This window comes from Mesorhizobium sp. M1348 (assembly GCF_040317925.1).
GTDB lineage: Bacteria > Pseudomonadota > Alphaproteobacteria > Rhizobiales > Rhizobiaceae > Mesorhizobium.
Genome location: NZ_JAMYLH010000009.1, coordinates 170,387 through 223,309, shown reverse-complemented (window position 1 = coordinate 223,309; position 52,923 = coordinate 170,387). Strand labels below are relative to the sequence as shown.

Genomic DNA, 52,923 nt, shown 5'->3' with positions numbered 1-52,923 from the left:
GGGCAACGAGATGCCCAAAACAAAGACCAGAGGGCGTAAACCGCATCTTTCGTTGATGCAAGATGTCAGGCCGAGTTCCTTCGCGCCCCCCTCTGTCCTGCCGGACATCTCCCCCTCAAGGGGGAGATCGGCAGCTTTGGGGACAGCGCCCTTTCTGCATCCTATGAGATTGGCGAAAGCGGCAAGGACAGCCGATCTCCCCGCCTGTGGGGGAGATGTCCGGCAGGACAGAGGGGGGCGCTGTCCCGCCGACAACGCAGGAACTCTCAAAAGGAAGCAAGAAACAAAAAACCCGCCTCGGGAGGCGGGTTTTTGGAGCCAATTGGCACCATACCCAAATCAGTAGCATAGCTGCCGGCACAAAGCAAGAACAAAGTTGCTGCGGCCGGCAAAAAGATGCTGCCCGCCTCAACCGAACCTACGTCGAAGACGCGTCCGCCGGCTTTTCGGCCACCTCTTCGGTGGCGTCCTGCTTTTCGCGGGCCACACGGTCGCGCTCCTTGCTGCGCTCGATCAGCCGGGCCGACCAGATCGAGACCTCGTAGAGCAGGATCGTCGGAATGGCGAGGCCGATCTGGCTCATCGGGTCGGGCGGCGTCAGCACCGCCGCCACGACGAAGGCGATGACGATCGCCCATTTGCGCTTCTCGGCCAATCCCTGCGACGACAGCATGCCGACCCGCGTCATCAGGCTGGTCACCACCGGCAACTGGAACACCAGGCCGAAGGAGAAGATCAGCGTCATGATCAGGCTGAGATATTCGGACACTTTCGGCAGCAGCGAAATCTGCACCTGGTCGTTGGTGCCGGTCTGCTGCATGGCGAGGAAGAACCACATCACCATCGGCGTGAAGAAGAAATAGACCAGCGACGCGCCCATCAAGAACAGGATCGGCGAGGCGATCAGGAACGGCAGGAAGGCATTGCGTTCGTTCTTGTAGAGGCCGGGCGCGATGAATTTGTAGATCTGCGTGGCGATCAGCGGAAAGGCGATGACCATGCCGCCGAACATGGCGAGCTTGACCTGGGTAAAGAAGAATTCCTGCGGCGCCGTATAGATCAGCTCGACCTTGTGCGGGTCGAGCCCGGCCCATTGGGTCGCCCATCTGAACGGGATCACCAACAGGTTGAACAGCTTCTTGGCGAAGAAGAAGCAGACCAGGAAGGCGACGAAAAAACCGCCGATCGACCACATCAGCCGCCGGCGCAGCTCGATCAGGTGCTCCATCAGCGGAGCCGACGATTTTTCGATCTCGTCCTTTTCCGTGTCCGAAGTGCTCACTTGGCGGCTCCCGCCGTTTTCGTGGCGGCCGGCTTCTTCGTTGCTGTCGCAGGCTTCTTCGCTGCTGCCGCCGGCTTCTTCGCTGCTGACGACTGCGGTTTTGGCTCAGCTTTTGCGGCGGCCTTTGGCGCAGCGGTCTTTGCCGGCTTGGCCGGCGCGGCAGCCGCGGCTTTCGCGGGCGCCGGCTTCTTCTTTGCCGCCGGCGCTTTTTGCGGCACGGCCGCTGCAGCCGTTTGCGCCTGTACTGCCGGCGCCACGACGGACTCGTCCGTCATCGCCGGAAAGATCGGCGTGGCCGGCGTCGGCTCCGGCGGGCTGACGCCCGGCATCGTCGTTGCGCCGTTCTTCAGCGGCTCGGCCGCCTGCTCTGTCGAAGCGGCGGCATCGACGGCCGGCTTGGGCTTCATCACGGCATCGACGCCGGAACGGACGTCGGCGGCGGCCTGCTCGAATGGATTGAGCTGCTTCCTGATCTCGGCTGCCGGATTGAGGCTTCTCAGCGAATCGACCGACTTCTTGACGTCGTCGAGTTCGGCTTCCTTCAGCGCATCATTGAACTGCCGCTGGAAATCGGACGCCATGGCGCGCAGCTTCGCCGTCGTGCGGCCGAAGGTGCGCAGCATGTTGGGCAAATCCTTGGGCCCGACGACCACGATCATGACGATCGCGATCACCAGCATCTCGGTCCAGCCGACTTCGAACATGGCTATACGTTCCGACTAAAGTTTGGGCTCAGCTTTTGCTGGCCTTTTCCTTCGGTACCGAAACGGTTTCGTCGGCACGGTGTTCGACAGTGCGCTTGTCCTCGGCAGTCTCGTCGTCGGCCATGCCCTTCTTGAAGCTCTTGATGCCCTTGGCCATGTCGCCCATCAGCTCGGGGATCTTGCCGCGGCCGAAGACCAGCAGCACGATCACCAGAACGATCATCCAGTGCCAAATCGAAAATGAACCCATAGCAAATCTCTCTCGAACGGTTTCCCAGACGCTGATCTATGCGCTTTCGGGTTCGGATTCAAACAGAACTGCGACAGAGTTCATGAATGAGTCGCCGAAGTCACGCACTTTCGGCACGGCGGCCCGCTACCAATCGGCGCAGTTCCATCCCGCCTGTGGCTTTAAGATGGCGCTCGGCTCAATCTTCCGTGACGCGCGGCGTCAAAAGGCCCAGTTCTTCGAGGTCGATATCGGTCAGCGGATCCTCGTCGTCGGTGAGCGCATCGGGGTCGGCCGGCGGCAGCGGCACCGCGAAATTCGACGGCATGCGGCCGGACAGCAGCCCCGCACCCTTCAATTCCTCCATGCCGGGGAGATCGCGTATCTCCTCCAGCGCGAAATGGTCGAGGAAAATATCGGTCGTGCCATAGGTGACGGGACGGCCGGGCGTACGGCGCCGGCCGCGCATCCTCACCCATTCGGTCTCCATCAGCGTGTCGAGCGTCCCCTTTGACGTCTCGACGCCGCGGATATCCTCGATCTCGGCACGCGTTACCGGCTGGTGGTAGGCGATGATCGCCAGCACTTCGAGGGCAGCGCGGGAAAGTTTGCGCTGTTGCACCGTGTCACGGCTCATCAGGAAGGCGAGGTCGCCGGCGGTGCGAAAAGCCCAGGCATCGCCGACGCGCACCAGATTGACGCCGCGCCGAGCATAGATCTGCTGCAGTTCGGCCATCGCCGCGGCAATGTTGATGCCGTCGGGCAGCCGCGAAGTGAGCTGTTTTGCGCTGACCGGCTCGGCGCTGGCGAATACGATCGCCTCGGCCATCCGTACGGCCTCCGCCATATGCAGCCGCTCGCCAGGATTCTGCGTCAAATTCTGCCCCTGGTTTTGTGCCGGGTTTTCGGCGACCGCGCCTTGCTCGACGTCGTCTTCGACCTTGAACGGAATGACCGAAGCGTTGGCGCGTTCGCTCATGGTGTCACCTCGACTATCTTGATGGCCTGGGCGCGGCCGCGCAGATAAAGCGGCGCGAACACCTGGTCCTGCCGCATCTCCATCTTGCCTTCGCGCACCAGTTCCAGCGTCGCGGCAAACGAGCTGGCAACCGCGGTGCGCCGCTCTTCCGGGCCGGCCAGATATTCGACCAGGAAACTGTCGAGCGCCGTCCAGTCGCGCAGCGACCCGATCAGCCTGGTCAGCACGTCGCGCGCATCCTTGAGCGACCAGACGCCGCGCCTGGCGATCGTCACATTGGTGATCGCCTGCTTCTGGCGCTGCTGGGCATAGGCGGTCAACAGGTCGTAGAGCGAGGCCGAATAGGCATTGCGCTTCTCGACGATGACCATTTCCGGCATGCCGCGTGCAAACACGTCGCGTCCGAGCCGGTTGCGGTTGACCAGGCGTGCCGCCGCGTCGCGCATCGCCTCCAGCCGCTTCAGCCGGAACTGCAGCACCGCCGCCAGCTCCTCGCCGCTTTCGCCTTCGTCGCCGGGCTGCTTGGGGATCAGGAGCTTCGATTTGAGAAACGCCAGCCACGCCGCCATCACCAGATAGTCGGCGGCAAGCTCCAGCCTTAGCGCCCTCACCTTCTCGACGAAGGCCAGATACTGTTCGGCCAGCGCCAGGATCGAGATACGCGACAGGTCGACCTTCTGATTGCGGGCAAGATGCAGCAGAAGATCGAGCGGACCTTCGAAGCCGGCCACATCGACGACCAACGCCGGATCGCCGGTCAGCCGAGAATCGTCGTTCTCGGCCCACAAGCGGTCCATCGGTGCGGCCTTGCCGGCCTTCAGGTCCAATGTTTCCGCCACTTCGCTTCCTTTGATGCTAGGCCACCGCGTCGAAATAACTGGCAAATTCGGCCCGAATCTCGGTCTCGTCCGCCACGTCACGGTTCCTGATATAGGTCAGCGCCCGCTCCGCGCGCTCAAACGACTTGCCTTCAAGCCCGGTCGTGCGCGATGCAATGCCGGCCATCTCCTCGAACACGCCGTTGCAGTGAAGGACCAGATCGCAGCCCGCCGCAAGGATCGCGGCCGCCTTTGATGGGAAATCCCCAGAAAGTGCCTTCATCGAGGTGTCGTCGCTCATCAACAGCCCGTCGAAGCCGATTTCGCCGCGGATGATCTTTTCGATGACCTTGCCGGATGTCGTGGCCGGGTTCTTCGGGTCGATCGCGCTATAGACAACATGCGCCGTCATCGCCATCGGCAAATGGTTGAGCTCCCTGAACGGCGCAAAATCATGCCGCTGCAGGTCGCCGATCGAGGCATCGACGGTCGGCAGTTCGAAATGCGTATCGGCGAAGGCCCTTCCATGACCGGGAATATGCTTCATCACCGGCAGCACGCCGCCCGCCATCAGGCCTTCCGCCGCGGCGCGACCCAATTCGACGACGGCGCGCGGCTCCTTGCCATAGGCGCGCGCGCCGATGACGTCGCTGGCGCCCTCTATCGGCACGTCGAGCACCGGCAGGCAATCCGCCGTGATGCCGTAGCGCAGCAGATCGAAGGCATGCAGCCGCGCCATCAGCCAGGCGGCACGGGTGCCGGCGTCATGGTCGTCGCGCCACAAGGCACCGAGTGCGCCCGCAGCCGGATAGTTGGGCGCCAGCGGCGGCCGCAGGCGCTGCACCCGGCCACCCTCCTGGTCGATGAATACGGGCGCATCCGCACGCCCGACGCAGTCGCGCATGGCGGCGACCAGATCGCGGATCTGCTCGGTCTCGCCGATATTGCGCGCAAACAGGATGAAGCCCCACGGGCATTCGTTGCGGTAGAAACGGATCTCGTCGCGGGTCAGTGATTTCCCGGCGCAGCCGAGGATCATGGATTTTGATTCGGTCATGCGGAACAGTTTAGAGCTTCGCGCCGACAAAGGGAATCGCCCGCAATTGCCTCCAAAGCTTTCCGCTCACGCAAAAAAGCCGGCGCGGGCGCCGGCTTTCGAGGGGCTTTGGTGCCGCTAGTGGGACACGAAGCAATTGCCGCCGGCAGCCTTGTAGCTGGTGCACAGTTTGATCGCCTCGTTGCGAGACTGCGCCGGAACGCGGACGCGGTAGAAGGTGCCCTTGCCGGCAATCTCGGCCTTGACGATGTTGGCGGTGCGGCCGGAAAGCACGCTGCCGTAGCGGCGCTGCAGATCCTGGTAAGTCGCCTGGGCGCTTTCGACTGTCGGCTGCGAAGCGATCTGTATCGACCACGAACCAGCGCCGGCCGCAGCCGGATCGATGGAAGCAACCTGATCGGGCTTGACCTCGCCGACCACGTCGACCGGCTGGTCGGACGGACGCTGCGGCGCCACCGGAACCGTGGCCGGGGTGCTGGCGGACTGCTTGCTGGCTGACGGCTTGGCTTCAGCCTTTGTGTCGGGCTTGGGCGCCGGCTGCAGCTTGGTGGTTTCGGCCTGATCGCCACTCGGCTGGTCACCAATCTTCTGATCGCCAATCTTCGGATCACTTGTCATTTGGTCGATCAGGGGCACGGTGCCGGTCTGCGCGGCGGCGTCGGCCTGGCCCGCCGGAGCCACGTGCTGCGGCGCCGGATCGGCCGGCTCGGCAGCAGCCATCTGCGGGGCGGCAGGCGCCGGATCTTCGCGCGCCACCAGCGAGCCGTCAGGTTTCACGACCATGGTCCGTACCTTGCGCGGCGCAACGGCGACGATCTCGGGGTTTGCACCCTTCTCGGCCTCCTGCAGGACCTGCGCGATGCGATCCTCGGACTTGGGCGCCGGTGCGGCGGCGGTTTCGGAAGCGCCAGCTGCATTGGCGCCAAGCGCGCTGGGGTCAGACGCGTTGGTGTCAGGCACGTTGGTGCCAGACGCGTCGGTGTCGGACGCCACGGTGCCGGGCGCGTCGATATCGTCTGCGGCATCGGGGTCATTGGGCGAAAGATCGACGACGCGGCTCTCCGGTTCGTTGGCCTTCAGGTCCACAGGCTCTTCGGTGTTGGTGACCAGCTTCTGCTGAACGGGCTCGGCGGGCTTGGCGCCCTTGACCACAGCGTCATAAACCTTGTTGTCCTGGTTCGGCACGACGGTGCCGCCTGGATTTTCCGGCTTGATCTTGATCGGCCTGTTGTCCGCCTTGACGATAACCGGCGCATCGCTGCCGCTCTTGCCGCCGTGGGTCAACGCAAAGGCGCCAAGGCCTCCGGCGATCGCCACCGCGCCAACCACCGCTCCTATCAGCAGCCCGCGCCTGCGCGGCTGCCTTTCGGCCCCGCGTTCGGCAAGACCCGGAACCGACATCTCCTCGTCCAGTTCGGGATCGTAATCGAGCTCATCGAAGGTGAAATCGTCGGCCTGCGAAACCGGCTGGCCACTGGGCAATGGGGCCAGATCGAAACCGTCCGCTGCATCGGCATAGGAAGCGGCCGCCGCGCTGACGGGGGCTTCCGCAGGCTTGGCGCCATAGGCGCGCGTCTCGCCGCGATCCTGCTTATAGCCAGACGCGAAGCCGGCATCGTATTCATCGTCGTAGCCAGCACTGCGCACCGGGGCGGGCGCTATATCCGTGGCATTCATTTCGGTGAGAAGGCTGGCAAAATCGGCATCAAGATCGTCGTAGGCGGGCGCCACCGGCTCGTCATCGTCGAAGTTGAGCTCCGGAATGTCGAGATCGTCCGCCAGCGCCACGACGCGCTCGGGCACGTCGACCGTCTCGACATCGGGCATCTCGTCATATGCGGAAGGCTGTTGATGCGAGGTTGGTGCAGCTTCCGTGTAGGCGGGCCGATCTTCATAGGACGGCCTCTCTTCGACCGGTGCGGCCCGATTGGACGGCGTTGCAGCCGGCTGCGGCGGTGCCGGACGCGCCGAAGCGACCGGCTGGCTTGCAAAAGCGGGCTGAGGCTGTGCGACGGGCGTCACGCGGCTCCACGAGCGGGCCGGCTCGGGCGGTGTGGCGCGTGTCGTCAGCCAGTTCAGCGCATCGAGCGGATCTTCTTCGGAAGCAGCTGCGGCACTCTTGTCGGCCGAGTCATGATCCAGGCCGATATTCCTGGCGAAGTCGGCATCGAGCGCATCGTTGTCTAAATCATCCGCAGGTCCGGCAGCGGCTTCAACACCGAAATCCTCGCCTTCAAGCTCATCGAGGAGGACACTGCCAAGATCGGCGTCATCGGCGGCACTGGACTGCTGCGGCTCAGCGGGCTCGTGCTCGTCGAGTTCCCAATCCAGCTCGTCGACAGGATGCACCGGTTCGTTGGTGACGTCTTCAGCCGCACCCATGGGCTGTTCAGCAGCCACTGCTGGCTTCTGAATTACCGGCGCGACGGGCTGCTGAGCAACCATAACGGGCTTCTGGGCAGGCTGCTGGGCAGACTGCTGGCTTGTCTGAGGTTCGTTGACCGTTTGTGCCGGTCGTGTGCTCATCGCACCCAGCAGCGCGTTCAGCTCGTCCTCCAGGCTGCGTTCCTCAGCCACTGGGGCCGTCGGGACGACAGCGGCGGCCGGCGCCGCTGGTTCGGCTGCAACGACCTGCGCCACCGGCTCTTCGGCGTCCTCGGCAGGCGCATCGTCGAAGCTCAGATCGAAATCGTCGTCGAACGCCGCTTCGGCGGCCGTGCCGGAAAGCCGGGCGGCCTCTGGCTCTTCGATCGACAGCTCTTCGATAAACGCTGGTTCTTCGATTTCGGCAGGCTCGTTCGGGCGAACGTCGAAGTCCATGTCGACATCGGCCATGGCATCATCGAAATGGCCGGCAAGATCCTCATCGGCCGAAACCGCCTCAGCCGGCGATGCCGGGGCGGCGACCGCCGGCTCATGTTCGTCGAACATCAGCTCGTCTTCGAGCGAGCTTGCAACGGCATCGTCGAACTCGTCATCGAACGCAGGCGCGGCGGCTTGCGCCGCGGTTTCAACGGCGACGGTCTGCTCCATCGGCTCATGCTCTTCGAGCATCAGCTCATCTTCGAGCGAACTTGCCACGGCGTTGTCGAACTCATCGTCGAAGGCGGGCTCGTCGACCGGCTCGATCGCCTCGGCTGCGGCCCTGGGTTCATCCTCGCCGGTCACCGCGATCTTGGCCGTCACATCGTCGTCGAGCCGAAAATCCTGGTCGAGCGAGGCGGCAAGTTCGTCGTCACTCGAAAGGTCATCCTCGAACGGCGACACGTCTTCGAGCGAGCCGGCGACGGCGTTATGAAACTCGTCGTCGAACTCCGGCTCGACAGCGGGAGCGAACGATCTTTCGGGGCCGGAGGCAATTTCGTCGGCGGCAACAGGAGCGGCCGCAAAAGGAGCAGCATCATCCGCCGCACTGTCGTCGAACGCGAAATCCTGTTCGAACGAGGCGGCAAGCGCGTCCTCCATTTCATCCGCGGTAGCCGGTTCGGGTGCCGGCTCGCGAAGCTCGGCAGGGGAAGCATTGTCATTGGCGTCGGCGCCGAACTCGCCCATCAACTCCTTCTCGAGATCGATGTCGAAATCGCCCTCGTCCACCGGAGGCTCGACGGCAGCGGTTTTCGGCTGGGCCGGGGTTTGCGGTTTGACCGGCTGGCGCGGGTCGAACCCCATGATCCTGGTCAGTTCCGCGAACGGATCATCGTTGGCGATGTCGTTGTGGTCGGCTGCTCTCAGCTGGGTTCTGTCTGCCATTATTGTTCCCGAACTCGCACTCATTCGGACGCCATGGACGTCGCGTAGGGTTGGCCCTTACCAGCGCAATGTGGGCAAAAGGTGACAGGTTTTTTACTCAAACCTAACGCATTTCGGTGGGCGCATTGGCTCCGATCAGCGTCAGGCCGGACGCCAAAACGTCCGAAACAGCCTGCACCAGCCCTAGTCTGGCATGCGTCAATTGTCGGTCGTTAACCTTAACAAAACGTAAGTCGGGATTATCGGTGCCCCGGTTCCAGTGTCCGTGGAAGCTGGAAGCGAGTTCGTAGAGGTAAAATGCCAGCCGGTGGGGCTCGAGCGCGAGCGCCGCCGCTTCGATCAGCCGCGGATATTCGGCGAGTTTCCTGATCAGGCCGATCTCACCCTCATCGGTCAGCAAAGCCACTTCGGCGGCCAGCTGGTTGCGGTCGAACATGGCCTCGCCCAATTGCTCGCTCGCCTGCCGAAACACCGAATGGCAGCGCGCCGAGGCGTACTGCACGTAGAACACCGGATTGTCCTTCGACTGCTCGGTCACCTTGGCGAAGTCGAAGTCGAGCGGCGCGTCGTTCTTGCGATAGAGCATCATGAAGCGGATCGGGTCGCGGCCAACCTCCTCGACCACTTCGCGCAAGGTCACGAACTCGCCGGACCGCTTCGACATGCGCACCGGCTCGCCGGCGCGAAACAGCCTCACCAGTTGGCAAAGCAGCACGGTTAGCTTGACCTCGTCGCCCGCAATCGCCCGGGCAAGCGCTTCCAGCCGTTTCACATAGCCGCCATGATCGGCGCCAAGCACATAGATCAGATCGACGAAGCCGCGATCGACCTTGTCCTTGAGATAAGCGACGTCGGCGGCGAAATAAGTGAAGGTGCCGTCCGACTTGACCAGCGCCCGGTCCATATCGTCGCCGACTGCGGTCGAGCGGAACAGCGTCTGCTCGCGGTCCTCCCAGTCGTCCGGCTTCTCGCCCTTGGGCGGCGGCAGCTTGCCCTTGTAGATGTGGCCCTTCAGCGTCAGGTCGCTGATCGCCGAGCGGATCTTCTTCGCATTGTTGGCATGCAGCGTCCGCTCGGAGAAGAAGACGTCGTGATGCACGTTGAGCAGCGCCAGATCCTCGCGGATCATCGTCATCATCGCATCGATCGTCCTGTCCTTGACGATGGCAAGCGCCTCCTCGTCCGGCATCTGCAGCAGGGAGCGGCCGAATTCGTTGGCCAGCGCCTGACCAACGGGGATCAGATAGTCGCCTGGATAAAGCCCGGCCGGAATGTCGCCGATCTCATCGCCAAGCGCCTCGCGGTAGCGCAGCATGACCGAGCGTCCGAGCACATCGATTTGCGAACCGGCATCGTTGATGACGTATTCCTTGGTCACGTCGTAACCGGCGAAGGCCATCAGATTGGCGAGCGCGTCGCCGACCACGGCACCCCGGCAATGCCCGACATGCATCGGGCCGGTCGGGTTGGCCGAGACATATTCGACATTGGTTTTCTTGCCGCCGCCGACCGTCGAGCGGCCGTAGTTGCGGCCTTCGCCGAGCAGCGCCGTCAGATGCGCCTGCCAGAAGCCGTCCTTGAGCCTGAGATTGACAAAGCCCGGGCCGGCGATCTCGGCGGCCGCGATATCCTCGTCGGCGCGCAGCGCCTCGGCCAGCCTTTCGGCCAGCGCACGCGGGTTCTGGCCGGTCGGCTTGGCCAACACCATGGCTGCGTTGGTCGCGAGGTCGCCATGGCTGGCATCGCGCGGCGGCTCGACAGCGATGCGCGACAGGTCCGGCGACACGCCATCCTTGTCTTTCAAATCAAGCGCTTCGACGGCCTTTATGATTCGCGCGTTGAAATCGGCGAAGATGTTCATTGCTATGGCTCTGACGGTTTTGCAGGGATCCGGCGCGTTGGCCGGCAAATCGAGCCCGCCCTAGCTCAAATCCGGCGTATGGTCAAACAAACGCCTGTGTTCCTTGAGCGCATAAGTGTCCGTCATGCCGGCCAGGAAATCGGCAACACTGCGCGCCTTGACGCGGTCCTCTGCCCGGTCGAGCCCTTCGCGCCAGCCATCCGGCATGGCGCGCGGATCGGCGAAATAAACGTCGAACAGGTCCCTGACGATCTGGTCGGCATCGGCGCGCACCCGCATGACCTCCGCGTGCCGGTAGAGGTGCTTGTAAAGAAAGGCCTTCAGCTCCTTTTCCGATGCGGCCGTTTCGGCGGAGAAGCTCACCATCGTCTCGCCGGCCGCCCTTACCGCTTCGGCGCTGCCGGGTTTGATGCGCGCCAGATTGGCCGTCGTCGAGACGATCACGTCCTCGACCATGATGGTGATCTGCCGGCGCATCAGCTCGTGGCTGGTGCGTACGTCATCGAGCGCCGGATAGCGCTCACGCACGCCCTTGAGGATCGACCCCGGCAGCGAGACATCCTCCAGCATATCCAGCGTCAACAGCCCTGCCCTCAAGCCGTCATCGATGTCGTGGGTGTTGTAGGCGATGTCGTCGGCAATCGCCGCGCACTGGGCCTCGATACCGGCGAAGCGGTCGAGTTCGAGGTCGTGCAGTTCGGAATAGTCGCGGATTGCCTGCGGCACCGGCCCCTTCAGCCCTTTCCCTTTGGCATCGGTCAGCGGGCCATTGTGCTTGACCAGCCCCTCCAGCGTTTCCCAGGTGAGGTTCAGCCCGTCGAACTCGGCATAGCGCCGCTCCAGCCGCGTCACCACGCGCAGCGATTGTGCATTGTGGTCGAAGCCGCCCCAGGCGGCCATCTTATCGTTCAGCGCGTCCTCGCCGGTATGGCCGAAGGGCGTGTGGCCGAAGTCGTGCACCAGGGCCACCGCCTCGGCCAGGTCCTCGTCGCCGCGCAGCGCCCGCGCCAGAGCGCGTGCAATTTGCGCCACCTCGATCGAATGCGTCAGCCTTGTGCGGTAATGGTCGCCTTCATGTGCGACGAACACTTGCGTCTTGTGCTTCAGCCGGCGGAACGCCGTCGAATGGATGATGCGGTCGCGGTCGCGCTGGAACGGCGTGCGCGTCGGGCTTTCCACCTCGTCGAACAGCCGCCCGCGCGATTTCGCCGGGTCGCTGGCATAGGCCGCGCGCGGCCGATAGCCGAATCCGATGTCGCCCAACTCGTTGGTCATAGCGTATGCCGCAGTTGACTTGCCCCGTCGCGCTTCATACCTATCATACAAAACCGAAAGCAAGGTGACGCCCATGGGCGCTGATGCCAAGACCGCCATGAAAGTCGAGATGACCGACGCCGCCGCCAGGCGGATCGCCAAGATTGTTGCGAGCGAAGCCGATAAGACGGCCCTGCGCGTTTCGGTCGAGGGCGGCGGCTGTTCCGGCTTCTCCTACAAGTTCGATCTGGTCGACAGGCGCAATGACGACGACGTCGCCATCGAAAAGGACGGCGCCACCGTGCTGATCGACGACCTGTCGCTGGTCTATATGGGCGGCTCGGTGATCGATTTCGTCGACGATCTGATGGGCCAGTCGTTCCAGATCAGAAACCCCAATGCGGTCGCCTCCTGCGGCTGCGGCACCAGCTTCTCGATCTAGAAATGCCCGACATCGGCGCGGTCCGTCAGGTCGCGCTTTCCGCCGGACGCGACCTCGACGCAACGCTGGCGTTCTGGCGCGAGGTGCTCGGCATGAGCCTGCATGCGCGTTTCGATCCTCCAGGCATCGCCTTCATCATGGCAGGTGACGTGCGCCTGCTTTTCACCGACGGCCTGCCGGCTGGCACCGTCTATCTCGACATCTCGGGCCTCGAAGAGTTCCACGCTTCGGCAAAGGCCGCCGGCGTCCCCTTCACCGCGCCGCCGGCGCTCGTCCATCGCGACACCGAAGGCCTGTTCGGCCAGGCGGGGGAAAGCGAATGGATGGCCTTCCTAAAGGACCCGGCAGGCAATACGATCGGCCTTGTCGAACGTCACCCGCCGGATCGCTAGTCTCCGGACCACCAGCCTATCGAGGCCGTCATGAAAATCGTCACCTGGAACATCAACGGCGTTCGCGCCCGCATCGGCAATTTGACCCATTGGCTGACGGAAAGCGCGCCAGACATCGCCTGCCTGCAGGAGATCAAGACCGTCGACGAGCAGTTTCCTCGCGCCGAGATCGAGGCGCTCGGCTACAATGTCGAGACTTACGGCCAAAAAGGCTTCAACGGCGTCGCCATCCTGTCGAAGCTGCGTTTCGACGAGGTCAATCGCGGCTTGCCGGGCGACGATGCCGACGAGCAGGCGCGTTTCATCGAAGGCGTGTTCTCGACCGACAAGGGCGCCTTGCGCGTTGCCTCGATCTATCTGCCGAACGGCAACCCGATCGACGACGAGAAGAAGTTCTCCTACAAGCTTTCCTGGATGGCGCGGCTGGAGCGCTGGGCCGAGGAGCGGCTTGCACTGGAAGAGCCGCTGGTTCTGGCCGGCGACTACAATGTCATTCCGGAGCCTATCGACGCGAAATATCCGGAAAACTGGCTAAGCGATGCGCTGTTCCAACCCGCGACGCGGCAGGCGTTCCGGCGGCTGAAGAATCTCGGCTTCACCGAAGCCGTGCGTGCCGTCAGCGACGCCCCGGACGTCTTTACGTTCTGGGACTATCAGGCCGGCGCCTGGCAGAAGAACAACGGCATCCGCATCGACCACCTGCTTTTGTCGCCCGAGGCCGCCAACTGGTTTTCCTCGGCCTCGATCGAAAAACAGGTGCGCGCCTGGGAAAAGCCCTCCGACCACGTACCGGTGGCGATCGATCTGGCGCTGCAGCCGGCCTGACCGGAGCTGCTGTCCGGCGGCACATTGATAAGTTGACCTCTTATCGCCACAAATCGCGCGCTTGATGGGAAATCATCATGGTGGCTGGGGTTCCCATGACTACTCGATTTGCATTCTGCCCGATCGGCTGCGCGCTTGCGATGGCGGTGGCGACGCCGGCTTTTGCCGATGCAGAATGCCTTGCCAACGGCAAATCATTCCAGATCGGCCGGGTCGCCTGCCTGACGGTTGCAGGCGGGAGCCATCTCGCCCGTTGCGACATGGTGCTCAACAACACGTCCTGGACAAAGCTCCGCGACGGCTGCCCGGAGGACACACTGGCCCCACATCTGCAGGGCACGCCGATCTCAACACCGGCGCCCGGCGGCGTGCCGGCGGAACCGACCGCGAATTGATTTAAATCTACAATCCCGCCGACCTATTGGTCGCCGCCACCCTTGGTGAGGATGTCGTCGGCCAGCGAGATCGCGGTGCGGCGGTCGGCTTCGCCGGCGGCCGCAAACGCTTCTTCCTGCATGCCGCGGATCCATGGCTGGTCGGCGGGTGAGGCCCGTTCGAGCGCCGCGGTCATCATCGCCAGCCCCCGCACGATCTTGCCGCTTTGGAAAAGCAGGTTGCCGAGCGTCGCCTGCGCGCCCGCGTGGCCCTTTTCGGCCGCCAGCTGGAACCAGCGTCCGGCCTGCTTGACGCTGGCCTTGACGCCGCCCTCACCCTTGAGGAACATCTGGCCCATCTCGAACTGGGCGTTCGGGTTGCGGTAGTTGGCGGCGGCACGCATGTAATATTCCTGGGCCGCCACCTCGTTCTCCTCGACGGGGCTGCCGGGAATGCCTTTCCTCAGATAGTCGCCAAGCGCCACCAGCGCGTCCGAAACATAGCTTTCCTCGGGCGAACCGGGCTCGACATCCTGGTCGACGATCTCGCTAAAGAACTTGAACGCCGCGTAGTCGTCTCGCGCCACGCCGTCGCCTTCCGCATACATGCGCGCAAGCTTCCAGGTGGCGCCGATCTGGCCGTTCTCGGCGGCATATTTATACGCTTCCGCGGCCTGCTCCTTATGGCCGTTCTTGTAGGCGGAAAAGCCGAACTGGAACACCGCCCAAGGGCTCGACTGCGGCTTCACGCCGGTCTTGTCGTCGAATACCTTGTCGTCGAAAGCCATGGCCTGGCCGACGGCGCCCAAGGTCGCGCCAAAAGTGGCGAGCGCAACCAGTGCCGAAAGGACAGACGACCTCAACAACTCAGATGTCCGCATAGCAGTGTGTTTCTTTGGCACCGCCGGGATGGGTGACCGCGCCGTCGCGGGCAGATCCGACCGTCTGTGCGTATTTCCAGATCGCGCCCGACTGATAATCGGTCGTGCGCGCCTTCCATGCTTTTGCCCTCGCCGCCAGTTCGGCTTTGGACAATGCAACCTCGATCGTGCCGTTCACCGCATCGATCGAGATCAAGTCGCCATCCCTAAGCAGCCCGATCGGGCCGCCCACTGCCGCTTCCGGCCCGACATGGCCGATGCAGAAACCGCGCGTTGCGCCCGAAAAACGCCCGTCGGTGATGAGCGCCACCTTGCCGCCCATGCCCTGGCCGTAGAGAGCCGCCGTCGTCGACAGCATTTCGCGCATGCCCGGGCCGCCGCGCGGACCCTCGTAACGGATGACGAGAACCTCGCCTTCCCTGTAGTTGCGATGTGTAACCGCTTCGAAACATTCCTCTTCCGAATCGAAGCAGCGCGCCGGACCCGAGAATTTCAGTTCCGCCATACCAGCGACCTTCACGATCGCGCCTTCGGGGGCAAGGTTACCCTTCAAGCCCACGACCCCGCCGGTCTGGGTAATCGGCCTGTTGGCGGGACGGACCACATCCTGACTGTCATTCCAGGAAACATGTTCCATATTTTCGGCCAAAGTGCGGCCGGTCACCGTCAGGCAATCGCCATGAAGATAGCCATGGTCGAGCAGCGTCTTCATCAAGAGCGGAATGCCGCCGGCCTCGAACATGTCCTTGGCGACGTATTTGCCGCCCGGCTTGAGGTCGGCGATATAGGGTGTTTTCTCGAATATCCTGGCCACGTCGAAAAGATCGAACTTTATCCCGGCCTCGTGCGCGATCGCCGGCAGATGCAGCGCCGCGTTGGTCGAGCCGCCGGTGGCCGAGACCACGGTCGCGGCATTTTCCAACGCTTCTATAGTAACGATGTCGCGCGGGCGGATGTTCCTTGCGATCAGCTCCATGATCTTTTCGCCGGAAGCGAAATTGAAGCGGTCGCGCATCTCGTAGGGTGCCGGCGCGCCGCAGGAATAGGGCAGCGCCAGGCCGATCGCCTCAGCGACGGTGGCCATGGTATTGGCGGTGAACTGGGCGCCGCAGGAGCCGGCAGACGGACAGGCGGCTTGCTCGATCTCGAGCAGCTCGGCGTCGCTGATGGTGCCGACCGAATGCTGGCCCACCGCCTCGAACACGTCCTGTACAGTGATCTGCCGGCCACGGTAGCTGCCGGGCAGGATCGAGCCGCCATAGATGAAGATCGACGGTACGTTGAGGCGCACCATGGCCATCATCATGCCGGGCAGCGACTTGTCGCAACCGGCCAATCCGACCAACGCATCGTAGCAATGGCCGCGCATCGTGAGCTCGACCGAGTCGGCGATGACCTCGCGCGACACCAGCGACGACTTCATGCCCTGATGGCCCATGGCGATGCCGTCGGTGACGGTGATGGTGCAGAATTCGCGTGGCGTGCCATTGGCGGATGCCACGCCCTTCTTGACCACTTGCGCCTGGCGCATCAGCGAGATGTTGCAGGGTGCTGCTTCGTTCCAGCAGCTGGCGACACCGACCAGCGGCTGCGCGATCTCGGCCGCCGACAGCCCCATCGCATAGAGGTAGGAGCGATGCGGTGCCCGCTCGGGACCAACGGTCACGTGGCGGCTCGGCAGCTTGGCCTTGGAGATCCCTCTGGCGTCCATACTCGTCCTTGCCGCGGGCGGTGCGGCCTGCCTCTTCGCCTAGCCTTTTGGCGCGTGTCCCGAGACAAGTTTGAGGTGCGCCGGGTTTATGGCGGGAAATAGGCAATGTTCCCGGGCGGCCGGGTGGCGCGAGGGTTGTTCAGAAACTGTTGCCAAAACGTCACAATTATCGGAGCGAACATCATGGGCCAATTGTTGCGCTGGCCGAACGCCGGATGATGCACCGAACAAAACGGCCGGGCAACGCCCGGCCGTTTTGTCGTTTAAAAATCTGTAGTTAGAACTTGATCTTGACGGAAGCCGAACCGGCGAGAAGCAGGTCGTTGCCGTAGGTATAGGTGACGGCATTTGCCACGTCGCCGACACCGCTGAAAGTCGATGACCCGCTCGTCAGCACACCGATCGAGCCGCCGAGCCTGACCTCGACCTGGTCGTTCGGCGAATAGGAGACGCCGCTGGCAACGGCCCAGGTATCCGACTGATAGCCCGAGGTCGTCGAGGTGCCGCGATCCCAGGTCACCGAAACCACGCCCGACAATTGATCGGTGAACTTGTGACCGATACCGCCCGTGACCGTCCAGCCGTCGCGATAAAGCAGGTCGAATGAAACGGGCGAGGGAGCACCGGTCACCGGACTGCGTACGCCATTGATGGCAATGACGCCAAGCTTGCTCCACTCCTGCCAGCGGATGGAACCGAAGGCCAGCCAGCCAGGAGCTATACCGCTCTGCAGCTTGAATTCCAGAGCCTGAGGTATCTCAGCCGACGCCGAGACTGGGTACACCCCGGTGGAGCCAGGAACCAGATCCGCTGGAAAGGCGCCCCTGAAGCCGGTCGTGTCGACCGTTCCCGACAGCCCGTCATATTTGTAGCTGGAAGAGTACATCAGGCTGGCGCGCAGAGCGATCTCGGGGATCTCATAGGCTGCGCCCGCACGCCAACCCCACGCCTCGTCGGATAGCTTGAATACGCCGAGGCCGGTATTGCCGAAGGCGAGCAGTGTCTGGCGGGACAGAAACGCGTCGACCTGCTGGTAGGAGACGCCGCCGATGAATCGTATGGAGCCCTTGCCGACGTTCACCTTGTAAGAGCAGGTGAGACCGAAATCGTCTGTGTCGACGGCGTATTTGACCGCTGTCGGTGAATAGGCGTTGTTCATGCCGAAATTTGCGTCCGCACCATACGGTCTCGTATAGGTGGCAAGACAGTCTACGGGCTCAAAGATGTTGGCCTTGATGCCGACATGCGGCACCGCATAGTCGCCACCAACGTCCACCGCCGATGTCGACAAACCCGAGCCGTCGAGGCGCTGCACATTCTTGAGTTTGCGCTGCGGCGAAACATAGGTGACGCCCGCATCGAACGAATATGGCGCCGCGTCGAACAGCTGGTCGATGTTGACGCCGCCCCGGTCAAAGCCCCCGGCTTGCACCGTCCCAGCCAAAGCCAGCGAAAAAGCCCCCGCGCCCAGCAGCACTTTCAGACGCGAATAACACATGAATCTCCTCCCCGAAATATCCTTGCATCAAGCTAGAACCAATTCAGGTTAACGGCGCAACAACGAATTCGCCGTGCGTACATGTACACCTTGGCTGAACGCATTTCCGACAAGGTGTCGGCCTTCTTCCCGAGACGGGAAAATGGCCGCCTCAATACAAATCGACGAGAAAACTCGGGAAAACCGCCCAAATCACTACAGAACAGTGCATTTTGAGTGCCCAGTCAGCCATTGTTACATTACGGCAACAATGGGGCAAAAACATTCAGTTTGCCTCAAGATTTACGCTGCGGAATGCCTGTTTTCGTGGCAGGCGGCCTATCTGGAAAGCAGATTCGTGACCGGCGAATCTATCCCGGCCAGCCGGCCCAATTTGTTTGATCAGCCGGCCTCGCGTACCCGCGTCAATGCCACCGAAAGCTTCTCTTGCGCCTCGCGATATTCGGCGAGTTTTTCGCGCTCGGCCTCCACCACCTCTTCCGGCGCGTTGGCGACGAATTTCTCGTTGGACAGCTTCTTGTAGAGCCGCGCTATTTCCTCGGTCACCTTGGCAAGTTCCTTCTGCAGGCGCGCTGCCTCCGCGGCAAGGTCGATCAGGCTGCCGAGCGGCAGGCAGATGGTCGCTTCGTTAAGCACGATCTGCGCGGAGCCCTTGGGTGCCGCATCGACCAGCGAGATGTCGCCGACCCGCGCCAGCCGCTTGATTGCCGATGCCTGGCGCTCCAGCCTTTCGTGTGTCGTGTCATTGGCACCGATCACCATCAGGGGAGCTATCGCCGCCGGCGGCACGTTCATTTCCGAACGCACCGAGCGGATGCCGGAGACGAGATCGACCAGCCAGTTGATATCGGCGGCGGCCTCCTCGTCCTCGAAATCGGGCGACGGCCAAGCCGCATGACAAAGCAGCGACGGCCGTTGCCTGCCCTCGCCGGCGGTTTCGGCCCACAGTTCCTCGGTCATGAACGGCATCATCGGATGCAGCAGCTTATAGATCTCGTCCAGCACGAAGGCGACGCATGCCCTGCTCTCGGCCTTGGCGGCCTCGTCGGCGCCCATGAACACCGGCTTCAGCAGTTCCAGGTACCAGTCGCAGAATTGGTTCCAGACGAACCGGTAGGCGGCGCCCGCCGCCTCGTTGAAGCGGTATGAGGTGATACCGTCGGTTATGTCTCGCGCGGCTCGCGTCAGCTCCGTCAGGATCCAGCGATTGACCGCGAGCTTGGCGTCCTGCAGCCAGAAATCGTCGTCGCGCGCCACTTCGTTCATCTCGGCAAAACGCGTCGCGTTCCACAGCTTGGTGCCGAAATTGCGGTAACCGGCAATGCGGGCCGGATCGAGCTTAACGTCGCGCCCTTGCGCTGCCATCACCGTCAAGGTGAAGCGCAGCGCATCGGCGCCATATTCGTCGATGAGCTCGAGCGGATCGATGACGTTGCCTTTCGACTTCGACATCTTCTGCCCGTTCTTGTCGCGAACCAGCGCATGGACATAGACCGTGTGGAACGGCTCCTGGTCCATGAAATGCAGGCCCATCATCATCATGCGGGCGACCCAGAAGAAGATGATGTCGAAACCGGTGACCAGCACGTCGGTCGGGTAATAGGTCTTCAGCTCCGGCGTCTGGTCCGGCCAGCCGAGCGTCGAGAACGGCCACAGCGCCGACGAGAACCATGTATCGAGCACGTCCTCGTCGCGGGTCAGGATCTCGCCAGGCTGGAAATTCTCGAGCTTGTCCTCGACCCAGGCCTTCCACGGCCCTTCCAGCGCCAGATAATATTCGACGGCGGCACCGAGCGCTTCTTCCTCGGTCTTTTCGACAAAGACATGCCCGTCCGGGCCGTACCAGGCAGGGATCTGGTGGCCCCACCAGAGCTGGCGCGAAATGCACCAGGGCTGGATGTTCTCCATCCAGTCGAAATAGGTCTTTTCCCAGTTTTTGGGCACGAAATTGGTACGGCTCTCGCGCACCGAGGCGATCGCCGGCTTGGCCAGTTCCGCCGCATTGACATACCACTGGTCGGTCAGAAACGGCTCGATCGGCACGCCGCCACGGTCGCCGTGCGGGACAGTGTGGCGATGCGGCTCGACCTTCTCGAGAAAGCCGCCCGCCTCCATCAGCTCGACGATCTTCCTGCGCGCATCGAAACGGTCGAGGCCGTCCAGGCTGTCCCAGACGGCCTGGCGCTCCGGCGTCACTTCCAGTCCGGCGAGAAAGTCCTCATTGTCCTTGAGGCTCACCGCCGCATTGACGGTGAGGATGTTGACCGCCGGCAGCCGGTGGCGCTTGCCGACCTCGAAATCGTTGAAGTCATGCGCCGGCGTGATCTTGACCGCACCGCTGCCTTTTTCGGGATCGGAATACTCGTCCGCCACCACCGGGATCTTGCGGCCGACGATCGGCAGGATGAGGTTCTTGCCGACAAGATGCCGGAAACGTTCGTCGTCGGGGTGGACTGCTACGGCCGTATCGCCCAGCATCGTCTCCGGGCGGGTCGTCGCAACGGTGATGAAGGTCTTCGGATTCTCCGGATCGAAGGTCACGCCCGCGACCGGATAGCGGAAGTGCCACAGATTGCCGTTGACTTCCTGCTGCTCGACCTCGAGATCCGAGATGGCGGTCAACAGCTTCGGGTCCCAGTTCACCAGGCGCTTGTCCTTGTAGATCAGCCCTTCCTTGTAGAGCGTCACGAACACTTCGAGCACGGCCTTGGACAGGCCTTCGTCCATAGTGAAGCGCTCCCGGCTCCAGTCGGCCGAGGCTCCGAGCCGCTTCAGCTGGTTGAGGATGGCGCCGCCGGACTCGGCCTTCCACTCCCAGACCTTGTCGATGAACTCATCGCGCGTCAGGTCGCGGCGGTGGATCTGCTTTTCCATCAGCTGGCGCTCGACCACCATCTGCGTGGCGATGCCGGCATGATCCATGCCCGGCTGCCACAAGACGTTCTTGCCGCGCATGCGCTCGAAGCGCACCAGAATGTCCTGCAGCGTGTTGTTGAGCGCGTGGCCCATATGCAGCGAGCCGGTGACGTTCGGCGGCGGGATGACGATGGTGAAGGCTTCAGCCCCCTCCTCGGCCCCGGCCCCGGCCCGAAACGCGTCGGCCTCTTCCCAGATCCTGGCAATCTTCGGCTCGACGGCTTTGGCGTCGTAGGTCTTTTCGAGCATGGGAAAACGGTCCGCGCTGTCCGGAATTTGTGGTCCGGTGTAAATCGGAAGGTTGTTGCCAAGTCAACCGCAAGGGCGGCGGGTTTGTTCCACGCTACGGATCACACGAGTTTGTCCGTTCCGCGGGGTCATCGCGCTCGAATTCGACATGGCTTTCCCAAAGCCGGGGCAGTCGGCTCAGTCCGAACGGCGACGTGTGGCGATAAGGCTTGAAATGGCCGCGCTGAACCGCCTAGCGCTCACGAGAGCTCCAGATAGCCCATAATAACTTCTCCTGGCTGCAGGCTGCTGTGCTACTGCGCGCCGCGCGCGACGCGCTCGATTTCCTCGCGCACCAGCCGCTCGACCAGCGTCGGCAGGTTGTTGTCCAGCCAGTCCTGCAGCATGGGCCGCAGCATCTCCTCGGCCATCTCGTCGAAGGTCTTCTTGCTGCGGCTGGCAAACGCGTCGGAGAGCTCGCCGAAGGCGGCGGCAACCTGCCGGCCCGTATGCTCCGAAAGGATCGCCGGACGTGCGGGCGGCGCCTCGCTGGCCGCCGGACGCGCCAATCCGATTTTCGAAGATTCCGGGCCGATTTTCGAAGGTTCCGGGCCGATTTTCGAAGGTTCCGGGCCACTTTCCGAAAGCTCCGGCCCAATTTCCGAAGGCTCTGGCGCAGGTCCAGCACTCGCCTCGCCCTCGAAAACCTCGGCTTTCGGCTTGGCGTCCGGCGTACGGAGTGGCTCGGCGCGCTCCGGCTTGGCTATCGCGTCGCCGACCGCGGCGATCTCGCGCCGCCAATCGGCGATGATAGTGTCGGTCGTCTCGGCAGCCTTGGCCGTCGCAGGCCGATCCGGCTTTGCGGGCGGTTCGGGAGCGGCGTTCACCTCAGCCAGCGTCACCGCTGCTTTTACAGGGCCGGGGCGCAGCGGCGTTTCCAGGCGCTCAATGACCGGCGCGGCCGCTGGCTGCACCTCGGCGCGCGTGGCCGGCTTGGCGATCTCCAGTCCGCCGCGCAGTTCGGAGCGGAACGCATCCCCCTCCGCTGCCCGTCCGGCTGCCGGCGCCGGTTGCAGATCCTGGCGCAGCTCGTCCGCGTCGCCCGGCTGCTTGCGGCCGGTATCGCTGTCCTCGATGATCCTTCTGATGGAAGCCAGTATCTCTTCCATGGAAGGTTCGCGCTGTACGCTGCTCGCCGTCGCCATCGTCACATCCGCCGCCCTTGTGACTCGTTCTCAGATTTCCTGTCCGGCAATGCCGGATTCGAATCATGGCAACAGCGTAACCGACGGAACGCCTTGCGAGAATCCCCAATCTGGCGACATCTCGGATTTCAACAGATTAGGGTCGGGAGTTGAAGCCCGCGCGTCGTTCGAGCGCGGGCTGAAAACACGCCTTGGCGATCAGCGGCCGTCCGGCGTGCGCAGGCCGATCCACTTGTCCTTGACGGCGTTGTAATGCTCTTCCGGCCTGTACTTCGTCACGTTGAGCGCAAGGCGCTCTGCCGACAAATGGCCAACCGCCGAGAGGATGGCATAGCTTGCCACCACCACGTCGCGTTCGGCGCTGACAAGATTGATCTTGGCGGTGATGAGGGTCGCCTGCGCGTTGAGCACGTCGAGCGTGGTGCGCTGGCCGACATTGCGCTCTTCGATGACGCCGTTCAGGGCAAGCTGTGCGGCGGCGACCACCTGCCGGTTGGCCGTGACGCTTTGCTGCGCGGCGGTGTATTGCGACCATGCCGAGGTCACCGCTTGGCGCACGGTGTCGCGGCTGACATCGACCTCGATACGGGCCTGGCTAAGTGATTCCTTTGATTGGCGAACCAATGCCGAGGTCCGGCCGCCGGAATAGATCGGTATCGTCAATGTCGCGCCGATGTTCGCCGAATTGGTTACGCCATCCTGTGTCGAGGAGAGCGAGCCCGGCGCGGTGCCGCGAATGGCGCTCGAAACACCTGCCGACGCCGATAGTTGCGGCAGCAACGCGCCTTCGGCAGACTTCACCGAAAACGCCGCCGCGTCGACCAGATGCGCGGTGGCGAGGATGGCCGGATGCTCGGCCGATGCGATCGCAATCGCCGCATCGAGGCTCGACGGCAACAGCTTCGACACCGGCGAAGCCGGCCTGAGCCTGCCCGGCTCGTCGCCGACGATCTGGCGATAGGTCGCAGCGCTTGCCAGCGCCGTCGCGCGGGCGGCGCTCAACTGCGCCACCGCGGAGGCACGCTGGGCGTCGGCTTGCGCGACGTCGGTGCGCGTACCTTCGCCGACCTCGAAGCGCGAACGCGCCGCACGCGCCTGCTCGGTCAGGAATTGCAGGTTCTGTTCGGTCAGCACGGCGACCTGGCGGTCGCGGATAACGTCCATATAGGCACTTGCCGCGTTGAAAAGAGTGTTTTCTTCGGCGTTGCGCAGGCTTTCGAACGAAGCGCGGACCCGCGATTCGGCGGCCGCCACATTGTTCCTGGTCTGAAAACCGTCAAACAGCGTCTGGTCGATCTCGACGCCGAAGTTGCCGGTGGTTATCGAGATGTTTCGGTGCAACCGATTGCTGTGGCTGGCGGTATAATCAATACTTCCGGAACCAGTGATGGTCGGGCGCCAGCCGGACTTGGCGATGGCGACGCCCTCGTCGGTGACGCGGGCGCCGGCGCGTGAAGAATTAAGCGAGGAATTGTTCTGATAGGCCTTTGAAAGTGCCCCGAGGATGGTTTCGGCCGAGGCGGCCAGTGGAGAAAGCGCTGTCGCCGAAACGAGGACAGCGGTAAAAAGCAACTTGCGTACAGACGGCACGTTATATTCCCTCATTCGTTTTGCACGGGAACTGCGCCACGCTGGCTTCTCCTCTGATCAGCCGGCGCCGCGTTTTTTATCGTTCCCCCGCTGAAAGCCCCCAAGAAACACCCGGTTATGCAGATCAGCAACGATTGTTCAAACGCAAGCGATCATGACAACGCCTTCGCTGCAAGGCAAAATCACTCAGAATTCGAAGGCGGGAATGCGTTCGAATCCCGGTAGTGGCTTAATTGCCGCATTAAACGCGCGTCTTCCCGTTACAACCCCTCCAGTCTTAAAAAAAAGCCGGGCTACGCCCGAATTGCCCTGCCCTTCAACGGCGACGAGTCGGCCGCCTTCGGCAAGCTGATCGAACAGCGCCGTCGGCACCTCGCCGACGCTGCCGCCGATCAGGATGACGTCGTAAGGCGCCCTGGCAGCATGGCCTTGCGGCAGCGGTCCCTGGACCACCGTGACATTGGCGCAACCAAGTGCCGCGAGCGTCGACGTGGCGCTCTCGGCGAGCGCCACATCGCTTTCCAGCGCGACCACGGACCTTGCCAGCCGCGACAGGATCGCCGCCGCATAGCCGGTGCCGCAGCCGACATCGAGTGCCGAATCGCTTGGGCCGACATCGGCCAGCTGCATCAGCTTGGCCAATGGCGACGGTTCCATCAGATAGCGCGGACCATCGGCCGTATCGGCAATGCGGATGTCCTCATCGATATAGGCAAGATCGCGCTGGCCGGCGCCGACAAAGGCCTCGCGCGGCACGACAAGCATCGCCTCGAGCAATGGCGCGCTGGTCACGTCGGTGGTGCGGATCTGGCCGTCGACCATCTTCACCCGGCGTTCGGCAAAATCAGCGCTCATGTTCCAACCATCCGCTTGCCGCGCAAAGACCGCGGCTGTTTCGACCGGAACTGAAGCCCCCTGGCGCTGACGCGCGGGAGCTCGGGCATTGGAGGCCTCGCCCGGAATCGAACCGGGGTGCAAGGATTTGCAGTCCTCTGCGTAACCACTCCGCCACGAGGCCTCATTGCTCCCGGCGTTCCACCCGGCTCCAATAGGTTGCGGCGAAAATGCCGTCAAGCGGCCACCATGCATTCCCAACGGTACTTCCGACACCGAGGCACTGCTTATCAACGCAATGCCATGCTAGCAATAATATATTAGCTTATCGTTAAGCATGATGCGCGGCGACAGGAACCCGAAACCGGCGGCCACGTTGGGCAGATAGGAGGCTCCGCCATGGCTCGAGCAGCTACGAAAGACGGCACACCGCGCGGATTGTCGCAGTCTGCAGAGCTTGTGCGCTATGCCATCGACCGCCTCGGCATAGAAGGCGCAAACAGCCTGCCGCCGCGCGACCGGGCGCGGCTGGCATCGGCTACCGCCGTTCTCAAGGAGCTTTGCGAACGCCTGGAAAGCTGCTTCGACCAACCTCGGTGATGCCTAGACGGACCACGCCGCTCTCAAACAATTGCCTGTTTCCAGCAGGGCAACCTCAATCGGGCCGGCGCCGTCGCTCCCACCAGACGACGAAGCGGCGCCGGTGACGGCGCACCAATGCGAATTCGTAGGAGAGTACCAGCAATCCGATCGGTACCATCCAGAAACCCAGGATCGGCAGGAAACCGAGAATGCCGCCGATGATCAGCACGACGCCGATCGCAATCCTGAGGCCGCGCGAGCGCGGCATGGTGAACTGGCGGCCGAAGACCGAGATTTTCCGGGCCGGTGGCTGTTCGTCGCTCATTGCCGTCATGTGAAATGTCGATCCGTTTGCATCAGTAGCACCATCAGCCGGAGAAAGCCGCAGCGGCCTTTTCTGTTCCGTGACAGGCGAGAGACAGCTCATATGAGGGCGCTCGCCGGCCATTGCCAGAAAGCCCTGCGCTAAAAAGCACCGAAAAAATGCGAAATGCTTCTTTGCAAAGCCGAAACGGGTTTGCTATAGGCTGCCCCACTCACATAAGAGCCTCTGTTCCCCGGTAGCTCAGTGGTAGAGCAACCGGCTGTTAACCGGTTGGTCGCTGGTTCGAATCCGGCCCGGGGAGCCACTATCACCAGAAATGTCTTGAAACCCAAGGATTGCAAGGGTTTCCGCTTCCCCAGAGATACACCGCGCGATACACTGCGGGGTACCCTGAGCATGAAGATCGACGTGAAGCATATACAGAAACGCGGCAAAGCCGGATGGCGCTATAGGCGCAAAATCCCTGAAGAACTTCGGACCGTTTTGGGCAAGCGAGAACACCTCGTGCCGCTTGGCGCCACCGAGCAGGAGGCGCTTAGGAAATATCCGAGAGTTCACGCTGAGGCTGAGAAACTCTTGGCCGACGCGATCAAGCGCGCCAATGGACCTACCCCAACGGAATGGGGTTATTTCCGCGACGGTATAGCCGCTGCCCGCAAGATGGGCTTCCGCCAAGACCGTGACTTCCCGTCAGTCAACGAGATCGAGCATGACACGGACTGGCAGGCCAGAATGAAGGCCGTCGAGACGCTTGTCCGCAAGTACGTTCCAGATTTCGACAGCGTCGATGACGACGACGACGATGACGACGACCTCCCCGATTTCCGTCCAACCGAAGCGGACACCGCATTGGCGCGCGCGCTGCTGCTGAACTCATCGGGTACGCCAGCCCCGACCCTTGAGGACGCCAAGAGGCTCTATCTTAAGGAGCGAGTTGGAGACGACGAGACGAAGCAGATGGAGCTTGAGCGGGTCTTCAAGCTCGTCGTGGAGGCACTTGGCAAAGACCGCAAGCTGGCAAGCCTCAAGCGCGAGGACGCCAAGGACGTTCGCGATCACATGCTCGATGGGCGCAAAGCGTCTTCCGTTGACCGCTACCTGAACGTGGTCCGGGCCGTCATCAACCACGCCATAAGGGAATTTGACTTAGCCGGCGCTACCAACCCTTTTATGAACTTGGAGGCTGCGCCGAAGGACAGGGCAGAGCCCGACAAGGACAAGCGTCGGCCATTCACCCTGGATGAGGTTGCAGCCATAACCGCCCGCATTGCCTACCATGCCAAGACGGACCTTCGGCACATTTGGACAATCCTAAATGGAACCGGGTGCCGCCTCGCTGAGGTCTCGGGCCTTCGTGTCGCGGACGTACACCTTGACCACGCCGTTCCGCACATCACGGTCGAGTGGCATGATGACCGTCGGATTAAGAATAAAGTGTCACGTCGCAACGTCCCTCTGATAGGCGACGCTCTTGAGGCCGCAAAGGAAGCCGTCACAGCCGCCGGCAAAGCCACAATGCTGTTCCCTGCCTATGGTCGACCCCGTGGCCCGGCGTCAGCCTCCGCTGCCCTCGGAAAGCATGTCCGCGCCTGTGTGTCTGATCCTAAGGCCACAACGCATTCTCTTCGCCACCTGATGAAGGATCGCCTGCGACTGGCGGGCGTCACCAAGTCGGACCAAGACATTATCCTTGGACACTCCTCAGGCAGCGTCGGGGAAGACTACGGTGGCGACGAGGTGAGGCTTGCGGTCGCTGGGCGAGCACTTGAGAAGGCGCTTGGCACAGTGAGCAAATCGGTTTCCTGACGGTGCTATTCTTGCACCGCATCGGAGATGAAGATGCGATCAATCTCGCCCTCTGAGTACTGCGGTTTGCACCTCACAGCTATCTGAGCTTGTCCATCGAAGGCCGTGGAATATGGATTGTTCGGAACCCCAAGCACGGGGTCGGTGATTTGCCCAGAAACACGGCGGTTTGGCTGATCGTCGCCAACGACAGAGACCTTGCAAGTCTTGGTGACCAAGTCGAGTTCAGAGATGATCACGGTCATCACCTGCTCAGCCCCTATCTCTATCGGCTCGACTTTCTCAATCTCAATGCGATCGGTTTCCGTCACCAGAAAGGCGCCGCTTTCCGAATGGCCGACTTGAAGGGTTTGAGCCGATGTTCCGATTGGGTTGACCAACATCTTCACGGCTGCATGATTTGATAGTGCCAGCCGTTCCGCCATCTGGATAGCGGCTCGTGAGGTATGACCCATTTCCTCCAAAGCCCTGACCGCGACCTCGTTAGCAGCATCCATTTCTTTGGATTTGTTGGCCCAACGGGCGATCGTTGCATTTACCAAGGCTTCAGTGGCCTTGGTCGCCGCTGTTCTGATTGCAACATCGATGTAAGGGAGTAGTGGAACAGCCACGGCCGCTGCCAAACCAAACCCAGCCTGAACCATTACCCAGATGTCATATGACCCAGGCTGTGGAGGCAGTGCATAGACCTTTACAGAATTGCCTATCTCGCGCTTTGAATAACGTCCGGTGAGCGCCACCTGACCACCAGACGCTATGAGCTTGGAGGCGCCTCGAAGTGAAAGAGCAAGCGGTTCAAGTTCAACGATGTGTCTGTCTGCATCCAATCCTTCGAACTTGATCCTGATCGGATCAACCTTCTCAACTTGCATAGTGCCCTCGCTCCCAAAGTGGAAATGAAGAACAAATGGACACGAAAGTCAAAAGGCCCGCAGGCATATGACAGTCCCGACGAAGTACGCGAACAGCTATGTGCCCGTGAAGTATTTCCTCTCGTCTTACCGCGCGCTCTCCGACGGCCGCAGCGGCATTCGTCACCTCGACGAGCGGCTTGCAGAGGCGACGTTCCTGGTGTCGGAGTGGAAGGTCATCTGGATTGGAACCTGCGCGGTTCTTAGGACGGCGATCGACTTGTTCCGGGTCGACGCAAAATCGTGCCTTTCGCCGCATATCAGGCATGAGATCACGGTCGAATGGAATGCCATTAAAGACGAGAGGGAAGATCACGCGATCTTTTGGGATTTCCTTCGACAGGAACGGGACAACGTTATCCACGAATACCAATGGCGCGCCTACGAGCAATGGATAAAGCCCGACGGCACCTTCCGGGCTACTCGGCTCTCGCTCCTTGCGCTGGCCGACGATGATGCAAAGCCTGTGCTGTTGATGAAAGGAGGCCCCTTCGAGGGTCGAAACTCACTCGATCTGCTGAAGGAAGGTGCGGATTGGGTGGAGGCACGCATCTTTGGCGCGATCCGGCGTGCGGGGTTCGATCCCGAAGAGCGGCGCGGGCTTGTCCATTTCCAGCCGCGCCCGACTTTGAGGGGCGGCATTTTGGGCGATTTGAGCGACGACGCTACGCAGCCATAAACCGACCACGCTCATTGTTGGCGTTGACGTGCCGGGCATGGAATAGAGGCCCCGCTGGTATCCTTCTATGGAACAAGAGGGTTTGAACACGATTGTTCCTGCTCACCGCCGCGCTTGTCGCCTCTCCGAAATAGGTTGTGACACATGGACATTAAGGCACCCTCTCCGCCCGGCAGCTTTCTGCAGGGCTTTCGCAGCGACGCCATGTGGTTGATCGCCTCTCTGCTTGTGGCTGGCGGCCTTGTCCTCGGCTTTGGCCTTCTGGCAGAAGAGGTTATTGAGGGCGATACGAGCGGTTTCGATCGGGCGGTGCTTATGGCGTTTCGCAGCGCCGATGATCCGACGAACCCGATTGGTCCGCCCTGGCTGGAGGAAATGGGGCGCGACGTTACGTCTCTTGGCAGCTTTGCCTTCTTGGGTTTCGTGTCGGTAGCAGCAGTGGGCTATCTGCTGATAGCAGGAAACCGGCGATACGCTGTGCTTGTTGCGGCCGCCGTGGCTGGCGGGGAAGCCATTAGCACACTCTTGAAGATTGCCTTCGATCGCCAAAGGCCCGATCTCATACACACCACAAGGGTCTTTACAGCGAGCTTTCCGAGCGGACACGCCATGCTTTCCGCCGTCACTTTCCTGACCCTTGGAGTATTGCTGGCCAAGGCGAACCCCGATCGCCGCGTCAAAGCGTATTTCGTTTCGCTGGCGGTGTTCCTCACGGTCATGGTCGGATTGAGCCGGGTCTATCTCGGCGTCCATTACCCCACCGACGTACTTGCGGGTTGGTGCGTCGGTTCCGCTTGGGCCATTCTGTGCTGGTCTGCGGTCCAGTGGATTGAACAAAGGCGAGGTCGATAACTCGGCTGTTATGCGGGCCTGTGCCGTCGCATTACACCCCATTCATGCCAGATCAGTACCATGACGACCGCATCGAAGACAGTCAGGGCAAGCAGGCCCGGAGAGTGGGTATAGGAATAGCGGTAGACTTGGTAGACCATGAATGCGCCCAGCGCGACGAGGGAGGCCGGATACGCCCACAGCTTGCCTCGTAAAAGGCCTATAACCAAGAGCAGCTTTATCAGGCCGTGGCTGAGCAGGTAGAAGGCGTAGAACTCCTTGCTGGCGACGGAAAAATGGCCTGCCATCTGCGACAGATAGCCAGCTATGAAATCGTTCGGATCTTCGATCAATTCCTCTTGGGTGAAGGCATTGACCCACGAGGCAATGGTGTCTGTGGTGACGAGATAAAGCAGGACACCGCCGAGGCATTCGATCAGGGCGTGCGCACCCTTGAGCCAGACGCTGACTTCAAAAATCTGATGGATGCGGTGTTCATCAAAAGCCTTCACAACCCACCTCGCGGTCGATAACGGAACCAAACAATGGATGCAGCTCTCACTCACTGGATCAACGCGGCAGCCGGGTTCAGCCCTTTCCTAGATAGAGCAATGATTGGCGTCTCACAGATCGGCGTTCCGCTGATGGTGCTGGCCGTGGCCCTACAATGGTGGGCGAAGGTCGACCGCTACCATGTCCGTCACGCGGCCTTGTCGGCCGGTCTGGCGTTCCTGCTCGGCCTTGCGATCAACCAGTTCATTCTTCTGTTCGTGCATCGGATGCGGCCTTACGATGCCGGTGTGACCCACTTGTTGATTGCGCCCAGCGCCGACTGGTCATTCCCGTCCGATCACGCGACAGCGACCGTAGCGATAGTTGCGGCGTTTGCGATGCAAGCTCTGCCGCGCCGAACGCTTGCCCTTGGCGTTCTGGCATTTCTGGTCTGCTGGTCGAGAATTTACATCGGCACCCACTACCTTACTGACGTGATCGGTGGTGCCGTCACCGGCATTGTAGGTGCCGTTGCGGCGCGCTTGGCCTACCGCGAGAACTCCCGGCTGGACAATCTGATGACCAAAATTCTTTAGATTGATGCGGCTCGAGACGCATCGATAGTGGCAAGGTGACGCGGTAACAGGGCACGCTAAGCGCCCAGCATCCCCTCCTCCTCGGCAGCGGCCAGGAATGCCTTGCGGGCCTCCTCAGGTTCCATCTCGTCGGCAATGCAGGCGATGCAGACGCGCACCGCTTGGTTCCATTTGGGGCCACGCTTGGTCCACTTCATCAGCTCCTGGCCGGCTGCCTCGACGTTGTTGACGTTCCGGGTCAGACCGGCGCGCTCAGTCCTGACAGGTACCGGAGGGGAGAACCAATGGGTTGCCATGAGGGGAACTTAGAGCGGGAAGAGGCCGCTGACCAACCCAGCTGTAGGCGCGGATGAGGGAACGATGTAGGCCCTCGCGGGGTTAGAGCTTGCAGCGGTCGATTCTTCGTGGATGTGCAGCCGCTGTGGGGGGTCCGTCGCCTGTCCCTCACCGGCGGCGGGCTCCTTTCGCGAAGGCGGCGTTGGTCAGAGACACATAGAACCTTATACCGCAATCCAATTTAGCCAGTTGTCATTGGGGGAGTAATGTCCCCTCCTCTTTTGCAGCAGCCAGAAATGCCTTGCGGGCCTCCTCAGCTTCCATCTCGTCGAATATCACGGCCATGCAAACGCGCACCGCGAGGTCCCAGCAAGGGCCACGCTTGGTCCACTTCATCAGCTCCTCGCCGGCTTTCTCGGCGTTGTTGACGTTGCGGATGATCCCGGGACGCTCGGTCTTGACGGGGACCGGAGGGTTGAACCAGTGGAGAGCCATACGTCACTCTTTGTCGGCCCTATCAAGTTCCTCCAGCAAATACCTTTGCTCAGCCGGCAGCTCCCGTTCTACAGGCAGATTTAGTAGGTTGCGAAGGTAATTGCGGATTACCTCTGAGGGGATCCACCGCCGCACAACTTCGGCAATAACCTTCTGTTTGGCTTTATCGATTTCAGCCACACTGGAGAGCCATGAGGCTATTCGCGGAGGTCGAACGCGACAAACAGGCCAAAGGCTGGGGCAATCTCGACAATAAGCTCGACCAGCTCGCAGTCACTTACCACCAGATGTGGTCCGTCTCGGCGCACCCCTGCGATAGTCTCTTTGATGGAGATGATTTGGCCGCGACGGGCTTGTAAGATCAGCTCGTGAACAAGGTGGTTGGCAGTCACTTTGTCGGGTCGGCAGTTCGTCCAAACGTTCATACAAGGCCTCCCACCTCAGCGAGAACCCAAGTGGCCATGTTATGGGTCACTTCTCGAAAAAATCAATGTTCCAATCGTACAAAGTAAAGGGCGAAATGTTTGGTAGAAATTTCTGAGCGGGGGATCGGATAACTGGCTCGCGCGAAGACCCCCGTGCCCCCTTTGGTTGCCCCAGCGTCTATCCTGCCGGTGTTTGGGGCGGTCTCTTTCCCGAGGGCGTCGGCCCGTCCTCATTCTCGGCATCTATGACCGTATAGGTAGCTCCACTCTTGGCCGTCGACGGGGCATGGGCAAGTTCTTCATACAGGTACGTTGCGAACATGGACCCGGCCCCCAGCACCGCCCAGAGGGGCACCCCGACGCCCATCCCGAGAGCGACAATTCCCGCACTCTGACCACCGAACACAGTTACCCCAACTGCGGCCGCACCAAGCCCAAGGCGCTGGGCCATGGTTCTGTTGTCCCACCCAAGGCTCTTCGCTCCCCGGAGAGCATTCTTGAGCATCGGTCCCACGACTTTGCCCTGCACGGTTACAGCGATGGCTTGTCTGGCCTTCGTTCGCGCCGGCAAACCCGACTTACGGATTTCGAGGAGCTTCAGCGCCCATGTACGGAGCGCGTCGGTTTGTTCGAGAGTTGCCCCCTTCACGATCTGAACGACAAGCTGTCGCTCCCGGTCTGGTTTCTCGATCATGCGTTCTCCGCTCAGCCGGGCGTTGGTCTGCGCCAACAATCGAAACCATCTATCAGCAACGGACTGTCTTTGCACAGGCCAGTTCGCAATGGTGTGCCCTTTCCGAACCGGGTCGAAACTGGTTCGATAAATAGCGCTTGACCAGTCAAACCGAACCATCTATTAGCGAACCAGTCAAATCGAACTGGAGCGCCACAATGACTTTCATCCGAGCCTACCTAAGGGCCTCGACCAAGGAACAGGACGCAGGGCGCGCGCGGGGTGATCTTGAGGCGTTCTGCCGAGAGCGGGGATTGACCATCGCTGCCACCTACGAGGAGAACGAGAGCGGGGCTTCGCTGCACAGGCCAGAGCTGTTCCGGCTGCTCAGGGACAGCAAACCGGGCGACATCTTGCTCACCGAACAGGTCGACCGCCTGAGCCGCCTGTCGGACAAGGACTGGGACCAGCTCAAGCGGGAGATCAAGGACCGAGAGATCAAGGTCGTGGCACTAGACTTGCCGACCTCGCACATGATGCTGAAGACCGAGGACGCCTTCACCGGGCGGATGTTCGACGCGATCAATGGGATGCTGCTCGACATGCTCGCCGCCATCGCCCGCAAGGATTATGACGACCGACGCCGCAGGCAGGCTCAGGGGATCGCCAAGGCGAAGGCCGAGGGGCGCATGAAGGGTCGGCCAGAGGATGCTGAACGCAACGAGGCCATCATTGGACTGCTGCGGAAGGGCCAGAGCTGGAACACCATTGTGCGAGCCACCAACTGTTCGCGCTCCACGCTCGCAAAGCTGGCGAAGCGCCTCGAAGGAGCCGACACCGCCGGAGGGTGAGGTGAAGGCGTCTTATCCGCACCAAGGGCGGGGCGTTGGCGGACAGCTTGTAGAGCCGCAGGCGAACCGGACGGCCAGCCCCTCTGACACCAATACGTCGCCCACATCTTGGCCATCGGCAAAGAGTGAGCCGCAACTTCGCCCGTAGTTGCACTTGCCGGTGCCCTCAGTGCCCGGCGGGCAAGAACACGGGATCATCTTTAGCTCCAGCCTTGCAGTGGCAACCAACTCTCTGAGGCGTGCTTTCGCCTTGCGCCCAAGGTCTCCCTCCGCTTCGCACCTTGGCTCGATGCTTTCGGGCGCATTGAAGCCGACCAGCCGGGTCCCTTTCGCGGCACCGATAAGCCGAATGGTGTCACCGTCCGTGATCGTGAACTGGCTCCTCGTCAACAGCGTGGCTGTGGTGGTTTCGGTGTCTGGTGACCCGGAGGCCCAACCGCTTGAAGAAGGCATGTGGCTGGCTCCGGTAACGTAAGAGTAGATCAGGCCCCCCACGACTACTGCCAGTGCGAAGCCAAAGGCTCTGGCAAATCGACCGGCCAGATAGCGGGCCTCACGCGCAAGTGGGCTCCGACGGCGGCGCGGCCTCCACTGGGTCGACCGAGAGCCGGTAGAGTGTGGCTGCGGCGGTGCCTGGCTGACTGGTGGTGCGTAGCCGATGGCCTCAAAGAGCTTGGCGCGCTGCTTGTCGGTCAGGCGCGTTTCGGGGCCGTACTTCACAAGACGGGCGTGAATGTCGACGAGAAATTGTCTTTGCCATTGGCTGAGGCGACCGCCAGCCAGCGCAATCTCGATGCGGACTTTCAACTCCTCGGGTTCCACAGTGAATGCCCCCCGGCCTCACAAGACAGACCTCGCCGAGTTGCCTCTGGCAAATGAGGTCGAAGCCCACCTTATCATTTCACCGGGGAGAGGCACAGACCGCGCGCTTTTGCCCCTGTCGCTGCCGCCTGACTTGCGGTATCTCGCTGGCTTCGGCAACCAGTGACAGGCAGCCGTAGGCGCCCTCTGAGAACCGCGAGGCGCTGCCGAGCCCCTTTCCCTCTGCCCAACCTTATGCCCGCCTGAGGCCCTCTGTGTGGACGTGGGAGCGGGGTGGCTATTTTGAAGAATTGGAAGATTGCAGTTGGACCAGATCGCCTCGATTGCCGCGACCTTAGATGACGAAGATGACGTACGCGATCGGCGTTTCAATGCCTATAGGTTCGCTTCGGCGGAGAACACCAAGTGCATCGTCGCGGAAGCCACCCGGTTGCTTCTGAACTACGAGCATCGTTCAGGGCTGACGAGGAACAAGCGTCGAGCGGCAGACCAAGAAACCTTCGACCTCACCGTAGATGCGATCCTCTCAGACCTGATGCATCATCATCTCGTGGATCATTCCGAGGGGATTTATGTCACTCGTTCCAACAGGGTCTTGGGAACGAAGAGCCGGTACAGGCCCCGAGCCTACAGCAAAGTCTTTCCGCGCATACTGGACCTCCTCGCCAAGCCTGAGCTGGGCTACGTTCGTCAGGACAAAGCCGCTCCGATAGCTGGGGCTTCCAAATCGACGGTTATCCGACCGGGTCCGACCCTGCTGTCGCGAATGGATGATGGCGACGTTGATACGGACGACCTCGACGAACATCCCCACAGTGAGACGATCATTCTCAAACGACTGAAGGACGCTGACGACTATTGGGATGAAGGGGGGCTTGAGCAGTACTCCGACACTCTTACCACAGAGCGTTATCGCTACGAGCTTGATACGATCAACCAATGGTTGGCGGCGGCCGACCTGCGATATGATCCCGTGGGTATTCCTTGGCCGCATACGTCAATCGACATCCACGACAGACGGTTGCATCGCATCTTCACCCAGGCGCGGTTCGCCAGTGGCGGCAGGATGTTCGGTGGCTTCTGGCAGCAGCTGCGGAAGCACGAGCGGCGGCAAGGGCTCAAGATCGCGGGAGAGAAGGCCGTGGAGTTGGACTTCGGTCAGGTGGGCGCCCGCATCCTCTATGGCATGGCAGGCCACCTCCCCGCCCCCGGCGACCTCTATCAGATGCACGGATACAACCAGCAGAGAGATGGCATCAAGAAAGTGATGAGCGCTATGATCTTTGCCGAGCGACGTCTCGACAGGTTCCCCAAGGACACCCGCAAGCTGTTCCGCAAGACAGACAGGATCAGCGAGGTGGTCGACGCCATCGAAGCCAAGCACCCTTTAATCAAAGATCATTTCCACAAGGGTCTTGGCCACGACGCTCAGTTCATTGAGAGCAGCATTCTTGTTGATGTTCTCCTTGACCTTCGCGCCAAGGGGATTGTCGCTCTGCCGATCCATGACGCGGTGATGGTTCAATGCTCCAAGGTGTCTGTAACCAAGGAGGTCATGCTCACTGTGTTCAAAGCTCATGCCCATGTTGAGGGCACTGTTACGGTTGAAGACTGAAGGGGACTTCGTCCCTGTATCAGGTCCTATCAACCCTCATCTACATGATAGGTTACCTCTCTTCCTGCTCAGGTAGCCGTTCACCCCACTGCTTGGTCCCCTTAAGGGGAGACCCAAGGAACACCTAAGAGGGACCCGAGATTGACGAATTGGATGAAGAAGCGAGAGCGCAAGAACGAGGTCAAAGCCAGAGCTGCTGAGCCAAGCCATATGTTCACACGCTGCCGCGTTGTGGGCTGCGGTAAGCCTGCCCGTGCGGCCACAGAAGACGGTCTGGACACCCGGTTCTGTCGCTCGCACTCGGACCACCTTGCCCGTCACGGCAGCGCGTACAAACGATCCTACACCGCCAAGGAGATCACGCCGTATCGCAAGGCTGCCCTCGCTTGGCTTGAGGCGAACGCGGACAACTTATGGGTCACGAATGCCATCGAGCGCGTGGAGACGTTGTACAGGGCCGCTGGGCCTCATGTGGAGGCGTTCAGGCTTCGCGGGCTGTCACCTGACGATCGTGCCCGAGCAGCTTGGGCGAGGCTACGCAAGGCGAAGATAGACCCCTGTCGCGTCGTCGCGGCCGCGCTCGCTGTCGAGATGATTATCCGCGACGATCCCCAGGCAGAAACAAAGGCAGAGTTCAAGCGCGTCCAAACTGCGAAGCTGGTTCACAAGATGTCGTCAGGAACGCACAAGCAATGGGGAAGCGGAAGCGGCGCAAAAGAGTTGCACGCCTATCCTAGGTCGAGGGGTCGCGTCCTGCGTCACGTCGGTCGCGACGTTGAACTGGCTTGTGAACTTCTTATTCAGCACTCCAGCCTGCCGCTTGTTCACTCGTTGCAGCCACTCCCCGCCTGACCCCCCTTTAAGGTTTGGTCAGGGTCTGGTCGACCTGAGCGGAAGCCCGCTCTTGATTGAGCGCGAACAGGCGGGCCAGAACCTCGTCATCGGACAAGTTGGCCGGCCATCCATAGGCCGCCGCCACGGCGTCATCCAAAGCCTTATGGGCGTGCTGAAGCCATGACGGTCGTTCGTTGTAAAGGTTCGTTAGGGTGCGCTTGCTGAGTATCGCGGCAGCATTCTCATCCACTGGAACCAGTCGGTCGGGGTAGCCGGGCACAACTTCCGGCTCTCTCCTGACAAGATCCGCCGGGTTCAGCCAATTCTCGCGCAACTCGTTGAGCCGTTTGGCGGCTGCCGAGATGGCCACAGCGCTTAGGTCGTATTGATCAGCAGTCCTTTGGGGCGCCAGCCCCTCAGGGAAAGGGAACGTTTCGAAGGTACTCGTAGGTGTGTAACGAGGATCATTACCAACCCCAAGCCATGTGCCCATTCGCAGCGACCACAGCTCGTGGAAACGCGAATGGAGTATGCCGAATATGGTGTCATCGTTGCGGGCAATGGCGACAACGGCGCTGTCCGGCAAGGTGTCAGACGAAATCCACACGAATATGCGATGCTTCGAAACACGGGGGGTGACGATGGCTCTATCAAGCCCCGCCATACGTCCTTTCAGCCCCGGTACGGTTTCCCCATGCATCCACCAGTTTAGCCGCCTACGATCCCTACGATTGGTATCTCGAGATGGCTTGACGATAGCTCGGACGTGTTCGAACGGACCCTCATAGACAGAGGCGTCTGGCTCGGCCCGTTCGTGGAAGTCGATTATCCACATGTCCCGTCTTCGCCGTACAATATCAATTCCATTTACCCATGGGCGGATTACGTCAGCGTTGCGAGAGCCGTCTGGGTTGGTGGGCATGGTCAATAGCTCACGTGCAAAATCTCCACTGATTTCGAAAGAGCCGATCTTCACAGGCCCTTGGAAGGCAACTCCAGCGTTCTGCTGAAGACGACGTGCCTTCGTCAAATCGAAATCAGTGGCAGTGAGGTCCGAGTTGATCTTGGCAACAGGCCGTCCGTCCAGATGCGGAACCTCATCCTCGTTCAGCGACCCGAGCACGACCAAGGAAACCCTAACTGCCGCCCCATCTACGGTCCAAGGTTCATCATCCCAAGCTGAGATGATGCTCATGTTCTCCGCGATGGCTTCCATGACCCTGCGGTTCGCTCCGCCGCGTATGGAGTTCGTGGTAACAAGCCCAGCTCGGGTGGAGGGCTTGTGGCGAATTGCAGTCGCGGCTTTCTCTACCCAGTAGAGGACAAGATCAGCCTCGGGCGGAACGCGACCACGATAGGTTGCGAACAGGCTGGCCACGGCGCTGTCCCCCAATTCGGAGCGCATGATCTTACCGCCGAGGAAAGGCGGGTTTCCTATGATCGCATCGACCTCGGGCCACATGGCTTCCATCCATTGTCCCGTACCGTCAGCATCACCAGGAACCCACGTGAGCAAGGCATCCCGGCACTCGATGTTGTCGAGCGGCTTCAAGACAGGGTTCTGGCTGGCTGCGAAGCCATTCTTGAGCATCCACTGTATCTCCCCAATCCAAACCGAAACGCGGGCAAGCTCCGCCGCATAGGGATTTAGCTCAATGCCCTTGACCACCTCGGGGCCAATCTGCGGAAACCGGCGCGGCAGCCCCATCGCCTCTGCTTCCACCTGAGCCCTGTGTTCGAGGTCCTTCAGCGCCCTTAGCGCGAGGTAAAGGAAGTTCCCTGAGCCGCACGCAGGATCGAGCACACGGTATTCCGCAAGCCGCTTCAGGTGTCGCTCTAGTACGCTTTGAGCTTGGTTTTGGGCGCGTGTCGCGATGCTGCCTTTGGATGACGTCGCCTTCGCCATTAGACCCGAGATTTCGGCCTTGGCCTTCTGCCATTCGGCAGTTAGCGGGTCGACGATCACTGGGTTGATGATCATCATGATCTTGTCACGGTCGGTGTAGTGCGCGCCCAGTTGGCTGCGCTTATCCGGGTCAAGACCGCGTTCGAACAGAGTGCCGAGAATGGAGGGGTCGATGTCTCCCCAATATTGGGAGGCTGCCCGGTGTACCAGCTTGATTTCTTGCTTGGTCAGGGCAAATGCAAGGTCGTCGTCGAACAGGCCACCGTTGAACCACGCAACCTTCTCAAAGCCGACCCGACCACCGGACCTCATCGCCACGAACAGGTCACGGGCAAAGCGTTCGAACTCGGTCGGGTCTTCCAGAGCCTGTTCCAGCATCCGGGTGAAGATCGTTTCTGGAAGGAGCTTCACATCTTCCGCGAACATGCAGAAGACCAGCCTATTGATGAAATGGGCCACCTGTTCCGGCACATGACCGCGATCCCGCAAAGAACGGGCAAGTTGTGCGAACTCCGCAGCAACCTCTTCAGTCAGCTCTTGGCGGGTCTTCTTTGGACGCAGAGCCTCGGGATCAGACAGGGCCGACTTCAGCCAACCTCGTTTTTCGGCGTCGCCAAGATCGGAAATGGCGATTGCGTAGGTCTTGGAAACGGAGTTTGTCCAGTTGGTGTGAATACGGATTGTGGTGCCAATGTCCGACACTATGAGCAGAGGCGGGTTGTCCAGCGCGACCGCGTACCGTTGAAGTTGCGCAAACGCGGTGTCGAGATTGGCCTTGGTGCCCTTGTATTCCCATCCGAAGTGGTTGCGCTTGAAGACGTCAGCGAACCCATTGCCGCCCGTTGTCTTGGAAGCGCCGACCTCAAAGCCATAGTCTTGGCCTGTCGGGTCCGCGTCGGCGGGCGTGGGTTCCCCGAGCATATGGCAAAGATCGAGGAAGTGTTCCTGGGCGGCTGCCCGCTCCTTCAACTGAGAGTTCTGCCACTTGGCGATGAAGGTTTGCGGCGTCATGCTGTGGTGGCCTCCCCTACGCTGGAGGGACCAGCGAGAGCCATCATAGGGGTTGTTCAGGCACCATCAAGAGACCAAACTCTGGCTATGCATTGCCGCTTGGAGAGTGGCAAAACCGAGCTTGACTGAGAGATACACCGCTGCTACCCCTTGAGATACACCAAGGCGGTAGATGCTTTGTGGAAGAGGTCGCCACAAGCGATTGTAAATAAAGACTTTTCTGGCATTTTTGTACCCGGTTCGATTTATCAAACTTGTCCGGCCCGGGGAGCCACCGCCTTTTCTACGCCAAGTCGCGATTTTGCACCCCGGCGTGCGATTTTTCCCTACGCTTCGATCTCGTAGTCCAGCTTCCAGAGTGGCAGAGCGTCGAGGACCGACGAATCCAAGCGTAGAATATCGGCCTCGCCCGCCCATGCCTATTCCTTGCAAGCCGCAATCTCAAGATCGGCGGCAGCCATGCGGAAATACCGACGATCGGCGGCTTCGCCGATCATCGGCTTCGCGCCTCGAAGCTGATCTTGCCAGAGCTTGACCAAGACCGCTCTGGTCGTGATCAATGCGCCACGCCGTCGGATGCGTGTAGGAGTCTCCAAGTCAGGCCGACGCGGCCGTCGAACTGGGATGCGAAATGTTCGGCGGCGACGCCTTCCAGGCCATCATCGACAAGAGCCTCGATGCTTCGTCGCATCAGCGCGTGCTGCATCTCGCGGGCGTGGGCCAGGTCTGTCTCTCTCATGATTTCCATGACGTGGTAGGCGACAACGGGCTGGCCGAGGCAAGACATGAGCGTGCTCGGTTCTGACGTCACAGCCGTAACTGCGTCTTCGATCTTCATTCAGGCGCTCCTCATCAAACATGATGCTGGCGCCTCCCCATGAGACGACGGTGTTCCGTCGTTTCTTTTTACAATTTCGACTGTCGCGCACGAGTGAAGGGACAAGTGCGCGAACAGGAGAATTACCCTCTTGTTCCAGTCTCCTTGAGCAACCTCGCTACCCAAATCAGTATGCTGCAAAATTGAATTAAAGGCGACCGGATAGTTAATCGATGGTTAATGGCGGCGCTCGCGTCTCAGGCGTTCGCACATGAAACATCGGGCAGGTCCGCCTTGCGCCTCATGTCGGCCATAGAGGCGAACTTTGCCTCCGCCCGGAAGCAGACATTGCAGTTGACCGCGCTGGAGGTCGTGGTCGCGCCAGCAGCCGAAATTGATTTCACAGCTTCTGAATGCCCGTTAACAGCGGCGAACCAGCTGTTCGCAACGCCAGGAAGATCGCCCTGCGGAAATGCAGTCCGCTAGCTTGCCGGCGACCTTCAAGAACTGCATCGCGATGCCTATGGCCTGGCACCAGGCTGCGGAACCAACGCCGACAGACACGCAGGCAACCCTTAGCCTGCAAGGGGCAACTCGGTGCACGAAGGGGCGACCATATCCCCGACGGAAACAACTTGAAGAAACGCTTCGCTACCCATAGCATGCCATCCCCTGGTGAAATCTGATCAGGAGGTCAGTGGGATCGGTCGGGTTTTAAGCCAGTGCAAGGTAGGGAGGATAATTATGGCTTCCGAAGTACAGGCAAACAACGGCGTTAACGTAGAGGCGCTGCTCGCCGCAAAAGAAGCGCTTACCAACGCCCCGGAGGCCGCGCAGTTCAAGTGGCGCGCGGCCTGCGAATGGAAGGATGGCACCCACAGCCACTCGACGGTCGAAAGCTTCTACGGTCTCGGCCAGGACCAGCATCGCAAGACCACCTTCGCATTCGATGCCGACCATCCGGAGGTCTTCGCTTCCCTGGATCAGGGCGCCACGCCTGTCGAATACGTGCTGGTCGGGCTGGCGAGTTGCCTGACCGCCGGCATCGCCGCGGTTGCCCAGAACCGGAACATCCAGTTGAAGTCGGTGAAGGCGACCATCGAAGGCGACATGGATATAGCGGGCATACTCGGCATCGACAGCGACGTCCGCAACGGCTTCAGCGGCATCACGGTGAAGTACAATATCGACGCCGACGCCAAGCCCGAGGACATCGAGGCTCTCGTCGCTCAGTCGCAGAAGCGGTCAGCTGTCTATGACATTGTCACCAATCCGACGAACGTCACGGTCGTGGTGAATTGAAAGGCGCTTCGAGCCGTAGACTCTCCTGATGAGAGGGCGCGATTAGGTCCGTCACCACAGTGATCGTCGGCGCAGGGCACGCGGGGCTCGCGATGAGCCGCTGCCTCGCGGAGCGCTCTATCGACCATGTGCTGCTGGAGCGCGGCGAGATCGCCCATACCTGGCGCACCGAGCGATGGGATTCGTTGCGGCTGCTCACCCCGAACTGGCAGAGCCGGCTGCCGGGCTTCCGCTACGATGGCGACGACCCCGACGGCTACCGGACGATGCCTGAAGTGATCGACTTCCTCGGGAATTATGCCAAGGCGATCGCGGCTCCAGTCAGAACACATACGACCGTTACCTCGGTTCGCAGCGACGGGGCGGGATATCTCGTGCGCACGGACCGCGGCGAGTGGCGCTGCCGAACTGTCGTGCTGGCGTCGGGCGCGTGCAACATCGCACGCCTGCCCGATTTGGCCGTCCGCGTGCCGCCGTCGGTCGCCATGCTGACGGCACAGTCCTACCGCAATCCGGCTCAGGTCGCCGACGGCGGCGTGATGGTGGTGGGTGCCTCGTCGAGCGGCACCCAGATCGCACAGGAGCTGCAGCGTTCGGGGCGTCAAGTGACCCTGTCGGTGGGCGAGCACATCCGGGCGCCGCGCGTCTATCGCGGCAAGGACCTGGAGTGGTGGATGGACGCGGCCGGCGTGCTCGACGAGCGCTACGACGAGGTAGACGACATCAGACGGGCACGACGGGTTCCTTCGCTGCAGCTTGCCGGCACCCCCGACCGCACCACCCTCGACCTCAATGCGCTGGTCGACCTCGGCGTCAGACTCGTTGGCCGTCTCGCTGGCATCACCGAAGACGGCAAGGCCCAGTTTGCGGGGTCGTTGCGCAACATGTGCGCGCTTTCCGATCTCAAGATGGCCCGGCTGCTCGACCTCATCGACGAATGGGCGCGCGCCAACGGCCTTGACGCTACGGTCGGGCCGCCGGATCGCCTGCCGCCGACCCGTGTTGAGGACAACCCGCCGCTCGGCCTCGACCTTACCGGAGGTGCGATCAGGACGATCATCTGGGCCACCGGCTACCGGCCAGACTACTCCTGGCTGGAGTTGCCGGTCCTCGACCGCAAAGGCCACGTCCGTCACGACGGCGGCGTTGCGGAACATCCGGGCATGTACCTGATGGGGATGCAGTTTCTGCGCCGCCGCAAGTCTGCGCTGATCGACGGCGCCGGCGACGACGCGCGTGATCTCAGCGACCATCTGGCATCTTACCTCAGGCAAAAATCAATCAACGTCTAAGGCCAAGGTAACAGGTCAGCTACCGCGACAACGCCGAATTCCGTGACCCTGCAATCATATTCCCAAGTGCAACTTCGGCTTCCAGAAGGGGCGGAACAACTCAATCTTGGGACAGCGGTTCATCACAACTTTCAAGCCCGCTTCCTCCGCCAACAGGGCGGCGGTGTCATCGCGCACCCCAATCTGACTCCACAGAACCTTGGCACCAATTGCGATGGCTTCCTGTGCAACTTCCAACAGGTCTTCGGAGCGGCGAAAAACCTCAACCATATCCACAGGCCGGTCGATGGCCGCCAGTGACGCGTACACCTTGAGCCCTCGAATTTCATCCAGACCGGGACTGGGATTGACCGGGATCATGTCATAGCCGGTTTCGTGCAGAACCCTGAGAACACCATAGGAAAACTTGGTCTTGTCGGGGCTGGCCCCCACCATCGCGATGGTTTTGACCGACTTGAGAATGTCTTGCAGATAAGCCTCCGAATAGGGCTCATCATGATTCATATGGGTCATTTCTTTGCTTCCAATGGGGTCGCAATATCGGCTTTCAATTCATGTGCGGCCAAGGGATCTAGGAAGGGGTTGCGATAGAGCTTGTCGTGGCTTTCAACGCCGACCTCCAACGTGCAGTCGCTCATAGGGCGGGCAACGCAGAGGATTATATAGCCATTGTTGATCTGGCGGTTGTTCAGCGCCCGCTGGGCCTTTTGACTGACTTTGCCGCTGATTATCTTGGCCGCTCAGGTTATGCAGCCGCCATACTTGCAACCATAGGGCAGGTCCACGCCCTGCTCGCGCAAGCTTTGCAAGAGGGGCTTGCGGTGATCGACGTCAAAAGCCGCACCGCCTTGGTTGGCGAGGGTGATGGTGAAGCTGGTCATACCCAGATGTCACTCGTGCAATCACCGCCGGGATAACGGGTTTCGTGGCAGCGGCTTGGTCCATTTGGTTCCTTGCCAAAATCGACGACAAATCGCGGATCAATTTCCAAGCCGCCGTTTTCCGTATCGCAATTGACCATCAGCATGCATCCGCCATTGGTGCGGATTTCCGGATAGAACTGATTGTCCCAGGTCGAGAAGAGCGAGGTCGTCACATAAAGGCGCTTGCCGTCGAGGCTGAGCTGTATCATCTGAGGCCCACCAGTCACTTTCACGCCATTGACCTCAGGCGCACGGCCGAGAAGTCCGCCCATCCACACTTGTCCGGTGAGCTTGGCGTTGTGCGGGTCCGAGATGTCATATTGGCGGATGTCGCCATGCAACCAGTTACAGAGATAGAGGTATCTATCATCAATACTGAGCAGAATGACCGAGATCACGCCCGGTATCGGGATCGGCCATTCGGGATGCGGCTCATTGCCAACATCGACAATTTTTTCCCATTGCCAATCACCCGCCGCATCTTTCCACCAATGGATGATGTTTGCAGAAAGGGCCGCGCCAACAAAGCCGTGACTGCTGTCGGGATTGTGATGGAATCGCACTTCGAGTGGGAGCAAGCCATCCTCACCGAGATAGAATGTTTGCTTTGGCTCCTTCTTCTCAAAATCCCAGAAATGGATCTCTCGGCCATATTTCAGATGGCCAACCTCCTCCAGGTCAAAACCAGGCATGAAGGTATTGGGCGCGGCCCACTCCGAGCTGACCATTACGTTATGTCGCGGCTGGTACCAGAAATCATAACCAAACTTGATGCTGCCCATGGAGTTTTCCCAACGGCCGACAATCTCGAACTCCTTGTTGAGTTGCAAATAGCCGCCTGGGGCATTGCCTTGAGCGTCGCCAAGCATGGAAATGATGATGTCCGAGCCGAGGCAATGCACTGTGTGCGGCGCCGACAAGTTGGTCCTGGTTTTGATTTCAGCGCCGTCTATGACCTTGAACAGTGTCGGATTGCGGGGATCGGTCCCGCAATCGACAATATGCAGATTGGTCGAGCGCACACCCGGCACAATCAGATACTTGCGCTCCATGCTCGCATCGCCATGGCAGGACGAACAGGCATTCCAGCCCATGTGATGAAGCTCATCGCCAATACCCGGCATTTGCAAACGTGAAATCACTTGGCTGTAGGTCGAACTCTCCGGGTCGACATCAATGGTACACAAATAGTCCGGCTTCTGAATGCCCGTGCCAGTGTAGATGGCAATCGTATAGAGCAGCTTTTCGCGAGGTGCCCTCATCGCCTCTGCTGGAGAAGCATAGCCCGGTCCACAGCAATGATTGGTCATGGGTACTTCCCAATTTGAACAGATCACTGGCCAGCCCCAACGGGGGTCAAGCTGGAATGTTAGTGCATGCTTGGCATTAGCGCTATGGCCGGGGTGCCTGGTCAAGCGCGCGCACTGTGACTCCAACTCGGGGACAGAGCGTCCACGGGACCGTCCAACGCGAGTTGCTTATCCCGGCGGAACATTGGTGGGGCGATGGACGGCACGAGGGCGGCCGTAACCCGCGCCCAATCGACGCCCTCCGCGAAGGCCGGATTGGGAGGTCATCGAAGCGGCGCGATCCTATGGCGCATTCGGCCCGGCCTGAAGGTCAGGCCGCCTTCAACGCAGTGGCTCAATACCGGCCATAGCCGACCTTCACGAGCAGCCATTCCTCGCACAACTGGGAGAGATAGCACCGTGGGATGCCGATGTTGATGAGATCGCGGGTCCGCACCTCGCCGCGCTCTTGCGCCAGAGCAACGGCGCGATCCCGAAGCGATGGCGGCCGCCCACCTGCAAGGCCTAGTGCTTTTGCGCGGTCACGATCACGTTTTCGCATTTGATGCGGCTGTGGCGCGTCTCGGCGGAGCGCTATGGCGAACTTGTATTTCGCTGCTTCGTCGGTCCCGGGGGGCCAGCGCTCATTGTACGCTAAGGCGCGCTAGAACCAGCCGAAGCCCGCCCAGACTGCGACGCTGGCCGAGGAACAAGCGGCTCCGTCGGGAACAAGTCCCGTCTCACAAATCAGCACAACAGGTCGGCCGGGGCTAAATAGCTGACACTTGGTTGATCCCGGCATCAACCCAGGAACGTGTCTGTTCCAGCACCTCATCGGAAAACGCTGGGTCGTCAATCGCCCGGGCGAGGATCACTGCCCCCACCATCGCCGCAAAGCTTCCGATCGCCGCGCGGCGCCTGTCTGCCGCATCCAGCTCAGGGAACGCCTTGCCAATACGGTCGATCTGCGATCGAAGACCTTCGGTCATGGCCGAGCGCGCTGCCGGGGTTTGATGGCGGATGGCCGCGGCAAGGCCCGCCGTCGGGCAACCACCGGCGCAGTTGTCGCGATGCCGGGGTGAAAGATAGTCATCCACATAAGCGCGAAGACCGCGCCCTCCGCCTGTGTCCGCGGCGAGGACATGGGCAAGCGTCTGCGCAATCAGGTCGTCTTTCGAGTTGAAGTGACCATAGAAACCGCCATGGGTTAGCCCGGCGGCCTTCATCACCTCCGCCACGCTGACCGCATCGAACCCCTTGTCGCGAAACAGCCGGCTGGCAACCTCCAGAATCCGGCGACGGTTCTCCGCCATCTGCTCTCGACTGACCTTCATTTCAAAATTCTCCGCCGGCTCCGTTGACATTTACATGATGGTCATCATATTTATCGGCAATCATGATGACCGTCATGAATATAAGTTCCTGCAGAGAAAAGAGCAATCCCATGACCGCCATTCCGTCAGTCCTCATCACCGGCGCCTCCACCGGCATCGGAGCTTCCTATGCCGATCGCTTTGCGCGCCGCGGCCACGACCTCGTGCTGGTTGCCCGCGACACGGCACGAATGGAGGCGCTGTCGGCGCGCCTGCGTCAGGAGACCGGCGTGGCGATCGACATCGTCCAGGCTGATCTCACGCAGCCCACCGATCTTGCAACGGTGGAGACGAGGCTGCGCGACGACGCTCGCATCGGGATCCTCGTCAACAATGCCGGAACGGCCATCGGCGGAAGCTTCATCGAGCAGAGCACGGATGACGTTACACGGCTCGTAGCGCTCAACACGACCGCACTCCTGCGACTTGCCAGTGCCATCGCCCCGCGCCTTGCGGCGGCGGGCGAAGGCGCGATCGTCAACATCGGCTCCGTGGTTGGCCTGGCGCCGGAGTTCGGCATGACGGTCTACGGCGCAACCAAAGCCTTCGTGCTGTTTCTGTCGCAGGGACTCAGCCTCGAGCTCGCGCCGAAGGGTGTCTACGTCCAGGCCGTGCTTCCCGCCACGACGCGAACGGAGATCTGGGAACACGTCGGCGCCGACGTCAACACGCTTTCCAACGTTATGGAGGTGGACGATCTGGTTGACGCGGCGCTGGTCGGATTCGACCGCCGCGAACCGGTGACCATCCCGCCGCTTCCCGATGCCGGGCAGTGGGACGCGCTTCAGGCCGCGCGCCAGGCCATGCTTCCAAACTATCGGAACGAACATCCCGCCGAGCGGTACCGCAAGGTCGCCTGAGCACCAACGAAGCCATTTCGATAACGACCCCGCCGCAGCGGGGACAAACAAAGGTGACCTATGACGAGCAAAACGCTGTTTGAGCCCTATACTCTCGGCTCGCTAACCCTCTCCAATCGTATTGTGATGGCGCCCCTGACGCGCAATCGCGCTGGCCCGGGCTTCGTTCCAGGCGATCTCGCCGCGGAGTATTACGGCCAGCGTGCGTCGGCCGGCCTGCTGATTTCCGAGGCCACGCAGATCTCGCAGCAGGGACCAGGTTACCAGGACACGCCAGGCATCTACTCCCAGGCTCAGATCGACGGCTGGCGCAAGGTCACGACCGCCGTGCACGCCAAGGGCGGGCGGATTTTCCTGCAGCTCTGGCATGTCGGCCGCGTCTCGCACGTCGACCTACAGGAGAACGGGGCGGCGCCGGTTGTCCCGTCGGCGATCCGGGCCCAGACCAAGACGTTCGTCAACAATGGCTTCGTCGACGTCTCGGAGCCCCGCGCGCTGGAGTTCGAAGAGGTTTCTGGGATCGTGAACGACTTCCGGCAAGCGGCAGCTAACGCCATTGAGGCCGGTTTCGATGGCGTCGAGATTCACGGTGCCAACGGCTATCTGCTGGACCAGTTCGCAAAAGACGGCGCCAATGTCCGCACTGATGCTTATGGCGGCTCGGTCGAGAACCGCGCCCGTCTGATGCTGGAGGTTGCGACTGCGGTGGTCGAGGAGATCGGCGCCGCGCGCACCGGAATCCGGATCTCGCCCGTATCGCCCGCCAATGGCGTTTCGAGCAGTGATGCTCAGGCACAGTTCGACTATATCGTCGATCAAATCGATGCCTTGGGCATCGTCTACATTCATGTCGTCGAGGGCGCCACGGCCGGGCCGCGCGATGTCGTACCGTTCGACTTCGGATCGCTCCGCCGGCGCTTCAACAACACCTATATCGCCAACAACGGCTATGACCTCGACCTCGCGACGTCGCGGCTGGCCGAGAACAAGGCCGACCTGTTCGCCTTCGGCCGCCCCTTCATCGCCAATCCCGACCTTGTGGAGAGGCTTGAGACCCGCGCACCGCTGGCGGCCGTCGACCCGGCTACGATCTATGGCGGGGGCGCCGCGGGCTATACGGATTATCCCGCCATCGCAGCCGCAAGCGGCCACTGATCCCTTCGGCGCCGCACTTTGGTGCGGCCCCGACCCTTATGCGCTGTCTGCGATAGTGGCTCTCCAACTGGAGGCGGGCGTTGGCAAGTACGGCATCTGCTTCCGCGATCACATGCTTGACGGTCGCAAAGCGTCTTCGGTAGATCGCTACTTGAACGTAGTTCGCGCGATCATCAACCACGCCATAAGAGACTTTGACCTATCTGGCGTCACCAATCCCTTCATGAATTTGGAGGCCGCGTCGAAGGATAAGGCCGAGCCCGACAAGGACAAGCGCCGTCCTTTCACATTGGACGAGGTCACCGCCATAACCGCCCGCATCTCGTACCATGCCAAGGCGGACCTTCAACACATTTGGACAATTCTGAATGGCACCGGCTGCCGCCTCGCTGAGGTGTCGGGCCTGCGGGTGACGGACGTACACCTTGACCACGCGATTCCGCACTTAGGTGACCCAGGTCGTTGGGTCTTGAGAAAGGCCGGCCGGTGGCAGCAGTGGTCAGTTTCCTGCAATGCTAGATCGGTAAGTTCATGTCGGAAGTTGACGCTCTGCTCCCCGAACCTGGATGGCGAAGTAGAGCTGGTCGCCAGCGAACGCCAGTGCGCGATGGCGGTCAGCTGGTCTGAGCGTTATCTCTTCATGCACTGCCCGGAGCCGCCGGGATCGCAGACTTCTCCTACACCGCAATCGAAATCGCGTGTGCAGGCGGGCGGCGACAAGGGCGGGGCGAGGACGATATAGGGCGTATGGACCCTGTCGCCAGGCGGCACGAAAGCCGGCGCTCGCTCGCCTGCGTCACCGAGCGTGCGGATATAGAGATAGAGCGACTTCTTGTCCTCATCGGTCATCGCCCGTACATTATACCTTGGCATCGGTGGATAAGTCTCAAGGCCTCGAAGATATGAAACGAAGCCGTCGGCTGTGAGGTCGACGGCCGTCAGCCGTAGGTTTGCCGCATAGCTGGTTCCCCACGGTCCCTGAAAGCCGAGTGCATTTCCCTTGAGAGCCTTGGCCGGATCGATCTTGCCGCCACTTTCGCTATATCCTTCGGTGTGGCAATCGTGGCAGCCGCCGATGATGGAGATGTAGAGTCCTCGCTCGACCGAAGGTTCCCCTGCCGCCGGCGCGGCATTGAGAGCAAGCGCGGCAATGCGCATCAACCAATATGCACGCATCGCATTCCCCTTGCTTGGTGCCATAGAGCTCGAGCGATGTCCATCAGATGACCGGCTTGTTGGGACTGAGTCTGTCGCAAACTCGTACCGGTTGCAACACCGGATGATGATAGTTCGTGTCGTCTACGCGCTTCAATTGGGAATGGAGAAAGCCCGATCAGCAAGCGGCAGCCGCCTGAACCATGGCGGTGATCGCCCACGTCTTCATGATCCGGCGCGTCGCCCAAATCCTGGGCCAGGATGAAGACCCGCTGTGGGACCTGTCGGACCAGCTCGAGCCTGAGGATGGTAAGTTGTGGGTCTACGATATCGATGGAATCGCAACCCCTGCCTTTAGCGACTTCGGCATCGAGGCCCTTCGCGAAATCATTCGAGACCAGGCGACAGCTAGTTGTCCCCTCAAATCCGGCACGCCGCGGTCCCTACCGGATGCTTACGGTCTTGACGTTGACCGGAGGGGAGAACCAATGGGTCGCCATGACACCTACTACTCAGGGGAGAGATACATCTTGGCCTCCTTAGCGGCAGCCTCAAATGCCTTTCGTATCAGATGAGGGTCAATCGGATCGCCCTCCACAGCCGACAGGCAGAGGGTCACCGCCTTGTGCCAGCAAGGTCCTCTCCGGGTCCACGTCTTTAGCTGCTCAAGGGCTGCCCTCGCATTGTTGCAGCCATGCCTATCACCGGACGCAGTCCTTACGAACACAGGAGGGACGAACCAATGGGTTGCCATGAGGGGAATCTAGAGCGGGACGAGCCTGCCGACCAACCCAGTTGTAGTCCGCAATAATGGAACAACGCAGGCGCTTTGTAGTTTAGAAATCGCGGCGGTCGATTCTTCGTGGATGCAGCCGCCTGCTGGGTCCGTCGCCTTTCTCACGAGCGGCGGGCCTCCACCTTATGGAGGGACTAACGTCCCCTGCTCCTTAGCGGCAGCCAGGAATGCCTTGCGGGCCTCCTCGGGTTCCATCTGGTCGGAAATCACGGCGATGCAAACGCGCACCGCGAGGTCCCACTGAAGGCCATGGTTGGTCCACTTCAAGAGTTCCTCAGCGGCTGCTTCAGCGTTGCTGACCTTGCGCGTCGAACCGCTACCCTCGGTCCTTACAGGGACCGGCGGGGAGAACCAATGGAGCGCCATGCAGTCACTCTTTGTCGGCCCGATCAAGTTCCTGCAGCAAATGCCTTTGCTCAGCCGGCAGCTCCTGTTCTACAGGCAGATTTAGCATGGCGCGAAGGTAATTGCGGATTACCTCTGAAGTGATCCACCGCCGCACAACTTCGGCAACAACTTCCTGTCTGGCTTTATCGATTTCGACCACGTTCAGGCCTACATGCTTAATAGGGCCGAACCCCCCTCGCGAGCGGATTTGTTCCTTAGAGGGCGGGGAATGTTTGGTACAAAAACCCGAGGGGGTGATCGGATAACTGGCTCGCGCGAGGAACCCCCGTACCCCCCTCCGTTTCCCTTACGGCGCCGGTGGGCACAGCCTTGCTATGTACCCTTGGCAGCGTCCTCGATCAGTTCGGCTATTAAGGTGCGGACCCGTAGGTCGGACCTATCCCCTATGTTTCCCACATCTTTCGTCACCATCCCCGGCGAAGATACGGACACCGCCCCGCTCACCTTAACGTTGACCGTAAAGGTTCTTCTAGGCGCCTTCTCCAATTCTCGCTTACTGTAGATCTGGAAACGAATCGACGGGGTTAAAGCTTTGACCTGCCGGCGTGGCGCGGTGTCTATGTCGACAGCCACCTCGCCTGCCACGTCAGCCTTGGCCGCCTCCAGCGATGCAATCACGACGTCCTTTAGCCAAGCCTTTGCTTGCTCGCTGAAGTCCGCCATGGGGGCATCTCGCTTCCCCATCGCCGCGCCGCCGACGGGCTCCTCCTGCTGACGGCGAGCTTCCTTCCCGCGCTCAAGGGCTTCTTTAAACTTTGCCATCCCTGTTGCTCCGATTTGTCATCAGGCCACCCCCGTCAGATCGGCTATGCCGCCCTCCCATTCACTAGAACGCGCGTAGTCGGGGTACGTTGCGTTGGGGAGCCTTTGGGTTCGCCGCTATTCAGCGTCACGCGGCGGCCGATGGACAGCGAAGCAGGTTTCGAGGGTGCTGGAGAGGGTATCGGGCTGATTGTTTGACGGACTGGCTTTGCGTTGTCGTCTGTGCCTATGAAGCAGCTCGCTCACCAGCTGGTTGCAATTTGCCGTTGGCGCAACTTTCTGATGTGAATAACCCGGCCACTAGCTATGAAGGCGATTTCCGCGCCTTCGCGTGGACCGGTCGCCTGGAAGAAGGTGACCTTGCTTTCCGACTCGAGCGTTACGATCTCGCGCAGATCAGCACCGGCGATCGTAGCTTCGCGCACGAAGTGGGTCGCGCCCTCCTCCACGACGTCGCAACGGGTGCAGAGGCCTGCGGGCAGGAACAGGCGGGCATCGCGCGCCTTCAGTTCCAGGCCCTGCCATATCTGCGCACGGGTCAGCTTGGTCTCGCCTCCGGGATTCACAGGAACGGTAGCTGTCGAGTAAATCATGATGTGTCTCCTGGACAGAAGGTCGGTGGTGGGGCTCAGCCGGCAATTGCGGCCGCATAGTCGCGATAGGAGCGCAACGGCCGGCCCAGCAGCGCGGTCAGCCGATCGACATCGCCGGCATCGGGGACCATGCCGTCCGTGAGGAAACGCTCGGCCATCAGGCGCATGTCGAGCGCCATCCAACTCGGCATGAACTGCCGCAGGTTCTGCTCGAACCCGGCGGTGTCGTCGCCCGGAT

Annotated in this window: 53 protein-coding genes, 2 tRNA genes and 1 pseudogene (1 of these 56 running past the window's edge); 18 read left to right on the top strand and 38 right to left on the bottom strand. The window is 61.2% G+C overall.

Going from position 1 to position 52,923, the window contains the following annotated elements:
* Window positions 1-418: 418 nt before the first annotated feature.
* The 9 genes from tatC to NKH13_RS18060 form a co-directional block, all read right to left on the bottom strand.
* Entirely contained in the window at window positions 419-1,282 is an 864-nt protein-coding gene (tatC, locus tag NKH13_RS18100) for a twin-arginine translocase subunit TatC (protein WP_023720061.1), read from the bottom strand.
* Window positions 1,279-1,986 (bottom strand): Sec-independent protein translocase protein TatB, encoded by a 708-nt coding sequence (tatB, locus tag NKH13_RS18095; RefSeq protein WP_352913410.1) that lies wholly within the window; start codon window positions 1,984-1,986, stop codon window positions 1,279-1,281. Before tatB ends, tatC begins: the two co-directional genes overlap by 4 nt.
* Before the next feature lie 28 nt (window positions 1,987-2,014).
* Window positions 2,015-2,236, bottom strand: coding sequence for a twin-arginine translocase TatA/TatE family subunit (locus tag NKH13_RS18090; protein WP_352490594.1), 222 nt, complete (start codon window positions 2,234-2,236; stop codon window positions 2,015-2,017).
* A gap of 178 nt (window positions 2,237-2,414) precedes the next feature.
* Window positions 2,415-3,194, bottom strand: a complete 780-nt coding sequence (scpB, locus tag NKH13_RS18085; RefSeq protein ID WP_352721667.1) for an SMC-Scp complex subunit ScpB — start codon at window positions 3,192-3,194, stop codon at window positions 2,415-2,417.
* A complete protein-coding gene (locus NKH13_RS18080) occupies window positions 3,191-3,991 on the bottom strand; it encodes a segregation and condensation protein A (RefSeq protein ID WP_023678931.1) in 801 nt (266 codons plus the stop codon). The genes scpB and NKH13_RS18080 overlap by 4 nt, the downstream gene beginning before the upstream one ends.
* 58 nt (window positions 3,992-4,049) lie before the next feature.
* A complete protein-coding gene (nagZ, locus tag NKH13_RS18075) occupies window positions 4,050-5,069 on the bottom strand; it encodes a beta-N-acetylhexosaminidase (protein ID WP_352721666.1) in 1,020 nt (339 codons plus the stop codon).
* Between the two features lie 117 nt (window positions 5,070-5,186).
* Window positions 5,187-8,819, bottom strand: a complete 3,633-nt coding sequence (locus tag NKH13_RS18070) for an SPOR domain-containing protein (protein WP_352721664.1) — start codon at window positions 8,817-8,819, stop codon at window positions 5,187-5,189.
* 103 nt (window positions 8,820-8,922) lie between these two features.
* Entirely contained in the window at window positions 8,923-10,680 is a 1,758-nt protein-coding gene (gene argS / locus NKH13_RS18065; RefSeq protein WP_352913407.1) for an arginine--tRNA ligase, read from the bottom strand.
* 60 nt (window positions 10,681-10,740) lie between these two features.
* Complete coding sequence (locus tag NKH13_RS18060) at window positions 10,741-11,955, bottom strand: deoxyguanosinetriphosphate triphosphohydrolase (RefSeq protein WP_352721661.1); 1,215 nt, start codon at window positions 11,953-11,955, stop codon at window positions 10,741-10,743.
* Between the two features lie 73 nt (window positions 11,956-12,028).
* Here NKH13_RS18060 and erpA point away from each other — a divergent pair, with 73 nt between their 5' ends.
* From erpA to NKH13_RS18040, 4 genes are all read left to right on the top strand, one after another.
* Window positions 12,029-12,376: an iron-sulfur cluster insertion protein ErpA gene (gene erpA / locus NKH13_RS18055; protein WP_352913405.1), complete on the top strand. Its 348-nt coding sequence runs from the start codon at window positions 12,029-12,031 to the stop codon at window positions 12,374-12,376.
* Between the two features lie 2 nt (window positions 12,377-12,378).
* Window positions 12,379-12,768, top strand: a complete 390-nt coding sequence (locus NKH13_RS18050; RefSeq protein ID WP_352666048.1) for a VOC family protein — start codon at window positions 12,379-12,381, stop codon at window positions 12,766-12,768.
* Between the two features lie 30 nt (window positions 12,769-12,798).
* A complete protein-coding gene (xth, locus tag NKH13_RS18045) occupies window positions 12,799-13,593 on the top strand; it encodes an exodeoxyribonuclease III (RefSeq protein ID WP_352721659.1) in 795 nt (264 codons plus the stop codon).
* Between the two features lie 77 nt (window positions 13,594-13,670).
* The gene (locus NKH13_RS18040; RefSeq protein ID WP_352721657.1) at window positions 13,671-13,988 is read left to right on the top strand and encodes a hypothetical protein; all 318 of its coding nucleotides are present in this window, start codon (window positions 13,671-13,673) and stop codon (window positions 13,986-13,988) included.
* 23 nt (window positions 13,989-14,011) lie between these two features.
* Here NKH13_RS18040 and NKH13_RS18035 read toward each other — a convergent pair whose 3' ends face one another.
* From NKH13_RS18035 to NKH13_RS18000, 8 genes are all read right to left on the bottom strand, one after another.
* Window positions 14,012-14,848 (bottom strand): tetratricopeptide repeat protein, encoded by an 837-nt coding sequence (locus NKH13_RS18035; RefSeq protein WP_023678939.1) that lies wholly within the window; start codon window positions 14,846-14,848, stop codon window positions 14,012-14,014.
* Entirely contained in the window at window positions 14,835-16,559 is a 1,725-nt protein-coding gene (ilvD, locus tag NKH13_RS18030; RefSeq protein ID WP_352721656.1) for a dihydroxy-acid dehydratase, read from the bottom strand. The genes NKH13_RS18035 and ilvD overlap by 14 nt, the downstream gene beginning before the upstream one ends.
* Before the next feature lie 277 nt (window positions 16,560-16,836).
* On the bottom strand, window positions 16,837-18,057 hold the full coding sequence (locus NKH13_RS18025; protein ID WP_352721654.1) for an OmpP1/FadL family transporter: 1,221 nt from the start codon (window positions 18,055-18,057) through the stop codon (window positions 16,837-16,839).
* Window positions 18,058-18,438: 381 nt separating this feature from the next.
* Window positions 18,439-21,222, bottom strand: coding sequence for a valine--tRNA ligase (locus tag NKH13_RS18020; RefSeq protein WP_352913403.1), 2,784 nt, complete (start codon window positions 21,220-21,222; stop codon window positions 18,439-18,441).
* A gap of 293 nt (window positions 21,223-21,515) precedes the next feature.
* Window positions 21,516-22,406 carry a DUF2497 domain-containing protein gene (locus NKH13_RS18015; RefSeq protein WP_352913401.1) on the bottom strand — a complete coding sequence of 297 codons (891 nt, stop codon included), beginning with the start codon at window positions 22,404-22,406 and terminating at the stop codon, window positions 21,516-21,518.
* A gap of 198 nt (window positions 22,407-22,604) precedes the next feature.
* On the bottom strand, window positions 22,605-23,996 hold the full coding sequence (locus NKH13_RS18010; protein WP_352721649.1) for a TolC family outer membrane protein: 1,392 nt from the start codon (window positions 23,994-23,996) through the stop codon (window positions 22,605-22,607).
* Window positions 23,997-24,182: 186 nt separating this feature from the next.
* On the bottom strand, window positions 24,183-24,851 hold the full coding sequence (locus NKH13_RS18005; RefSeq protein WP_352721647.1) for a protein-L-isoaspartate O-methyltransferase family protein: 669 nt from the start codon (window positions 24,849-24,851) through the stop codon (window positions 24,183-24,185).
* Window positions 24,852-24,940: 89 nt separating this feature from the next.
* Window positions 24,941-25,014 (bottom strand) — tRNA-Cys (locus NKH13_RS18000).
* Window positions 25,015-25,229: 215 nt separating this feature from the next.
* Here NKH13_RS18000 and NKH13_RS17995 point away from each other — a divergent pair.
* On the top strand, window positions 25,230-25,430 hold the full coding sequence (locus tag NKH13_RS17995; protein ID WP_352913399.1) for a hypothetical protein: 201 nt from the start codon (window positions 25,230-25,232) through the stop codon (window positions 25,428-25,430).
* A 55-nt stretch (window positions 25,431-25,485) separates the two neighbouring features.
* On the opposite strand, the gene NKH13_RS17990 is transcribed toward NKH13_RS17995, so the two are convergent.
* A complete protein-coding gene (locus NKH13_RS17990; protein ID WP_023676401.1) occupies window positions 25,486-25,746 on the bottom strand; it encodes a hypothetical protein in 261 nt (86 codons plus the stop codon).
* 220 nt (window positions 25,747-25,966) lie between these two features.
* Between NKH13_RS17990 and NKH13_RS17985 the strand changes: the two genes are divergently transcribed.
* A tRNA-Asn gene (locus NKH13_RS17985) sits at window positions 25,967-26,041 on the top strand.
* 92 nt (window positions 26,042-26,133) lie between these two features.
* Window positions 26,134-27,543, top strand: a complete 1,410-nt coding sequence (locus tag NKH13_RS17980; protein WP_352913397.1) for a tyrosine-type recombinase/integrase — start codon at window positions 26,134-26,136, stop codon at window positions 27,541-27,543.
* Window positions 27,544-27,548: 5 nt separating this feature from the next.
* Here the strand turns inward: NKH13_RS17980 and NKH13_RS17975 are convergent, their stop codons facing one another.
* Window positions 27,549-28,415: a DUF7946 domain-containing protein gene (locus tag NKH13_RS17975; protein ID WP_352913395.1), complete on the bottom strand. Its 867-nt coding sequence runs from the start codon at window positions 28,413-28,415 to the stop codon at window positions 27,549-27,551.
* 259 nt (window positions 28,416-28,674) lie between these two features.
* On the opposite strand from NKH13_RS17975, the gene NKH13_RS17970 reads away from it, so the two are divergent.
* Together NKH13_RS17970 and NKH13_RS17965 are read left to right on the top strand one after the other, a co-directional pair.
* Window positions 28,675-29,133 carry a hypothetical protein gene (locus NKH13_RS17970; RefSeq protein WP_352913394.1) on the top strand — a complete coding sequence of 153 codons (459 nt, stop codon included), beginning with the start codon at window positions 28,675-28,677 and terminating at the stop codon, window positions 29,131-29,133.
* Window positions 29,134-29,277: 144 nt separating this feature from the next.
* Window positions 29,278-29,985, top strand: a complete 708-nt coding sequence (locus NKH13_RS17965) for a phosphatase PAP2 family protein (protein WP_352913392.1) — start codon at window positions 29,278-29,280, stop codon at window positions 29,983-29,985.
* 8 nt (window positions 29,986-29,993) lie between these two features.
* On the opposite strand, the gene NKH13_RS17960 is transcribed toward NKH13_RS17965, so the two are convergent.
* Window positions 29,994-30,476, bottom strand: coding sequence for a DUF2127 domain-containing protein (locus NKH13_RS17960; protein ID WP_352913391.1), 483 nt, complete (start codon window positions 30,474-30,476; stop codon window positions 29,994-29,996).
* 33 nt (window positions 30,477-30,509) lie between these two features.
* Here NKH13_RS17960 and NKH13_RS17955 point away from each other — a divergent pair, with 33 nt between their 5' ends.
* Window positions 30,510-31,052 carry a phosphatase PAP2 family protein gene (locus NKH13_RS17955; protein WP_352721638.1) on the top strand — a complete coding sequence of 181 codons (543 nt, stop codon included), beginning with the start codon at window positions 30,510-30,512 and terminating at the stop codon, window positions 31,050-31,052.
* Between the two features lie 56 nt (window positions 31,053-31,108).
* Here the strand turns inward: NKH13_RS17955 and NKH13_RS17950 are convergent, their stop codons facing one another.
* The 4 genes from NKH13_RS17950 to NKH13_RS17935 form a co-directional block, all read right to left on the bottom strand.
* A complete protein-coding gene (locus NKH13_RS17950) occupies window positions 31,109-31,348 on the bottom strand; it encodes a DUF982 domain-containing protein (protein ID WP_352721637.1) in 240 nt (79 codons plus the stop codon).
* A gap of 232 nt (window positions 31,349-31,580) precedes the next feature.
* The gene (locus NKH13_RS17945) at window positions 31,581-31,823 is read right to left on the bottom strand and encodes a DUF982 domain-containing protein (protein ID WP_352913389.1); all 243 of its coding nucleotides are present in this window, start codon (window positions 31,821-31,823) and stop codon (window positions 31,581-31,583) included.
* A gap of 197 nt (window positions 31,824-32,020) precedes the next feature.
* On the bottom strand, window positions 32,021-32,248 hold the full coding sequence (locus NKH13_RS17940; RefSeq protein ID WP_352721632.1) for a hypothetical protein: 228 nt from the start codon (window positions 32,246-32,248) through the stop codon (window positions 32,021-32,023).
* A 178-nt stretch (window positions 32,249-32,426) separates the two neighbouring features.
* A complete protein-coding gene (locus NKH13_RS17935; RefSeq protein ID WP_352913387.1) occupies window positions 32,427-32,942 on the bottom strand; it encodes a hypothetical protein in 516 nt (171 codons plus the stop codon).
* Between the two features lie 197 nt (window positions 32,943-33,139).
* Here NKH13_RS17935 and NKH13_RS17930 point away from each other — a divergent pair, with 197 nt between their 5' ends.
* Window positions 33,140-33,772, top strand: coding sequence for a recombinase family protein (locus NKH13_RS17930; protein ID WP_352913385.1), 633 nt, complete (start codon window positions 33,140-33,142; stop codon window positions 33,770-33,772).
* A gap of 12 nt (window positions 33,773-33,784) precedes the next feature.
* On the opposite strand, the gene NKH13_RS17925 is transcribed toward NKH13_RS17930, so the two are convergent.
* Window positions 33,785-34,225 (bottom strand): thermonuclease family protein, encoded by a 441-nt coding sequence (locus NKH13_RS17925; RefSeq protein ID WP_352913419.1) that lies wholly within the window; start codon window positions 34,223-34,225, stop codon window positions 33,785-33,787.
* Between the two features lie 673 nt (window positions 34,226-34,898).
* Between NKH13_RS17925 and NKH13_RS17920 the strand changes: the two genes are divergently transcribed.
* Window positions 34,899-36,209, top strand: coding sequence for a hypothetical protein (locus NKH13_RS17920; protein ID WP_352913384.1), 1,311 nt, complete (start codon window positions 34,899-34,901; stop codon window positions 36,207-36,209).
* A 153-nt stretch (window positions 36,210-36,362) separates the two neighbouring features.
* Window positions 36,363-37,061 (top strand): hypothetical protein, encoded by a 699-nt coding sequence (locus tag NKH13_RS17915; protein WP_352913383.1) that lies wholly within the window; start codon window positions 36,363-36,365, stop codon window positions 37,059-37,061.
* A 7-nt stretch (window positions 37,062-37,068) separates the two neighbouring features.
* Here NKH13_RS17915 and NKH13_RS17910 read toward each other — a convergent pair whose 3' ends face one another.
* Together NKH13_RS17910 and NKH13_RS17905 are read right to left on the bottom strand one after the other, a co-directional pair.
* Window positions 37,069-39,960 carry a class I SAM-dependent DNA methyltransferase gene (locus NKH13_RS17910; protein ID WP_352913381.1) on the bottom strand — a complete coding sequence of 964 codons (2,892 nt, stop codon included), beginning with the start codon at window positions 39,958-39,960 and terminating at the stop codon, window positions 37,069-37,071.
* A 556-nt stretch (window positions 39,961-40,516) separates the two neighbouring features.
* Complete coding sequence (locus tag NKH13_RS17905; protein ID WP_352913379.1) at window positions 40,517-40,798, bottom strand: hypothetical protein; 282 nt, start codon at window positions 40,796-40,798, stop codon at window positions 40,517-40,519.
* A gap of 723 nt (window positions 40,799-41,521) precedes the next feature.
* Between NKH13_RS17905 and NKH13_RS17900 the strand changes: the two genes are divergently transcribed.
* Window positions 41,522-42,079: an OsmC family protein gene (locus tag NKH13_RS17900; protein ID WP_095205037.1), complete on the top strand. Its 558-nt coding sequence runs from the start codon at window positions 41,522-41,524 to the stop codon at window positions 42,077-42,079.
* A gap of 59 nt (window positions 42,080-42,138) precedes the next feature.
* Window positions 42,139-43,371, top strand: coding sequence for an NAD(P)-binding domain-containing protein (locus NKH13_RS17895; RefSeq protein WP_352913377.1), 1,233 nt, complete (start codon window positions 42,139-42,141; stop codon window positions 43,369-43,371).
* A gap of 54 nt (window positions 43,372-43,425) precedes the next feature.
* On the opposite strand, the gene NKH13_RS17890 is transcribed toward NKH13_RS17895, so the two are convergent.
* From NKH13_RS17890 to NKH13_RS17875, 4 genes are all read right to left on the bottom strand, one after another.
* Entirely contained in the window at window positions 43,426-43,875 is a 450-nt protein-coding gene (locus NKH13_RS17890; RefSeq protein WP_352913417.1) for a CoA-binding protein, read from the bottom strand.
* A gap of 236 nt (window positions 43,876-44,111) precedes the next feature.
* Window positions 44,112-44,252 (bottom strand): 2Fe-2S iron-sulfur cluster-binding protein, encoded by a 141-nt coding sequence (locus NKH13_RS17885; RefSeq protein WP_352913375.1) that lies wholly within the window; start codon window positions 44,250-44,252, stop codon window positions 44,112-44,114.
* The gene (locus NKH13_RS17880; RefSeq protein ID WP_352913373.1) at window positions 44,249-45,604 is read right to left on the bottom strand and encodes a selenium-binding family protein; all 1,356 of its coding nucleotides are present in this window, start codon (window positions 45,602-45,604) and stop codon (window positions 44,249-44,251) included. The genes NKH13_RS17885 and NKH13_RS17880 overlap by 4 nt, the downstream gene beginning before the upstream one ends.
* A 749-nt stretch (window positions 45,605-46,353) precedes the next feature.
* Complete coding sequence (locus NKH13_RS17875; RefSeq protein ID WP_352913372.1) at window positions 46,354-46,917, bottom strand: TetR/AcrR family transcriptional regulator; 564 nt, start codon at window positions 46,915-46,917, stop codon at window positions 46,354-46,356.
* 110 nt (window positions 46,918-47,027) lie between these two features.
* Between NKH13_RS17875 and NKH13_RS17870 the strand changes: the two genes are divergently transcribed.
* Window positions 47,028-47,816: an SDR family NAD(P)-dependent oxidoreductase gene (locus NKH13_RS17870; protein ID WP_352913370.1), complete on the top strand. Its 789-nt coding sequence runs from the start codon at window positions 47,028-47,030 to the stop codon at window positions 47,814-47,816.
* A 60-nt stretch (window positions 47,817-47,876) separates the two neighbouring features.
* Window positions 47,877-48,971 (top strand): alkene reductase, encoded by a 1,095-nt coding sequence (locus NKH13_RS17865; RefSeq protein ID WP_352913369.1) that lies wholly within the window; start codon window positions 47,877-47,879, stop codon window positions 48,969-48,971.
* Window positions 48,972-49,601: 630 nt separating this feature from the next.
* Here NKH13_RS17865 and NKH13_RS17860 read toward each other — a convergent pair.
* Complete coding sequence (locus NKH13_RS17860; protein WP_352913367.1) at window positions 49,602-50,147, bottom strand: hypothetical protein; 546 nt, start codon at window positions 50,145-50,147, stop codon at window positions 49,602-49,604.
* 182 nt (window positions 50,148-50,329) lie between these two features.
* Between NKH13_RS17860 and NKH13_RS17855 the strand changes: the two genes are divergently transcribed.
* Window positions 50,330-50,701 (top strand): hypothetical protein, encoded by a 372-nt coding sequence (locus tag NKH13_RS17855; RefSeq protein ID WP_352913420.1) that lies wholly within the window; start codon window positions 50,330-50,332, stop codon window positions 50,699-50,701.
* On the opposite strand, the gene NKH13_RS17850 is transcribed toward NKH13_RS17855, so the two are convergent.
* The 6 genes and pseudogenes from NKH13_RS17850 to NKH13_RS17825 form a co-directional block, all read right to left on the bottom strand.
* Window positions 50,635-50,880, bottom strand: coding sequence for a DUF982 domain-containing protein (locus NKH13_RS17850; RefSeq protein WP_352721011.1), 246 nt, complete (start codon window positions 50,878-50,880; stop codon window positions 50,635-50,637). The two genes, NKH13_RS17855 and NKH13_RS17850, sit on opposite strands and share 67 nt — an antisense overlap.
* Window positions 50,881-51,045: 165 nt before the next feature.
* Window positions 51,046-51,288, bottom strand: coding sequence for a DUF982 domain-containing protein (locus NKH13_RS17845; RefSeq protein ID WP_352468750.1), 243 nt, complete (start codon window positions 51,286-51,288; stop codon window positions 51,046-51,048).
* A 4-nt stretch (window positions 51,289-51,292) separates the two neighbouring features.
* Entirely contained in the window at window positions 51,293-51,469 is a 177-nt protein-coding gene (locus NKH13_RS17840; protein ID WP_352721013.1) for a hypothetical protein, read from the bottom strand.
* Window positions 51,470-51,642: 173 nt separating this feature from the next.
* Window positions 51,643-52,092 (bottom strand): hypothetical protein, encoded by a 450-nt coding sequence (locus NKH13_RS17835; protein ID WP_352721015.1) that lies wholly within the window; start codon window positions 52,090-52,092, stop codon window positions 51,643-51,645.
* A 314-nt stretch (window positions 52,093-52,406) separates the two neighbouring features.
* Window positions 52,407-52,685, bottom strand: a pseudogene (locus NKH13_RS17830) (AtaL-like protein); the annotation flags it as partial.
* A gap of 35 nt (window positions 52,686-52,720) precedes the next feature.
* Window positions 52,721-52,923: the final stretch of an SDR family oxidoreductase gene (locus NKH13_RS17825; protein WP_352721017.1), read on the bottom strand. 661 nt of this gene lie beyond the right edge of the window; 203 of the gene's 864 nt are visible here — the last part of the coding sequence; its start codon lies beyond the right edge, outside the window — the gene reads right to left on this strand; the stop codon is at window positions 52,721-52,723.

Excerpts from the sequence above, each read along its gene's own strand:
- NKH13_RS18040 (WP_352721657.1), top strand. The coding sequence starts at position 13,671 with ATGGTGGCTGGGGTTCCCATGACTACTCGATTTGCATTCTGCCCGATC.
- NKH13_RS17935 (WP_352913387.1), bottom strand. The coding sequence starts at position 32,942 with ATGATCGAGAAACCAGACCGGGAGCGACAGCTTGTCGTTCAGATCGTG.
- NKH13_RS17965 (WP_352913392.1), top strand. The coding sequence starts at position 29,278 with ATGGACATTAAGGCACCCTCTCCGCCCGGCAGCTTTCTGCAGGGCTTT.
- NKH13_RS17975 (WP_352913395.1), bottom strand. The coding sequence starts at position 28,415 with ATGCAAGTTGAGAAGGTTGATCCGATCAGGATCAAGTTCGAAGGATTG.
- NKH13_RS17915 (WP_352913383.1), top strand. The coding sequence starts at position 36,363 with ATGAAGAAGCGAGAGCGCAAGAACGAGGTCAAAGCCAGAGCTGCTGAG.
- NKH13_RS17835 (WP_352721015.1), bottom strand. The coding sequence starts at position 52,092 with ATGGCAAAGTTTAAAGAAGCCCTTGAGCGCGGGAAGGAAGCTCGCCGT.
- scpB (WP_352721667.1), bottom strand. The coding sequence starts at position 3,194 with ATGAGCGAACGCGCCAACGCTTCGGTCATTCCGTTCAAGGTCGAAGAC.
- argS (WP_352913407.1), bottom strand. The coding sequence starts at position 10,680 with ATGAACATCTTCGCCGATTTCAACGCGCGAATCATAAAGGCCGTCGAA.
- erpA (WP_352913405.1), top strand. The coding sequence starts at position 12,029 with ATGGGCGCTGATGCCAAGACCGCCATGAAAGTCGAGATGACCGACGCC.
- ilvD (WP_352721656.1), bottom strand. The coding sequence starts at position 16,559 with ATGGACGCCAGAGGGATCTCCAAGGCCAAGCTGCCGAGCCGCCACGTG.
- NKH13_RS18050 (WP_352666048.1), top strand. The coding sequence starts at position 12,379 with ATGCCCGACATCGGCGCGGTCCGTCAGGTCGCGCTTTCCGCCGGACGC.
- NKH13_RS18035 (WP_023678939.1), bottom strand. The coding sequence starts at position 14,848 with ATGCGGACATCTGAGTTGTTGAGGTCGTCTGTCCTTTCGGCACTGGTT.
- NKH13_RS18020 (WP_352913403.1), bottom strand. The coding sequence starts at position 21,222 with ATGCTCGAAAAGACCTACGACGCCAAAGCCGTCGAGCCGAAGATTGCC.
- NKH13_RS17925 (WP_352913419.1), bottom strand. The coding sequence starts at position 34,225 with ATGCCTTCTTCAAGCGGTTGGGCCTCCGGGTCACCAGACACCGAAACC.
- xth (WP_352721659.1), top strand. The coding sequence starts at position 12,799 with ATGAAAATCGTCACCTGGAACATCAACGGCGTTCGCGCCCGCATCGGC.
- NKH13_RS17990 (WP_023676401.1), bottom strand. The coding sequence starts at position 25,746 with ATGACGGCAATGAGCGACGAACAGCCACCGGCCCGGAAAATCTCGGTC.
- NKH13_RS17860 (WP_352913367.1), bottom strand. The coding sequence starts at position 50,147 with ATGCGTGCATATTGGTTGATGCGCATTGCCGCGCTTGCTCTCAATGCC.
- NKH13_RS17900 (WP_095205037.1), top strand. The coding sequence starts at position 41,522 with ATGGCTTCCGAAGTACAGGCAAACAACGGCGTTAACGTAGAGGCGCTG.
- NKH13_RS17865 (WP_352913369.1), top strand. The coding sequence starts at position 47,877 with ATGACGAGCAAAACGCTGTTTGAGCCCTATACTCTCGGCTCGCTAACC.
- NKH13_RS17940 (WP_352721632.1), bottom strand. The coding sequence starts at position 32,248 with ATGAACGTTTGGACGAACTGCCGACCCGACAAAGTGACTGCCAACCAC.
- NKH13_RS17905 (WP_352913379.1), bottom strand. The coding sequence starts at position 40,798 with ATGAAGATCGAAGACGCAGTTACGGCTGTGACGTCAGAACCGAGCACG.
- NKH13_RS17930 (WP_352913385.1), top strand. The coding sequence starts at position 33,140 with ATGACTTTCATCCGAGCCTACCTAAGGGCCTCGACCAAGGAACAGGAC.
- NKH13_RS18080 (WP_023678931.1), bottom strand. The coding sequence starts at position 3,991 with ATGGACCGCTTGTGGGCCGAGAACGACGATTCTCGGCTGACCGGCGAT.
- NKH13_RS17880 (WP_352913373.1), bottom strand. The coding sequence starts at position 45,604 with ATGACCAATCATTGCTGTGGACCGGGCTATGCTTCTCCAGCAGAGGCG.
- NKH13_RS17910 (WP_352913381.1), bottom strand. The coding sequence starts at position 39,960 with ATGACGCCGCAAACCTTCATCGCCAAGTGGCAGAACTCTCAGTTGAAG.
- NKH13_RS18090 (WP_352490594.1), bottom strand. The coding sequence starts at position 2,236 with ATGGGTTCATTTTCGATTTGGCACTGGATGATCGTTCTGGTGATCGTG.
- NKH13_RS17995 (WP_352913399.1), top strand. The coding sequence starts at position 25,230 with ATGGCTCGAGCAGCTACGAAAGACGGCACACCGCGCGGATTGTCGCAG.
- NKH13_RS17855 (WP_352913420.1), top strand. The coding sequence starts at position 50,330 with ATGGCGGTGATCGCCCACGTCTTCATGATCCGGCGCGTCGCCCAAATC.
- NKH13_RS18005 (WP_352721647.1), bottom strand. The coding sequence starts at position 24,851 with ATGAGCGCTGATTTTGCCGAACGCCGGGTGAAGATGGTCGACGGCCAG.
- NKH13_RS18025 (WP_352721654.1), bottom strand. The coding sequence starts at position 18,057 with ATGTGTTATTCGCGTCTGAAAGTGCTGCTGGGCGCGGGGGCTTTTTCG.
- NKH13_RS17850 (WP_352721011.1), bottom strand. The coding sequence starts at position 50,880 with ATGGCAACCCATTGGTTCGTCCCTCCTGTGTTCGTAAGGACTGCGTCC.
- NKH13_RS17890 (WP_352913417.1), bottom strand. The coding sequence starts at position 43,875 with ATGAATCATGATGAGCCCTATTCGGAGGCTTATCTGCAAGACATTCTC.
- NKH13_RS18070 (WP_352721664.1), bottom strand. The coding sequence starts at position 8,819 with ATGGCAGACAGAACCCAGCTGAGAGCAGCCGACCACAACGACATCGCC.
- NKH13_RS18015 (WP_352913401.1), bottom strand. The coding sequence starts at position 22,406 with ATGGCGACGGCGAGCAGCGTACAGCGCGAACCTTCCATGGAAGAGATA.
- NKH13_RS17980 (WP_352913397.1), top strand. The coding sequence starts at position 26,134 with ATGAAGATCGACGTGAAGCATATACAGAAACGCGGCAAAGCCGGATGG.
- NKH13_RS17870 (WP_352913370.1), top strand. The coding sequence starts at position 47,028 with ATGACCGCCATTCCGTCAGTCCTCATCACCGGCGCCTCCACCGGCATC.
- NKH13_RS18060 (WP_352721661.1), bottom strand. The coding sequence starts at position 11,955 with ATGACCAACGAGTTGGGCGACATCGGATTCGGCTATCGGCCGCGCGCG.
- NKH13_RS17945 (WP_352913389.1), bottom strand. The coding sequence starts at position 31,823 with ATGGCTCTCCACTGGTTCAACCCTCCGGTCCCCGTCAAGACCGAGCGT.
- NKH13_RS17875 (WP_352913372.1), bottom strand. The coding sequence starts at position 46,917 with ATGAAGGTCAGTCGAGAGCAGATGGCGGAGAACCGTCGCCGGATTCTG.
- tatB (WP_352913410.1), bottom strand. The coding sequence starts at position 1,986 with ATGTTCGAAGTCGGCTGGACCGAGATGCTGGTGATCGCGATCGTCATG.
- NKH13_RS17955 (WP_352721638.1), top strand. The coding sequence starts at position 30,510 with ATGGATGCAGCTCTCACTCACTGGATCAACGCGGCAGCCGGGTTCAGC.
- NKH13_RS17885 (WP_352913375.1), bottom strand. The coding sequence starts at position 44,252 with ATGACCAGCTTCACCATCACCCTCGCCAACCAAGGCGGTGCGGCTTTT.
- NKH13_RS17845 (WP_352468750.1), bottom strand. The coding sequence starts at position 51,288 with ATGGCGCTCCATTGGTTCTCCCCGCCGGTCCCTGTAAGGACCGAGGGT.
- NKH13_RS17950 (WP_352721637.1), bottom strand. The coding sequence starts at position 31,348 with ATGGCAACCCATTGGTTCTCCCCTCCGGTACCTGTCAGGACTGAGCGC.
- nagZ (WP_352721666.1), bottom strand. The coding sequence starts at position 5,069 with ATGACCGAATCAAAATCCATGATCCTCGGCTGCGCCGGGAAATCACTG.